Genomic DNA, 57671 nt, shown 5'->3' with positions numbered 1-57671 from the left:
GGCCAGAACCGCCGGGCAACATCCAGTCAAGCAGAATCAAATCGGGCCAGGGTTCGTTCAGTTGATTCACCGCGCTGTCATAATCTTCCGCCTCAACCGGCTGGAAGCCATTTTGTTCGAGCACGAAGCACACCATTTCGCGAATCGGAGCTTCATCTTCTACGACCAGAATACGTCTCGCCATACTTTGCCCTGTCTTATTAATGTATTAGTTTGGAATGCGGCGCCATTATGCGTCAGATTTGTGACAGATTTATGAAAAACATTTCCACTATGAATGGCAAACCGTTGTTTTATTACAGCGGTTATTTTCCAGCCACAGGAACCTTAGATACACAAAATCATTCAAGTTGCATCAAGGTGAGCAGATGTAGCCAACGCAGAGGCAGCCTGAAGGATGAAGTGTATAATCCCGTTCACTCTTTTTTGCCACGGAACTGTTATGCGCATACTTCACACCTCGGACTGGCATCTGGGTCAAAATTTTTACAGTAAAAGTCGTGCCGCCGAACATGAGGCTTTCCTGAACTGGCTGCTGGAGACAGCGCAGTCGCAGGAGGTGGACGCCATCATCGTCGCCGGAGACATTTTTGACACCGGGCAGCCGCCGAGCTATGCGCGAGAACTCTACAACCGCTTCGTGGTGAATTTGCAGCAGACGGGCTGCCATCTGGTGATCGTCGCGGGCAACCACGATTCCGTCGCCACGCTCAACGAATCCCGCGACATTCTCGCGTTTCTGAATACCACTGTAGTGGCTAACGCAGGACATGCCCCACAAATCCTGAAAAAACGCGATGGCACCCCGGGCGCCGTGCTTTGCCCTATTCCTTTTTTGCGCCCGCGCGATATTGTCCAGAGCCAGGCCGGGCTATCCGGCGGCGAAAAGCAGCAGCATCTGTTACAGGCGATCACCGATTATTATCAGCAACAATACGTGGATGCCTGCGCGCTGCGCGGCGACGCGGCGCTGCCCGTCATCGCTACCGGGCATCTGACCACCGTCGGCGCCAGCAAAAGTGACGCGGTGCGCGAGATTTACATCGGTACGCTGGACGCCTTCCCGGCGCAAAATTTCCCCCCTGCCGATTACATCGCTCTTGGACACATTCACCGCGCACAGGTCATTGGTGGCTGCGAACACATCCGCTACTGCGGCTCGCCGATCTCCCTCAGCTTTGATGAAACCGGAAAAGGAAAAAGCGTCCATCTGGTGAGCTTTAGCTACGGTAAACTGAGCGCCGTCGAGACTCTGGTCGTTCCAGTCACGCAACCGCTGGCGATGCTTAAGGGCGATTTGAACGCCATCGCCGCGCAGCTTGAGCAGTGGCGCGGCGTAGAGCAGTCCCCGCCCGTGTGGCTGGATATCGAAATCAGCACCGATGAATATCTGCATGACATGCAGCGCAAAATCCAGACACTGACCGAAGACCTGCCCGTAGAAGTGTTGCTGGTGCGCCGCAGCCGCGAACAGCGCGAGAAAATTCTGTTAAGCGCCCAGCGCGAAACACTCAGCGAGTTAAAAGTCGAGGAGGTGTTCGAACGTCGCCTGGCGCAGGAAGATATTGATGATGCGCAGCGCAAACGCCTCAATGAACTGTTCACCCACACCCTGCACGCGCTGCATGACGAGGAAAATAACGCATGAAAATTCTCAGCCTGCGTCTGAAAAACCTCAACTCCCTGAAGGGTGAATGGAAAATCGACTTCATCGCCGAGCCGTTTGCCAGCAACGGGCTGTTCGCCATTACCGGTGCGACCGGTGCGGGAAAAACCACCCTGCTCGATGCCATCTGCCTGGCGCTTTATCACGAGACGCCACGCCTGAATACGGTCTCGCAGTCGCAAAACGATCTGATGACCCGCGACACGGCGGAGTGTCTCGCCGAAGTGGAGTTCGAAGTGAAAGGCGTGGCCTATCGCGCATTCTGGAGCCAGAATCGCGCCCGCAACCAGCCGGACGGGAACTTACAGGCACCGCGTGTGGAACTGGCCCAGTGCGAAGACGGCAAAATTCTCGCCGATAAGGTAAAAGATAAACTCGATCTCACGGCCTCGCTGACCGGGCTGGACTATGGGCGGTTTACCCGTTCGATGCTGCTGTCGCAAGGGCAGTTCGCGGCGTTTCTCAACGCGAAACCCAAAGAGCGTGCAGAGCTTTTAGAAGAGCTGACTGGCACGGAGATCTACGGCCAAATCTCCGCAATGGTGTTTGAAAAGCACAAAACAGCGCGAACCGAGCTGGAAATGCGTGAAGCGCAGGCGGCAGGCGTCGTACTTCTAAGCGAAGAGCAGCAACAGCAGCTGCAACAGGGTTTGCAGGTACTTACTGACGAAGAGAAAACCCTGCTCAGCGAACAGCAATACCGTTCGCAGGATTTTCAGTGGCTGACGCGCCATGACGAACTGCTCCGCGAGCAGCAGCGTGCAACCGCAGCCCTGGAGCAGGCACAAACGGCGCTGAACCAGGCCGCGCCAGAGCTGGCAAAGTTACAGCTGGCACAACCTGCCGCGCTACTCCGCCCCCTCTGGGAACGCCAGCAGGAGCAGACCACGCGTCTGGCGCAGACCAGGCAGCAAATTACAGAAGTAAACACTCGCTTACTCACCCGAATCGCGTTGCGCTCACGCATTCGTCATACCGCACTACACACTCGCGAGCAGCTACAGGCTGAACATCACGCCCTGATGCAATGGCTGGCAGAACACGATCGTTTTCGCCAGTGGGGCCAGGAGATCGCCGGCTGGCGTGCGCACTTTGCTCAGTTGAATCGTGATAAAAACCAGCGCGCTGCGCTCGCTGTTCGTATCGCGGAATTACGTCAAAAGCAGGGAAGCTTGCCGGAGAGCACGCTGACGCTGACGGCGGAAGATGTCGGCGCAGCGATGGAGAAACAATCGCAGACTCGTGCCACACGCCAGCGTCTCACTGCGCTGCAAGCCCGCTATCAGCCGCTACAAAAGCGACTTAAACAGAACAGCGAAAGCGTATTAAAAGCGCAGGCCGATCAGGCCGCACTCAATACCACGCTGGAGCAGCGTCGCCAGCAATACAAAGAAAAAAAGCAGCACTACCAGGACATTGAAACGCTCTGCAAGCAGGAAGAGAAAATCAAAAGTCTGGAAGCGGAGCGCGCGCTGCTGCAGGCCGGGCTGCCTTGTCCACTGTGTGGTTCTGTCACCCATCCGGCGGTCACGGATTATCAGGCGCTGGAGCTGAGCGCCAACCAGCAGCGTCGCGATCGGCTGGCAAAAGAGGTCGCCGATCTGAAAGACGAGGGTCTGCTCATTGTGGGCCAGGTCAATGCCCTGACTCAGCAGATCCAGAGAGAAAATGCAGAGAGCCAGTCGCTGTCTCAGGAAGAGCAAGCGCTCACTAAAGAGTGGCAGGAGGTGTGTGCGGCCCTGAATATCACCCTGAATATTCAGGAAGATATTGCCCCTTGGTTGAGCGAACAGGAACATTATGAGCGCCAGCTGTATCAGTTGAGTCAGCGCCTGGCGCTGCAAAGCCAGCTTAACGAACAAGAAGAGCAGGATCGCCAGTATCAGCAACAGCAGGCGGCAGCCCGAACGGCGCTGGAAAAGGCTCTGCTGGCGCTGTCTCTGACGGTTCCTGAGGAAGGCGCAGAAGCGGCATGGCTGGCCGCACGTGAAACCGAATCCGCCCAGTGGCAGGAAAAACAGACACAAAGTCAGGCTATTCAGGAACGAATAAACGTCCTGACGCCGCTGCTCGACACCCTTCCTGCAACTGACACGGCAGAAATGGAACCGGCTATTCCTGATAACTGGCGCGAAATCCATGACCAGTGTGTTTCTCTTCAAAGCCAGCTCGCCACTTTACAGCAGCAGGAAGGGCTGGAAAGCGAACGGTTGCTGGAGTCGCAAAAGCAGTTTTCCGCCGCACTGACAGCCAGCATCTTCGTCGACAGAGAGGCTTTCCTCGCCGCCCTGCTGGATAACGACACTCTCCAGCATCTGGAAAAACTGAAACAAACGCTGGAAAGTCAGATCCAGCAGGCAACAGCGCTCTCCACAGAGGCCAGCCAAAGAGTGCAAACTCACCAGGTACTACGCCCGGAAGGACTGGAAAGCGATGCGCAGACGCTACAGGCACAGCTGCAAAATCTGGCCCAACAGCTACGCGAAAACACCACCCGACAGGGCGAAATCCGCCAGCAGCTCAAGCAGGACAGCGATAACCGTCTTCATCAGCAAGGATTGATGCAGCAGATTGAAGAAGCCGCGCGTCTGGCGGATGACTGGGGATATCTGAATTCGCTCATCGGCTCCAGTACCGGCGATCGTTTCCGTAAATTTGCCCAGGGGCTGACGCTCGACAATCTGGTGTGGCTGGCAAATCAGCAGCTCAACCGCCTGCACGGACGCTATCTGTTGCAACGCAAGGCCAGCGATGCGCTGGAGCTGGAAGTGGTCGATACCTGGCAGGCCGATGCGGTGCGTGATACACGCACACTCTCCGGTGGTGAAAGCTTCCTGGTGAGTCTGGCGCTGGCGCTGGCGCTGTCTGACCTGGTAAGCCATAAAACGCGTATCGATTCGCTATTCCTCGATGAAGGGTTTGGCACGCTCGACAGCGAAACGCTTGATACGGCGCTGGACGCGCTGGATGCCCTTAACGCGACGGGAAAAACCATTGGCGTCATCAGCCACGTCGAAGCAATGAAAGAGCGCATTCCGGTACAAATTAAAGTGAAGAAAATTAACGGGCTGGGGTATAGCAAGCTAGACCGGGAGTTTGCGGTGGAGTGAGGTTAAAGATTGGGGCTGCATCCCAGCCCCAGATTTATGTCTGATTATTACAAATCGCAAAAAATGTGACGACGATCAAAAAGCCGTTTTTAATATTATTTAACCTATGGCGACTTAATTCGCTCCTGTAAGACATTCCTTGCTCGCATATTACCCACCGTTCCTTCGTGGTTGATTTCTTGTTTCTTATTGTCTGGCTTTCACAGGCCTATGGATATTATTCCACTTATTGGGAGCAACCATTATTGAGGATCGTATGCGCTATTTACTTCCTGTTCTATTACCGATTGCTCTGGCTGGATGTGCAACGGTATCCACCACTAAAACTATTCAGGTGACGCCACAACCTGGTGCTGACCATATCGTCGTGGATACAAATGCGACCGCACGCTGCAAAGATATTTTCTTTATCATTACATGCAAAGTGAATCTTGAGATGACGCCGGTTGGCGGAATGGAAAATACGCCTGCAACGGCATCACTGGTCACGCCTGCCCCGACACCCGTTGTTAGCGCAACTGTGACGAGCCGACTGGAAGAACTGGATAAGTTAAAATCTCAAAAACTTATTAACGCCAAAGAATATCAGATAAAACGTACCGAGATTTTGAGAGGCTTATAATGAAAAAAATATGTTATCTTTCTTTAGCAATTGCGGCCTTATTATTACAAGGCTGTGTCAATATTGGCACCTCAAAGTCCGTATCTATTCCAGTTAATCCGTCGCAAAAAAGTGTAATGGTGACCAGTACGGCGACGGTTCACTGCAAAGACTATCTCATCGTGTTTAAATGCAATATAGATGTTAACACGCAGTCAATGTAAACATATTACTGTCCGGAGCGATTGCTTTGCCAAATAAAAAGCCTGAAGTTTTCCTTCAGGCTTGTCATATTAATTAGGCCATAACCACGCCGCACCGCGCACACCACTTGAATCACCGTGTACCGCTTTGCGGATCGGGGTTTCGCATTCCCCGCCAAAGACCCACTGTTTCACCAGATTAGGGACCGTGGTGTATATCCGGTCGACGTTGCTCATGCCACCGCCCAGCACGATCACATCCGGGTCAAGAATATTGACGACGTGCGCCAGCGATTTCGCCAGACGCATTTCGTAGCGGCTCAACGCCAGTTCGGCAACGGCGTCGTGTTCTTCAACCAGGCGCATAATCTCGTTGCCTTTCAGCGGCTGACCGCTCAGGCGACGATAATCGGTAGCAAAACCGGTGCCGGAAATAAATGTCTCGATACAGCCCTGTTTGCCGCAGTAGCACGGCACTTCGGCACGGTATTTGAGTTCATCCTCGTCCATCCACGGTAAGGGGTTATGCCCCCACTCGCCCGCCGTGCCGTTGCCGCCGATGTGCGCGCGACCATTGAACGCCACGCCCGCGCCGCAGCCGGTGCCAATAATCACGGCAAAGACGGTCTGGGCCCCGGCCGCCGCGCCGTCAATGGCCTCCGACACTGCCAGACAGTTAGCGTCATTCGCCAGCCGCACTTCGCGGTTCAGGCGTGCACTCAAATCTTTATCAAACGGCTGCCCGTTAAGCCAGGTGGAGTTCGCGTTTTTCACCACGCCCGTGTAAGGCGAGATAGAGCCAGGGATCCCCATTCCCACCGTGCCGGTCTGTCCGGTGGCGGTTTCCGCCATCCCGACCAGAGTCGCGATCGTTTCAATGGTTTGCTGGTAGTCGTCACGCGGCGTTGGCAGTCGATGGCGAAATAATTGCTCGCCGCTATCGCTCAGCGCAATGACTTCTGTTTTAGTGCCGCCCAAATCAATCCCAATACGCACAGAACTCTCCTCATTATTTTGATTATCAACAGAGTAGAAGCCGGCTACCCGATTAGCAATGCAAGCACTGCGACAATTCGTTATCATGCCCGCTGATTTAACGACAAGGCCGTGGAAATTATCATGCTGTGGTTCAAAAATTTGATGGTTTACCGTCTCAGCCGCGACGTTTCGCTGCGTGCGGAAGAGATGGAAAAACAGTTAGCCGCCTACACCTTTACCCCATGCGGTAGCCAGGATATGGCAAAAACCGGCTGGGTTTCCCCGATGGGTTCCCAAAGCGATGCTCTGACCCACTCCTCGACTAATGGGCAAATCATTCTTTGCGCGCGCCAGGAACAAAAAATCCTGCCGTCGCCCGTCGTGAAGCAGGCGCTGGAAGCGAAAATTTTCAAGCTCGAGGCCGAACAAGGCCGCAAGCTGAAAAAAACTGAAAAAGATTCCCTGAAGGATGAAGTGCTGCACTCTCTGCTGCCACGCGCCTTTAGCCGCTTCAGCCAGACCATGATGTGGATCGACACCATAAACGATTTGATCATGGTGGACTGCGCGAGCGCCAAGAAAGCAGAAGATACGCTGGCTCTGCTGCGTAAAAGCCTGGGGTCGCTCCCGGTGGTTCCACTGGCGATGGAAAATCCAATCGAACTGACGCTGACCGAATGGGTCCGCAGCGGCAGCCCGGCGCAAGGTTTCCAGCTGCTGGATGAAGCCGAATTAAAAGCGATCCTCGAAGATGGCGGCGTAATCCGCGCGAAAAAACAGGATCTGGTTTGCGACGAAATCGCGGTCCATATCGAAGCGGGCAAGCTGGTGACCAAGCTGGCGCTCGACTGGCAGCAGCGCATCCAGTTCGTGATGTGCGACGATGGTTCGATTAAGCGTTTGAAGTTCTGCGATGAGTTGCGCGATCAGAACGAAGATATCGATCGTGAAGATTATGCCCAGCGTTTTGATGCGGACTTTATTCTGATGACGGGTGAGTTAGCCGCGTTGATTAAAGATCTGGTCGAAGGTTTAGGCGGCGAAGCGCAGCGCTAAACCTTGCAAAAACGGGCCGGGTCAGCGTAAGCGCTACCCGGCTTTTTTATTACAGATAACGGCACAGATAAGACGTTGGCTCTGCTACCTGCAGATTAAACTCGCTGTGGCCAGGGACATTGAAAACTTGTCCGGCGGTGTACGCCTTCCATTCTGTCTCACCTGGCAGCAACACGTTCAGCGCGCCACTGATCACCGTCATCTCTTCAGGCTCTGCGGTACCAAAAGTGTATTCCCCTTCAGCCATGACGCCGACACTGGCACGGCCAGTACTGCTGCTGGTAAAACCAATGGATTTCACTTTACCGGAAAAGTATTCGTTACTCGAAAGCATGAACTGGCCCTTATGTCTTTAGATAAAAATCCACTATAGGGGCCATCCTCCGTGCCTGTCACGCAAAATCTCAGGCCAGCAATTCAGAGGCCAGGCGAGTGACCAGCACGTTCGAGAGCAGTACAGGGACATCAAGCGCTTTTTGCAGTAAATCGCGATGATGCTGGTGAAAACCGAGGCAATCTAGCATCAATACATCCGCACCCTGCTCCAGTAATTCGCGCCCCGCCGAAATCAATTTGGCCTCGGTATCCCAGATAGGGTTGGCCAGGGCAAAGAGCGGTGATTTTTGCAGGACTTTCCATTTATGGATCTGATTCTCAAGAAGCTCCTCAATCGGCACAATGACCCCCACCTGATGGCCATCAACAATCGAGGCCACCAGCGGCGGAATGATGCGCATTGGTTCAAGGAGGATAGAATTTCTCGCCGTGAGACCCGATATCGGTGCGGTGCTCATCAGCAGGATTACGTCATATCCCTGATTATCGAGGACTTCAATTACGCCCTGTAATGCCCGCTCAATTTTCTGATGCGATACGTGTGCTAGTTTACCGTCGCTTAACAATGTCGGCAGTGAATCTTCGTTGATCCCAATCGCGTAGTCATCCATGACCTCTTCCCGACTCATCTTGCCCAGCAGGCTAAGATGCGTGATTTGTTGTTCAGAGACATGCTCGGTTAAGAGCGGTAACACTTCGCTTACAGGGACCACTCCAATGGTGAGGATCGCCAATGTTGCCTTCATCGTTTTCGCCTTTCTTCACTACCACTGCGATAATACAGGCACAAGCTCAATACGCTGCGCGGTTCTTGTTTTAGCTTAAACAGGTCAAAAGCGTAGCAGCATATCTGTACATCGAAATGTAAAGATAGAACGCCCGTTCTGAATCTCACTGTAATAACTAAATATTAACCCCCACTTAACATTCGCGTTGAGTTAAAAGTGTGATTCAGACACGGTTATGGCGGATTTCAGATTTGTATCAGGACTTTTCGGGGTCTTCGTAGCGGCGTTTGGCATCCAGCGCTTCCTGTTCGCTCTCATGTTCGCTAATCAGGGAATTTGGCTTGGGATGATCTGCACGCAATTGATACCAGGTCACGGTATGGGCACCGGTGCCTTTTTCAACAGTCACAATGCGTGCTTCGCGTGGGTATGGCGGTTTAGTTGGCATAGTTCATCCTTTTTATGAGGGCTAAACTATGAGTATAGACGTCTGCTAGCTGGCGCAAGCCAGACGCAGGGCGGTAACAATCTGATTTACGACCTCTTCCGGCGACAGCGAGGCGTCAATCACATGATGTGCCGCTTCACGATACAGCGCGTCGCGCTCGGCGAGGATTTCGCTGACTTCTTCACTGATAGGCTTGCCGGTCAGCGTCGGACGTTGCCCCTCTTCCGGGAAAGCTTCCAGACGCTCAACCAGTGTAGAAACCGGGGCGCAGAGATAAATCACGATACCTTTCTCACGCATAAACTGGCGATTACGTTCCGCCAGGATAATCCCTCCACCGGTCGCAACAATCGTCGAAGGAGCGGTCACCGCTTCCAGGGTTTCGCTTTCACGCGTACGGAAACTCTCCCAGCCTTCTTTTTCGACGATCTCGGCGATGCTCTGACCCGCATGTGTTTGCAGCCAGTGATCGGTATCGACAAACTGGCTTTCACAGACGCGAGCCAGTTCGAGGCCGACGGTCGTTTTGCCGCAGCCACGGGGGCCAACTAAAAAGATGGGTTGGGTCATAGCCAGGTGTTCCCCTTGGTATCGCGAGGTTGCAGTGTGAGAAGTCGAAAAACGAACAATAATACCATTAAACTAGTACATAAGGTAAAGGCAAGTTGGCCCACTGTATCACAATTTAGCAATGCTTATCATTACGCTGTACGACGCTTCACTTCCAGCAGCCATTTATCCAGCTCGGCGGCGAACTGCTGACGGTCGCGCTGTGATAGCGAATCTGGCCCGCCGGTTTGTACACCGCTGGCGCGGAGCGTATCCATAAAATCACGCATGGTGAGTTTTTGTCGGATCGTTGAAGGTGAATAGCGTTCACCGCGCGGATTCAGCGCCGCAGCACCTTTCTCCAGCACTTCTGCCGCCAGGGGAATATCGGCGGTGATCACCAAATCTTCCGGGCTACACAGACGCACAATTTCGTTATCGGCCACGTCGAAACCTGCCGGAACACGCATGGAACGGATAAATTTCGACGGTGGAATACGCAAATTCTGGTTTGCCACCAGCGTTAACGGCATCTGCACACGCTCTGCCGCACGGAATAAAATCTCTTTAATGACATTCGGACACGCATCCGCATCCACCCAAATCGCCATAGTTTCTCCCCGGCTTCATATTGATAGCTATTGTCGCCTGCTTTTCGTTGTTAAGCTATAAAACCGTCATACTTCAAGTTGCAGGTGCGTTGGCCGCGTTCCTGTAACTCGAATTATTTAGGTTTAAATCAGAACTCACAACGCATAATAACGGAGAGACGTGATGGACAAAAAAATCGGTTTTATCGGCTGCGGCAATATGGGAAAAGCCATTCTCGGTGGTTTGATCGCCAGTGGCCAGGTCTTGCCGGGGCAGATTTGGGTCTACACCCCGTCACCGGACAAAGTTGCCGCGCTGCGTGATGAATACGGTATTAACGCCGCCGAAAGCGCGCAGGAAGTCGCTCAGATTGCTGACATCGTCTTTGGCGCCGTCAAACCCAACATCATGATTAAAGTCCTCAGCGACATTACCTCCAGCCTGAATAAAGAGACGCTGGTCGTCTCGATTGCAGCAGGTGTTACGCTCGATCAGCTCGCCCGCGCACTCGGCCATGACCGTAAGATTGTCCGCGCAATGCCAAACACGCCGTCGCTGGTGAATGCGGGGATGACTTCCGTAACACCGAACGCGCTGGTAACGCCAGAAGACGTGGCGGACGTGCTGAATATTTTCCGCTGCTTTGGCGAAGCCGAAGTGATTGCTGAAGCGATGATCCATCCGGTTGTCGGCGTCAGCGGTTCCGCTCCAGCGTATGTTTTCATGTTTATCGAAGCGATGGCCGACGCTGCCGTGCTCGGTGGCATGCCGCGCGCGCAGGCCTATAAATTTGCTGCTCAGGCGGTGATGGGTTCCGCCAAAATGGTGCTGGAAACGGGCAAACATCCGGGCGAACTGAAAGATATGGTCTGTTCACCGGGTGGCACTACCATCGAAGCCGTGCGCGTTCTGGAAGAGCGTGGATTCCGTTCGGCGGTGATTGAAGCGATGAATAAGTGCATGGAAAAATCAGAGAAACTGAGTAAATCCTAAGCCTTATTGCCGGACGTCAGGCGGCCACTTCGGTGCGGTTACGTCCGGCATTTTTCGCTTTGTACAGCGCCACATCCGCCGCTTTTAGCCATTCCCGATAATGGCAAAACTCTGCCGTCAGAGGGGCGACCCCGACACTGATCCGCAGCCGCACCTGCGGCGCACAGGGTAGCGTTAAGACCGCCAGCCGCTCATGCACACGAGACATCGCCGCGATGGCACTTTCCGCTGGCGTGCCGCTCATGATCACCGCAAATTCATCGCCACCGAAGCGCCCAATCATATCCCCGGCCCGCAGCGTTAATTGTAACTGCCGCGTAACGGCGATAATTGCCTCATCGCCCACATCGTGGCCCCAGGTGTCGTTAATACTCTTGAAATGGTCGATATCGATAATCAGGATCGCCGCTTCGCGATGAGCGCGCCGACAGGTGTCGTACTCATTGCGTAACAGGATCTCCCAGTGGCGGCGGTTGAACACCCCGGTCATGCCATCGCGGGTGCTCATCAATTCCAGACGGCGCTTGTGCTCCGCCAGCCGAATGGCGGTCTGATAGCTTACCCAGGCAAAAAACAGCGGATAGAGAACTATCACCGGCAGCGCCAGCCAGAGTTCCAGCGGGGTAAGCGTAAAGGTGGGAGAGACCCCAGTGAGCTGCAACGTGACCAGGGCCGCGATGGTGGTCATGATTGCACCAGCACTGAACAATCTGATCCCGCCCGCCCCCATCATATTCATGCCGATCAGAATGATAAGTGCGGCGGTAGGGAGCACATTCACCCCTGTCAGCCCAATCCAGACGCCTGCCACGATGGCGTCGGCCTTCAGATTGTTCATTTCACTGACACGCGGATCGGAAGCGCGATAAGCCAGCTGCCAGGCCAGGTGCGGCCAGACGAACGCCCATCCGACCAGCAGTAACCACCAGCCTCCAGGCGGAGCTTGTGCCACCATCGCCCCGGCAATCGGGAAAAACATTGCCGCCAGCCCGAAGATACGCGGCAATCGAACACGCCGTGCGAAACGGATACCGGAACGGTGATGGTCATCCTGAGAAAGGTTTGGCTGCCACTCTTCTCGCGAGACGTCTTTATTGTAAAAGTTTTCGTCATTCATAATTTTTGGGAACATTCTGAAACATTTCCCAAATTATAGAGAGGGGTGTTGCGGGGAAAGTATGAAATTTCGGGTGAGTCATTGTCACCGCTCACCCGTTAGGACTACGCCGCTTTTTTCAGGCAAGCGCTCATAAACTTGCTTCGGTCGTCGCCTTTGAGTGATTGTTGCGTGGCCAGGCCGTTACATTCGCGCATTTTTTGCTGCTGAGGCGTCAGGCTCTTTTCCCCCGGTTTTGAGGCGCTGTTTTTCAGGCAATCGCTCATGTAGGTTTTACGCGCATCGCCTTTCAGCGTCTGGGCTGTAGCCTGTTGATTACAGCTGGTCATTCGTTGCTGCTGAGGGGTGAGCGTTTTCTCCGCAGCAGAAGCCGTGGACACCAGGAACAAGGTAGAAAGCAGGGTTACAACGAGGGTTAGTTTCATAGCACCATCCTTTTGTGAAGGTTCACACTAAGTCTGGTTCGTGGCGGGAAAAATACCACCCGGCGAAATAGGTTTCCGCCGGGTGAGGGTGTTATTTCAGTCCAAGAGCGTCTTTCATGGTGTAGAACAGATCCGTTTGATCCGTCAGGCCGACCACGTTTGCGGCATGCGGGCCATACGCAGCAATGCGCAGCTGTGTTCCGGTATGTTCCATAGAATCGCCTTCCGAGTTGCCGTAGCTCATCACCATCACCGCACCGTCTTTGGTATTGAGAGCCTGAGTCAGGCCAGGGGCTTTGGTATCCGGAGCCACAATCTGGCTGGCGTGGGCGTGGTCAGCGGTCACCACCACGAGAGTGTTACCGTCTTTCTTCGCGAACTCCAGCGCCTTCTGCACCGCTTCGTCAAGATCGACGGTTTCGCCAATCTGTCCGCACGGATTGGCCGCGTGATCTTGTTTATCGATCGACGCCCCTTCCACCTGCAGGAAGAAACCTTTCTCGCCTTTGCTTAATAAAGAAATGGCTTTATCGGTCATCTGCGCCAGCGTTGGGACGCTGTCGTCACGTTTCGGGTTTGGAGTACAGGTTACGGCAGGTTTGTCGATATTGCCGTGGTAAGAGGCTTTTGGCCCTTCCCAGCGCACCGGCATGTTGCCATCGGAGAACAGACCGAGCAGAGGTTTATCCTGACCTGCGTCAGTAATGGCCGCCAGAGAAGCAGCATCGCTCACCAGTTGATAGCCGCGCGCCTGCGCTTGTTCACGCAGGGTTTTGCCCTGCCATTCGCCTGCCGTTGCGGTTTCAGCGAAGGTTTTTGCACCGCCGCCTAACGTGACATCTGCACGCGCATTCAGCAGCTGTTCGGTAATCGATCCTTTACCGCCCTTTTCCAGTGCATTAGTTGGACATTTTTCGCTGGTGACGGACGGACCGTAACATTTACGCGAGGTAACATGTGAAACCAGTGCGGCTGGCGTGGCATCTTGCAGTTCAGCAGTGGACACGTTACCCGTTGCCAGCCCGGCGGCTTTTGCCATCTCCAGAATGGTCTGGTGATCTTTTTCGTGAATATCGACGCCCAGTGCGCCGTTATAGGTTTTGACACCGGTGGTCCAGGCCGTGGCGGAGGCTGCCGAATCGGTCACGTAATCGGGTTTTCCGGTTTTTTTATCCAGCGCGTAATGGGTATATTGCCCGGTCAATGGCAGCGCATCGATGCCTTTAAAAAAGCCACCTGCACCTTCGGCATAATTTCGCGCGGCGGTGATTTCGGAATCACCCATACCGTCGCCAATCAGCAGAATAATATTTTTAGCGGGTTTCTCATTCAGCGACGCACGCAGCGCTTCGGTTTGATCTCCAGTCAGACGGCGTGCGCCACCCGGCTGCGTGATATCGCCCTGTGCAACACGATTATCCAGCACGCTGGTATTCGCGGTTTCCGCATGAATGACAGGGGTAAATAATAAGGGCATTAATGCAATGAAAAGTGCGCTCTGTTTCACTTTTTTCTCTCCATGTAAAAATACATAAAAAATAAACAGAGCGACTATAAGAACTTCAGATGACAAATCTATGACAGGTTTTTAGATAGTGCGGCGGATTAACTGCGAGGATGCCGCAGCAACTTTTTTACGTATTGCTGTAGCATTTCGCTATCCTGAACCGGCACTTGAGAGTCGGGCCTGGCATCTTCCAGTGCGCCCTCGATACTTCGGATCAGCGCCTGCTGATCGGTCTGCGCCATCTGCCGTAGCAGCGCGGTGACCACTATTTCTAATGCTTCAACCTGGGCGACCAGTTCTTTTGACTCTTCTTCCTTTTGGGCAAGCTTAACCAGCAACTCTGCAATGAGATTTTTCATCGAGCTATTTCCTTATCAGGTTTTTGCTGACGGTATCATTACGGTCGATTAATGCAAAGAGGCGAAAAGTATTATCTTTATGAAAAAACACGCTATGTCGCAAATAACGATGATTTAGCCTCAGCGAAACGTTTTGCTATTATAAAAACTGATTTTTGGCAGCTAAATATTAGAAAGCAAGCGTCATTATTTTTGATAACAACTTAACGTTTGCTTAATACATAATATATCTTCGCTAAATAATGCTCAGATGCTGATATTGTCTTCTTTTTGACGACGGCGGCGCAATGCAATTGCGAGTTGGATAACGTTGATTAGCACCACGACAGCCGTTGCCGCAAACACCCAGCGGAATCCCGCCATCGCAGAGACGGTTGCGCCCATCAGCGGACCGGCGACATTGCCAAGATACATAAACGACTGGTTATAGCCAAAGATGCGCCCGGTGACCTGATCGCTCGAGTATTTTACCAGCAGAGTTTGCACCGCAGGCAGCATCGCGCCATCGGCAAACCCCAGCATAAAGCGCAGCACGCCAAGCTGGAAAGGCGAGGTGACAAAAGACATCGCAAAAAACAGCACCACCGCGAAGATAAGCGTCGCCATTAATATTCGCGCTGTACCAATCCTGTCCCCGAGCTTGCCTAAACGGGGGGCCGAGATCAATGCTGACACGCCGGGCACGGCGGCAATCATGCCGCTGAGAAACGCGATATTATTGCTGTCCGGTGCCATCGATTTAATAAACAGCGCCAAAATCGGTCCAATTGACCCATTACACAGTTGAATCACCATCGTCGTCACAAACAGGCTGATCATCAGGCCGGGATACGGCAACGTGGCAAACACCGCTTTGCCGCTCAGACGATCGGCTTTGCTGACGGTCGGGCGCACGCCCTCTTTTATCAGGAAAAAGGTCACCAGAAAACTCACCACCAACAGCATCGCGGTGATGAAAAATACCGCCCGCAACCCGACGTGGTCAGCCAGGAAACCGCCCATCAGCGGGCCGCCAATCACACCGCTGATTTGCGCCGTGGAAAGCGTGCTTATCGCCCACCCGCTGCGCTCGCGCGGAACCTGGGAAGCCACCAACGCCATCGCGTTGGGAATATAGCCAGAGGTCAGGCCCATCAGGCCACGCAGTAAAAAGAGCTGCCAGACATTCGTCGCGTACGCCTGAAGCAATATCGCAATCGCCATCCCGAGCGACGCGCGCAGCAACATCAGTTTGCGCCCTTTTCGGTCTGCAAGGCTGCCCCACATGGGCGACACAATCGCGGAAACCAGGAAAGTAATACTGAAGGTCAAACCGGACCACATCGACAGCGCTTCGTGCGACGTCACGCCGAGCTGGGAAACATACAGCGGCAGGAAGGGCAAAATCTGGCTGATGGCGAGGCCGGTGAAAAAACAGCCAAACCAGACCGAGATGAGATTTACTTTCCAGGATTCCATAAGCGACACAATCTTCATTTTTAGGCGAATTCGCCGACAGATTAGCAAGTTACGTCAGATGACGTGGAACCAGAGATGCGGAGGCGAACATTTTGGTATTTTATCTCCCCAGTCATCCTATTTGTGAAACAAGTCACAAACTATCCTCTTTCAGCTGGTGAAAAATGCTTTAACGACAGAGGCCAAAACCGCGCATGCCAAGATGAAAATGGTTGGCGTGCGCGGCGTTATATTCCGGACCTAACCCGTTGCCATAATAGTCGCAGCTGGCACTGAGCAGCGCCCGCAACCACGGCTGCGTTTTCTCGTTACGCCAGCCTGGCAGAACCGTTACCTTCTGGCCGTCCGCCAGCTGAAACCCGCTGATATCCAGCGCGTCGGCGGTGGCATGTTCGCTGCGCCGCGCATCGGGTCGGTGATAGATATTACGACAGGCAAAACTCCCGAGATGCTCAACGCGCGCCAGTTCGCTGCCCATCATCGTTTTGGTAAGAGGCCGCGCCTGCTGCTGGATAAACAGCGCGGAACTCAGGGCCAGCGGACAGCTGGCGATAAAACTGCTGCTGAGCGTCACGGGGCCAAAGTTGCGCACCCGCACCACATCGCTCAGAGGACAATCCCCTGCGCTGTTAGCCATCGGCTGCGTCTGGATCAGCCGTTTCTGGTTCGCCTCTGACAGCAAACGGGTGCATGCCTCCGGCGTCAGGCGACGCAGTTTAAACTGGGTAATTTTACCCGGCGGATCGTCGAGATTTAGCGGCACAAAAGGATTGTAATACGACGGCAGCCAGCGATATCCCATCACCGCCGCTCCCGCAATTATCGCCCAGATAAGCAGACTTTTCCCTCGCACACGCCCTCCTCTTTTCTACCTCAAAACATTATGGCAGAAGGCGGGGAAACCCACCGGGCATCGTGGTATGTTATGGGCTTTGATGAGTCAGACTGGAAGAAAGTGAAGATGGCGAAGCAGCGGGTAGGAATTGTTTTTGGGGGAAAATCGGCAGAACACGAAGTGTCACTGCAATCGGCCAAAAATATCGTTGATGCGATTGATAAAAGCCGTTTTGATGTCGTTTTGCTGGGCATTGATAAGCAGGGACAATGGCACGTGAACGATGCCAGTCAATACCTGTTGAACGCAGACGATCCGGCGCATATCGCGCTCAATCCATCGGACATCAGTGTCGCCAGCGTACCGGGCGTGGAGCAGGGCCAGCTGATTAACGCGGGCAATGCGCAAGCACTGACCCAGATTGACGTCGTTTTCCCGATTGTTCATGGCACACTGGGCGAAGATGGTTCCCTGCAAGGGATGCTGCGCATGGCGAATCTGCCGTTTGTCGGCTCTGACGTTCTCGGCTCCGCCGCCTGCATGGACAAAGACGTGACCAAACGCCTGCTGCGCGACGCCGGGCTGAATATCGCTCCGTTTGTCACCCTCACGCGCGCCAATCGTCAGCAACACAGCTTTGCCCAAATCACTTCCCAGCTTGGGCTGCCGTTATTCGTCAAACCGGCGAACCAGGGCTCTTCCGTTGGCGTCAGCAAAGTCACCAGCGAAGCGCAGTTCACCGAAGCCGTGCGTCTGGCATTTGAATTTGATCACAAAGTGGTGGTTGAACAAGGGATTAAAGGTCGAGAAATCGAATGCGCCGTATTGGGCAACGATTTCCCACAGGCCAGTACCTGTGGCGAAGTGGTGCTGAACAGTGATTTCTACTCGTACGACACCAAATACATTGATGATAAAGGCGCGCAGGTTGTCGTTCCGGCGGTTCTCGATCCTGAAATCAATGACAAGATCCGCGCGATCGCCATTGAAGCCTATCAGGCGCTCGGCTGCGGTGGAATGGCGCGTGTCGACGTGTTCCTGACAGCCGAAAATGATGTGATCATTAACGAAATCAACACACTGCCCGGCTTCACCAATATCAGCATGTACCCAAAACTGTGGCAGGCCAGCGGTATCAGCTACCCGGATTTAATCACCCGTCTGATCGAACTGGCGCTGGAGCGTCACGCTGCTGACAGCGCCCTGAAAAGCTCGGTAAACGGTTAATCCGCTTTATCAGCGCTCTCCACATTTTCCGTCGTTGGCTCTTGCGGTCGACGGCGGATGATGAACCCCGCCAGCCAGAAACTGATTACCCACGTCACCAGCCCTACCGCATAGGTTTGCCAGCCTTTCGCTTCAAATCCGAGCAGCCCAACAACACCGTTAAGAATAAAAATCAGGCCAATCGCAAAGGCGTAATAATGCCAGTCACGGCGTAGTTTGGCAGACAGGTTCATGGCAACTCCGACAGAATAAAAAGCCATCCTCTCACAGTTTTCTTATTCGGTCTGTGGCGAATACGGAAATTCTTAAATGCGAATCAATTTAACTTAAGTCAGAAAACTGTGACGCAGGGCAGAAATCGTTAAACCAGGAGAATTCCCTGGGCCAAATTACCACGATTCTGATATTGACAAATGCTATGACCTGTCAGACTCAGCTTGTACGACTGGCATATGGCCAGAGTGAAATAGCGGGAGGTCTTTATGGCAGACTTTACACTGACGAAGCCGATTTTTGGCGGCAAATATCCCAGATCTTCAACGTCGGGTAATATCGCCTACGCGCTGTTTGTGCTGTTCTGTTTCTGGGCAGGTTCACAATTACTGAACATTCTGGTGCATGCACCAGGCGTTTATGAACACCTGATGCAGGTTCAGGACACAGGCCGACCGCGCGTTGACATCGGATTTGGTGTGAGCACTATCTTCGGGCTCATTCCCTTCCTGGCAGGATGCGCTATCCTCGGCGCCATCGCCCTTGTGCTGCGCTGGCGTCGTTATCACTGACTTTTAGTTCAGTGACATGCAGCGCGCCCGGCGATCGTCCACGCGTTTTGCGAACCACGCCGTGGTGAGATTACGCGTGATCTTCGGGCTTTCGAGCTGAATGCCCGGCAGAACCTCCCTTGGTAAAGCTTTGCCACTTTTCTGTTCCGCCAGAGTGTACACCTGCTGATAAAGTTCCGTTTTCTCGAACGCCAGACTATCCCCTTTTTCAAGCTGATGGCGGATTTCGCTGTTACTCATATCCAGCTTTATCGCCAGCTTGCGCACCGCCTGTTCGGTCGTGCCCGCTTCACTGCTCCCATACGCAATGAGATCGCCATCTAAGGCGAGCTTCGAGCCCGTCGCGCGGTTCACGGCATTCTGGAAGGCGGCATTACGACTGGCGTACCACCCGGCGTTGAAATCGGCGAAGCGATACAGCGGGGCGCTGTAGTTGGCTGGATAATTCAGCAAATGATACGTTCCAAACCACAACCCGCCGCGAAGCGAGAACACTTCCTGACGCACGGTTCCGTCGATTTTCCACGGATACCCGCTTTTATGCTTCTCGGCAAAATCGATGCTGACCTGCATTGGCCCGCCGGTATGTACCGGGTTCAGCGAACCAAACAGCTTCTGCCCCATCGGCACCATATCGATAAAATCATCGAAAATGGCGCTCAGTTGTTTCTCGGTTTTGACTGTATCCAACCGTTCGCTGTAGCTTTTACCGTTAGGCGATGTGATTTTGAGGGCCGTATGCACCAGGAAGATCGGGATGTGCATTTTTTCCGCACGTCGGTCGATCTCTTTCCAGGCAATTTTGTTTAGTCCTGGCACCGCCGGATCGGATTGGTACATAGATTCTTGCTGTGCCACCGCCAGTACCGAGCAGATGTTCTCCTCAGTCGGGGCGATTTTCTGGCTCTCGAACGTCTTCGCCAGCACAATCGCCCAGTCATCGCGATCCTTCACGCTGGCGGGCATTTTCTGGCGAACCACGCTTGCCACATCGACGGGCTTTTCGCCCTTTTTCAGCGGCGCAGCCCCTTTGTCGGCGCATCCGGCCAGCACAAAGGCGGCCAGCAGTGATAACGGTAACCCGCGTGGTACGGCAAATGGCATAGCAACTCCCTGTTTTACCCTAATGTATTGGTCACTTCCTGAAGGTTCTGATCGTCCAGCTCGCGCTCAAAACTGCGCAGACGTTTGTAGATCGACATCAGCTCAACCAGCGTCGTCCATGAGGCAATCAGATACTGGAACGAACCGCGAACCTGACCAAAAACGTTGGTTATCTGCGTCATCAGACCGAGCGTAATCGTACCTGCAACAATCGACGGGAACAGCAGGAACAAACCGAAAACGTTATCGACCTGCAAATATAATATGCGGGCGATATTGAAATACATGTAGTGGAAATAAAGTCGGAAATAGTTACGACGCACCGCGCCAAACAACTCACGTACCGTCGGAGGCGAGGCGCGATTCGCGTCATCTTCACCGTAGACCAGTTCTTTACGATAAGCCGCTTCCACGCGCTGATTTTTAAACTCCAGCCCCGGTAGTTTGATCCCGACAGCCGCCAGCAGCCCTGTACCCATCAGCGACCAGACGATGGCCGCAATCACCAGACCGTACGGCAGGTGGCCAACAATAGGCAGCTCAGGGACATGCGCCGAGAGGGTGACCAGCACCGGAAGGAAGGCAATTAACGTCATGATGGCGTTGATAAAACTCACACCCATATCTTCAAGCGTCGAAGCAAAACGCATTGTATCTTCCTGCACACGCTGCGCGGCACCTTCGATATGACGCAGCTGCTGCCAGTGCGCCATATAGTGTTCGTTCATTGCGGTACGCCAGCGGAAAACATAGTGGCTGACGAAGAAATTATTCATTACACCGATAATCACAGCAATCAACGCGATGCCGAGGAAGATGCCCACTTCATGATAAAACTGATTGATGGTGACCTTATGCGGCGAACTGAGTGCAGTCTGAATCAGATCGTAGAACGGTGCATACCATGCGTTGACCGCGACACCCACTTCGACCAAAAACCAGGTGACGAAGATGATGAGTGATGTCCCGAGAATCGACCAGTATTGCCAGCGGTGCGGCGAATATGCAAACCAAAACAAGGCAAATATCCCTACGCATACTGCATAGTAGGCGTAAAACAGCAAATAGCTGAGCGACCAGAAACGCGCGGCACTGATAGGAACATCACCCGTTGCACCGGTCAGGCGCTCAATCCACGCTCCACCACCCGCCTGCCAGAAAATGACGGCGATTAATGCCCAAATAAACGCCGAGAGGAAAAATGGCCCCGGCTTTGGGAAAAAAGACTTAAACATTGTGCTTCCTTCTTGTTGTTATGGCGTTGCTGTGTTCAACAAAATACCACACGGAAAACCTGCTACGCGCCGCTCACCGGCGCGTGCGAAAAAATAGACCCGTGGTTTATAGGTTAGTTCGCCTGCCACTCTGCGAGAATTGTTTCGGTGAGTTTCACCGTTGGTGGGTTGTCCGGCGCGGTGAGGGTTCGCCAGACCTCGTTATAGTGGTTAATCAGCACCTGAGCCTCTGCCGCCGGGCGATCCGCGGTGGTGTGCGCATCTTCTGCGACGGTGATGTGATATCCCCGACTGACGCCATTTTTAAGAGTGGTATCGACGCAGTAATCGGTCGCACAGCCACAGATAACAAAATGTTGAGTATTCAATTGCGTTAATAACGCGTTGAGCGAGGTGTGATAGAACGCATCGCAGGCGGTTTTTGTGACATAAAACGCCCCCGCAGGCTGATGCAGTTCGGGCAGTAATGTAAAGCCATCACTCCCCTCTTCCAGTCCACCCGCCTCGGTATGCTGAATGAAAATGACTGTGTCAGCGCCGCGCGTGAGCTGATTGATTCGTGAAACGCATTTCTCGCGCTGAATACGCGGCGTGGCAAATACCCCCTGCTGCATATCGACCACCATAACCACTTTTTTACCCGACATCACCGCCTCCGAAAAATTGATTCGCAAGTCCTATCATAAGCCCGATGTCACAAAACAGGAGACAGATTGCAACGAAATTGTTCTTATTTACCCGTGGTTACGTTTTTCCCGCTATCGTTATGCAATTCGGCCCATTGCACCGCGTCGTTTAGTAGTATAAATACGCATTACTTCCTCATTCACTTCATGGATGCTTTTCGTTGAAACGTTGTCTGCTTTCTTTCGCCGCGCTGTGTGCGGTGAGCATATCCACTGTTCAGGCTGCCCAGCCGCTGACAGCACCCGCTTTCGCTTCCGATATTGCCGATCGCTACGCCAATCTTATTTACTACGGCAGCGGCGCTACGGGGATGGCGCTGGTTGTTATTGATGGTAATCAGCGCGTATTTCGCAGTTTTGGTGAAACGCGTCCAGGCAGCAATGTCCACCCACAGCTAGATTCGGTTATCCGTATTGCGTCTTTGACCAAACTGATGACCAGCGAAATGCTGGTGAAGCTGCTCGATCAAGGTGTGGTGAAACTCAACGATCCATTAAGCAAATACGCACCACCGGGTTCACGGGTTCCGTCTTATCAGGGGACACCCATTAGTCTGGTGAATCTGGCAACACATACCAGTGCCCTGCCGCGTGAGCAGCCGGGAGGAGCGGCGCATCGTCCTGTTTTCGTCTGGCCGACGCGTGAGCAGCGCTGGAACTACCTGACAACTGCGACGCTGAAAACGGCGCCAGGTGCTCAGGCTGCCTATTCCAACCTTGCGTTTGATCTGCTGGCCGATGCGCTGGCGACAGCCTCAGGAAAACCATACACCCAGCTGTTTGAAGAGCAAATTACGCGGCCACTGGGAATGAAAGACACCACCTTTACGCCATCACCCGATCAGTGCAAACGATTGATGGTCGCGGAGAAAGGGGCCAGTCCGTGTAATAACACGCTCGCGGCTATTGGCAGCGGAGGCGTCTACTCCACGCCAGGCGACATGATGCGCTGGATGCAGCAGTTCCTCTCGTCAGATTTCTATGCGCGTAGCAATCAGGCTGATCGTATGCAGACCCTGATTTATAAACGCAGTCAACTTCATCGCGTCATTGGAATGGATGTTCCTGGGAAAGCTGATGCACTCGGCATGGGCTGGGTCTATATGGCTCCCAAAGATGGACGACCGGGTATCATTCAGAAAACAGGCGGTGGTGGGGGATTCATCACCTATATGGCGATGATCCCGCAATCGAATGTGGGGGCCTTTGTGGTCGTGACCCGTTCGCCAAACACCCGTTTTATCAATATGAGTGATGGGATCAATAATTTGGTCACCGAATTGAGCGGAAATAAAGCTCAGGTTGTTCCCGCGTCCTGACCGATTTAGTATTCAGCGGGCAAACGGTTGATACTGACCAGTTTGCCCCTGTTCATATTAATATAATTTCCCTGACGTAATGCAGACAGAACTTCCGCGACAACAGAACGTGAAATACGTGTACTTCGCTGAATATGATTCATGACGCCAATTTTTGAGCGCAGTGTTTCATCCCATTCAGCCATATCCATTAGCATTGCGCGAATCTGGCTGTATGAATTATTGCCAACTAATTGCATATCACGTCGGGCTAATATTCTGTTGATCCAGGAAAGCCAACAAAATGCGTCCTGCCAAAGATAAGAGTTTTGAATAAGCTGACGCGCAGTGGCAGCCGGAAGATAAAAACCGGTGCTGTTTGCTTGCGCTACCATCGTATATTTCTGCTGATTTTCCATCATCCCTGCCGTCAGACCTAAGATGAAAGGCGTTGTGACGATGCCAATAAGCAGGTCATCTGACTGACGGTGAATTTCAACTATTCCTGTTTGTATTACAAAGGTGTGATGCTCTTTCTCAAAACATTCGTGGTAAATAATTTGCTGTGCAGAGGCTTTAAAGGGTGTACTTTCGGCTTTCAGGCATTGTTCGAGCCGTTTAAATTCACAAAGGGGTTTCGCATCCGGATTCATTCAGACCTCAAGCTATCCGTACTTATCGGTTCTGTTTCATTTTTATCGTTATAGTTTTAAAAAGCGGGGAGAACACTCTCCCCGCAATTCAGGCATTACCAGGTATATTTCACGCCCAGATTTGCTCCCCAGTTTTGGTCAACATCACCGCCACCGAGATAGTTAGCTTCCGTATAAGTGCTGAAGTTTTTGGTGAAGCTGAACTGAGTGCCAAGGCCTACGCGAACAGCAGAACCTTTCACACCATTGTCGATGCTGTCACCGTTGACATCTGCATCGTTGCTGGAGTCGTCATAAACATATGCCAGCGTGAAGTGCGGAGTCAGGGCCTGATCGCCACCGTAGTTGAAGGTGTAACCTGCATCAATACCCGTTTCATAACGCATGCTGTCGTATGACTGACCATCCATGCGCATGTCGTTGCTGAGCTGGTAATCGTCGCCAGACTGGAACAGACCTGATACAGCAGCGTACGGTGTGACGTAGCCAGAAGTATTTGGTTTCCAGTCATAACCCAGTTTCAGACCAAAGCCCCAGGCGTCAGACGTGGTGTTACCGTCTACATACTGGCCATTGCTCATGGTGGCGGACAGATCGTTGTTAAAGCGGGTGTAGCTCAGGGAACCATCGACAAAGACATCGTTAGCAAAATATGCGGATGAGTAGATCATCGCCGTCTGGCTATCCTGATCAACCTGACCAGAGTGATCGCTCACGTCGCCTTTTGCGAAGCCTGCCGCACCACCGAGGATCCATTTAGCGTTGTTACCGTCAATCTGCGTATCCAGACCGACCATCACGCCGTTAACATCCTAATCGTAATTGATTTCGCCGTTATCACCGTCGAAGTTGCCACCGAAGTAGCTCACCCAGGCGCCACCTTTATCTGCCAGGCCATGACGACCGTTGGTCAGACGGGTGCCAACGGCATCCTGCTCCAGGTTCCAGATATTGGTGTTGGCAGACGGAATGCTCAACGCCATATTGGCGTAGTCAGTCAGCTCTTCCTGATGCAGAACCACGGTGTCGCCCTGCTGCTGCGCTTTATAGGTATAAGCGCCCAGATCGGCTTTGTTGGCTGCGGTGAAGGTGGCCTGTGTACCGGCATCGTTGTCATAAACGCGAATGACTTCATTGCCTTTATAATCAGCAACCGAACCTGCGCCTGTTGCGTTGTCGATACGCACTTTGTAGTTACCTGCGACTTCGCCGTTCACCGCCAGGTGACCGTCGGAGTTCAGCGCAACCACGCCATAGTCATAATCGGCCAGGTTCTTATCGTTGGTGACATAGCGAGCGTTGTTCAGGTCAGAGTTCAGCACGTAATCACGGCTGGCGACATTCAGCACACCGCCATCTGTCAGCACCATGCTGTGTGTATCAACCTGACCCAGACCCAATGCCAGCTCAGCACCGTTATCCACGGTGATGGTGTTGGCATAGAGTTCAGCTGTCTCTTCGGTCAGCCCAGCGCGGCTGTAGCTGTCCAGATAGAGGCTGTCTGTTGCTACGCCACCACTGTCACCGATGTTCAGCGAAGAACCATTAGTCAGCGTGATGCTATCAGCAAGAAGACCTGAGTTTTCAACGTTAACCTGCGACTGGTTATTTACCGCCAGCGTGTCAATATTAGAAACTTTACGCGTATCCCACTCAGAAGCATTATCCAGGGTCACATTGAACAGGCCGCTCTGATAAACGGCTTCGCCAGCGACATGGGCATTGGCATCGAAGGTCGAATCCGGCCAGATACTGTTCGGGGAGAGAGTGGTCCAGTCTACGTCGGTATAACCCTGGCCGTACATTTGTGCGGTGCCGATAGCCTCAACGCTTGACTGTGCTGCCCCCACCCACTTGCTGCCGTTGGTTAAGGTGACATCCAGTTTATCGGTACCATCCCAGCCGTTGGTAGTTGGGTTATAGATGCCGTCGTCAGTGGTATCAGTTTGCGGATCGCCGTTTTCGTAGAAGTTATTATCGAAAGTACTCTTGAACAGAATATCGCCGGTGACGGTTGAATGATCAAACGTCGCAGTGGTCTGCATCGCGTTGTCAAAGCGGTTTGATGGTTCTGCGAAAGTGCCTGATACAATAGTATCGGAGAGAGTGCCTGATGTAACAATTAACGCCGCATCATCCTCCTCAGTGGCGTTAGTTTCGCCGTAGTCACTCGGTTTCGCACTTTGACCGTAGAAACCGTTGGTTCCCAGATCGCTGTATGCACCAGAAGTCAGCACCGAATCTTTCACCACCAGCGTATCGGTAAAGACGTGGCTGTTATTGGCAACACCTTCGATGCCATCATACGGTGTATTATCAACCTGCTGATAACCCTGCGTCAGCGTAATACCGGCGACGTGGGAGTTATTCTGGATAACGATGTCGGATTCTTCATCCAGTGTGATCGCGTTACCCAGTCCATAGGTGTCCAGGTAATGCGTTTCTGTTTTATCGCCATCAACCACGTCATAAGCATAATGCTCATAAGTATCATTGATAGTAGAATTATCTACCGTCAGGCTGAATCGGTCGTATTGCGAATGCGCCGTACCATCTTCATCCGTGCCATCGGCGCATTCCGTGGTCATGCACTTCGAGGTAATCATTCCATTGATGGTGCTATTAGAAATGCTTAAAGCATTCGCACGACCATTGATACCATCATCAAGATAGTAAGTAGAAATAACACCATTAACTGTTGATTTATTGATGACGGGATAAATGTCGCCATCATGCGTGGCATCCGAAGTGCCCCAGTCTGCATAGCCATAATACCAGGGTGTGGTGGCCGTATTATCATAACCAAAAGTATTATATGTCGTACCGGATACATCTTTAGCATTAGCCTGAGAAGCGATAGCCAGTGTGCACGCTAATGCAATTTGAGATACAGCGAGTTTCTTTTTCCATGTTTGCATTGAGTCATCCCTCCTCAGGGACGTAAACAAGTTTGTCCGTAAAACGCAAGTGCAACAAAATTTATTGCGGAGCGAATTATGCAGTGTCACTTCCAAAAGGTTCAATGAATGATTCGATTAAGTCCGTATCCAGACAATTAACAAAAAAACGCCATGCAAAAATAAACCTAAAATGGCAACGCATTATAAATACAGCGAATTAATTAAGGTAAATAATATCTTAAATGACAAATTAATGACTAATGCAATACGTCAGAAAAATGCCATCAAAGGAAATAAGAAGCACCATGAATAAATTAACCACGAAGAAACAATTCGCCAGAAAATAAACATCCCGCCTTTTATATGACTTAACTGGCAACACTCTACGGCACATTAATCACAACGTCCGGTAACAAAACGACCACTTTCGTAAAACAGCCAGCGGTCATTTCAGGTACACTACTCTGCATTGTTCTCCAGACATCAGGCATCCCATGACCGATTTAATTGCACGTCCCCGTCGCCTGCGCAAATCCCCTGCGCTACGCGCTATGTTTGAAGAGACAACACTCAGCTTAAACGATCTGGTGTTGCCGATTTTCGTTGAAGAAGAGATCGATGATTACAAAGCCATCGACGCCATGCCGGGCGTGATGCGCATTCCGGAAAAGCATCTGGCGCGTGAGATTGAACGCATCGCCAACGCCGGTATCCGCTCAGTGATGACCTTTGGGATCTCGCACCATACGGATGCCACCGGCAGCGACGCTCTGAAAGAAAACGGTCTTGTTGCGCGCATGTCCCGCATCTGCAAAGAGACCGTGCCGGAAATGATCGTCATGTCCGACACCTGTTTCTGCGAATACACTTCTCACGGCCATTGCGGCGTGCTGTGCGACCACGGTGTCGATAACGACGCCACCCTGATCAACCTCGGCAAACAGGCAGTGGTTGCCGCCGCAGCCGGAGCTGATTTCATTGCGCCATCGGCAGCGATGGACGGACAAGTGCAGGCGATACGCCAGGCGCTGGACGCGGCAGGTTTCAGCGACACCGCCATCATGTCCTACTCCACCAAATTTGCCTCTTCGTTCTACGGCCCGTTCCGTGAAGCCGCCGGAACCGCGCTGAAAGGCGATCGTAAAACCTATCAGATGAATCCGCTTAATCGCCGCGAAGCGATCCGTGAATCTCTGCTGGATGAAGCCCAGGGCGCAGATTGCCTGATGGTGAAACCTGCCGGGGCGTATCTCGATATCCTGCGCGACATCCGCGAACGTACCGAGCTGCCGCTGGGTGCCTACCAGGTGAGCGGTGAATACGCGATGATCAAATTCGCCGCCCAGGCAGGTGCAATTGATGAAGAAAAAGTGATCCTCGAAAGCCTGGGCGCAATCAAACGCGCCGGTGCGGATCTGATCTTCAGCTACTTCGCGCTGGATCTGGCCGAGAAGAAAATCCTGCGTTAATTCTCCGTTGTGCCGGGTGGCGGCTTCGCCTTACCCGGCCTACGTTCCCGCCTCATTAAACTTCACCAAACTGCAATACAAACGACATCTGGCACTTCTACTGTCTGGGCAAGACGACAGGAGAAACCAGCATGTTCAGTCTCGATAGCGTTCTTGACGATCTTTGGCCTCAGGCGAGGCCCGCGCCCTGGCAAAAAAGCCTGTTAAAAAGGCTGTTTTACGAACAAGAGTTCCAGCAGTTCGCAGCAAAACACCGCCACCTGAAAGGAATTGATATGGTGGAGCAAGTTCTGGAACATTTGGATATTCTCTGCACGACCTCCGCGCACGACCTCGAACAAATCCCCGAACACGGCCCGCTGATCATTATCGCTAATCACCCCACCGGCACACTTGATGGCCTGGCGTTGCTGTATGCCATCTCCCGCGTTCGTCGCGATGTGAAAGTGGTCACCAACCGGATGCTAACGCACCTCGAACCACTCAGCTCGCTGTTTATTCCGGTAGATAATATGGGCGGCAAAACGGCGAAATCGTCGTTGGTGATGATGGAAAACCAACTGCAAAATGCGGGTGTGCTGATCTTCTTCCCGGCGGGCGAAGTCTCACGTCCGACGCGCAAAGGGATTCGCGATAAAAAGTGGCACTCAGGTTTTATCAAATTAGCCAGCAAGCTGCGCGTGCCGCTGCTGCCGGTCCATATTCAGGCGCATAACAGCCTGCTGTTTTACGCCAGCACGCTGGTATCACCGACGCTCTCAATGCTGCTGTTAATGCAACAGATGTTCCGTCGTCGCCACAGCACCTTGCCGATCAAAATCGGCCAGCAGATTGCCTGGAGTCAGTGGTTTAGCGCCCCCCTTTCGTCGCGTGACATGGCCGAGCAGTGTCGCCAGCACGTGATGCGTCTTGGTAAGGGATTACCTGGCATGTTCAAAACACAGTGCGCGATTGCCCGCCCGGAAGACAGGGCCACGCTGAAACGTGAACTGTCGCAGGCCGAATGTCTCGGCAAGACCGCCGATGGTAAAGGGATTTATCTGTGGCAGCGCAACGGGCAAGAAGACGCACCATTGCTGCGCGAACTCGGACGCTTACGTGAAATCGCCTTTCGCGCGGTGGACGAGGGAAGCGGCAAACGCCGCGACACCGATGGTTATGACGATGACTATCTGCATCTGATTCTGTGGGACGAAGAGGATCTCGAGATCGTCGGTGCATACCGCTTTATGCCGACCGCCCGGCAGATAGAACAGCGCGGACTGGACGGTTTGTACAGCTATAGCCTGTTCCATTACGACGACAACATGCAGGACGTGCTGGAGCATGGCATCGAACTGGGCCGCAGCTTTATTCAGCCGCGCTACTGGGGCCGTCGGGGTCTGGATTATCTATGGTCCGGGATTGGGGCCTATCTGGCGCGGTATCCGCAATATCGCTATCTGTTTGGCCCGGTCTCGATTTCCGGCGGGCTGCCTCCCGACGCGCGGGATCTGCTGGTGGCCTTTTACCGCCTGTGGTTCCCCGCCAGTCATCCTCTGGCCGCCTCGCGTCAGCCGTATCCGGCATCGTTGCCCGATGTCCTGGCACAGTTTGGCGGCGTGGATTACGTCGAAGATCTGACAAAATTGAAATCGCTGCTCGGCAATTTGGGCTGCGGCATTCCTCCGCTCTATAAACAGTATTCCGAACTGTGTGAACCGGGCGGCGTACAATTTATCGATTTCGGCAGCGACCCGGCGTTCAACAACTGCGTGGATGGGCTGGTGCTGGTGGATTTATGCTATCTCAAAGCGAACCGGTATCAGCGGTATATAGAGGTACATTTGCGGTGATTTTTCGCCCGATGGCGGAGGTAAAAGCAAAACGGGCATCTCTGATGACCGTTTTTTGTGTTTTCTCCCTCTCCCTGTGGGAGAGGGCCGGGGTGAGGGCATCAGGCCGCACGATAAAACGGCTTATCCCCCAGTATCGTCGCCCGCTGCATAATCCGGCGCTGCGGCAGATAATCCGCATTAGCGTAATGCTGCGTCACGCGGTTATCCCAGATCGCCAGATCGTTTTGCTGCCAGCGCCAGCGCACCTGGAACTCCGGTTTCGTCACATGAGCAAACAAGAATCCTAACAGCGCCTCGCTCTCTTTCTCCGTCAGATCCACAATGCGCGTGGTAAACCCTTCGTTCACAAACAACGCCTGCTTGCCCGTCACCGGATGGGTGCGCACCACCGGATGCAGCAGCGGCGGGTGTTTCGCCACCGCCTCCTGCCAACGCCGATGCTCTTCTTCGCTTTTGCTGTACTTATATTCCTGGAACGATTTCTTGAAATCGTGCTCCGCCTGCAAACCGCTCAGCAACTGCTTAAGCGGGGCCGACAGCGCTTCGTACGCGGCAATCCCACTGGTCCACAAGGTATCGCCCCCAGTTTCCGGCAGCAGTTTAGCCGCCAGAATTGCGCCTGCGGGCGGCGTCTCGATAAAGGTCACGTCGGTGTGCCAGTTATCGTTATCCGGCGGATTATCGTTATGGGTATCCAGCACGATAATCTCCTCCACCCCTTCGGCATGCGGATAGACCGGGTGAATATGTAAGTCGCCAAAACGCAGCGCCAGAGCGCGTTGCTGCTGCGGCGTCACCGCCTGCTCGCGTAAAAACACCACCTGATGGCGCAGCACCGCATGATACAGCTGCTCGAACTGGTTATCACTCAGCGGACGCGTCACGTCGAGGCCAGAAATCTGCGCGCCAATGTACGGTCCCAGCGGGGTAATGGTCAGACGTTCACTCATTGTATTTCTCCATGCCAGGGCGTCAGGCGGCGCTGTAACGCACGCAGCCCCAGTTCTAAACTAAAGGCAATCACGGCGATCACCGCGATCCCTGCCAGCACCACATCTGTCGCCAGAAACTCGCCTGCCGACTGCACCATAAAGCCAAGCCCTCGCGTGGCGGCAATCAGCTCTGCCGCCACCAGGGTTGACCAACCCACGCCTAAACCAATGCGCAAACCGGTTAAAATCTCCGGCAGCGCGCCGGGTAAAATAACAAACCACAGCACCTGCGCGCGGCTGGCTCCCAGCGACTGCGCCGCGCGGATCCGTACCTGCTGCGCACTCTTCACCCCAGCCAGGGCCGACATGGCGACAGGGGCAAAAATCGCCAGATAGATCAGCAGGATCTTCGAGGTCTCGCCTATCCCAAACCAGATAACCATCAGCGGCAGATAGGCCAGCGGCGGTACTGGTCGATACAGCTCAATCAGCGGATCGAGGATCCCACGCACCGTCGGGCTGAGTCCCATCGCAATCCCTACCGGGATGCCGATAATCACCGCCGCCAGCAGCGCCACCAGAATGCGTCCCAGGCTCGCCGCCAGATGCTGCCATAAAGTCGCATCCATAAAGCCCTGCGGCCCGGCGATGGAGATCAGTTTCGTCAGCACCAGCCCAGGACCTGGCAGAAACAGCGGGCTGACCCACTGCTGCGCCGCGACGACCCACCAGATCGCCAGCAGCACCAGCAACGTGCCTGCGCTCAGCGTGATCTGACGGGAAAATGGCCAGCGGAAGGTGAAGCGTTTTCCGGCCCGTTTTTCGCTAAAGACGATGCTCATGAGAACGCCTCCCGCTGCTCAAACACACGGCTCAGCACGTATTCGCGTTGAGCGATAAACTGCGGATCGGATTTGATGCTGCGCACCGGCTCTCCCGCGACAAAGCGACGGGCAAAGTCCAGCGGCAGACGTTCCAGCACCCGGCCCGGCCCCGGAGAAAGCAGCACCAGTTCGGTCGCCATAAACACCGCTTCTTCGATGTCATGGGTAATCAGCAGCACCTGCTTGCCGGTCTCGTGCCACAGGCGCAGGAGCAGGGTTTGCATCTGTTCACGGGTAAAGGCATCGAGTGCGCCAAAAGGCTCGTCCAACAGCAACAGCTGCGGATTCGCCGCCAGCGCTCGAGCAATACCCACTCGCTGACGCTGCCCGCCGGAAAGCTGCCAGATGAAGCGCTTTTCCGCCCCTTCAAGCCCGACTTTTTTCAACATCTGGCGTGCCGTTTCCAGGCGCTGCGCGCGCTCAATACCCGCCAGTTGCAGACCGAAAGCCACGTTCTCCTGCACGTTGCGCCAGGGCAGTAATCCTTCGCTCTGGAAGACCACGCCGCGCTCAGCGCCGGGGCCTTCCACCCGTTTTCCTTCCAGGTGAATGGTGCCGTGCTGATACGGAACAAACCCGGCGATCAGATTAAGCAGTGTGGTTTTCCCGCAGCCGGATGGCCCAAGCACCACCAGCAGCTCACCGCTATCCAGCGTCAGATTGATATCATCCAGCGCGGGCTTCCCGCCGTAGCTGGCGGACAGGTTTGTAATTTGCAGCATCACGGCCTCCGGTTACTTCACAAAACGATCGGTCACGAACTGGCTGTAATCCGCCGCCACCGCAGGCACTTTGCCCTGCTCTTTCAGGAACCCGGCGGTATCGACAATCGCTTTATTCACCGGGCCTGAAAGCTGCTGCACCTGTTGCGCAGGGGTCAGGTAGGTATTGCCTTTCACCAGCCCCGGAACATCTGATTCAGGAACGCCACTCAGGCGCGAGAGTTTTTCCAGATTCGCCGGCTGTTTCAGCCATTGGTCCGGATTTTCGATATACGGCTGTTGGGCATCGATGGCGCTTTTGGCGAAGGCTTTCACCACCTCAGGATGCTTCTCGGCGAAGTCCTTGCGAACCACCCACACATCCAGCGTCGGCGCACCCCACTGACCCACTTTTTCCGAGTCGGTCAGCACGGTGCCATCTTTTTCCAGTTCGTTTACTGCCGGGGCCCAGACGTAGGCTCCATCAATATCGCCGCGCTGCCAGGCGGCGATAATCGCCGGTGGCTGCAGGTTCAGAATCTGCACCTGACCGGGTTTGATGCCCCAGTGTTTCAGGGCCGCCAGCAGGCTGTAGTGGGTGGTTGAGATAAACGGCACCGCGATGCGCTTGCCGATCAGATCTTCAGGTTTGGTGATGTTTTTCTTCACCACCAGCGCTTCGGAGTTCCCGAGCTGTGAGGCGAGAAGGAACACTTCAATCGGCACCTGCTGGCTGGCGGCAACGGCCAGAGGGCTTGAGCCGAGATTGCCGATTTGCACGTCGCCAGACGCTAACGCCCGCACGATGCTCGCGCCGCTGTCGAACTTACGCCAGTCAACTTTTGCCCCGCTCTCTTTGGCAAAGGTGTTGTCCGCCTGCGCGACTTTCGCCGGTTCAGCGGAGGTTTGATACGCGACGGTCACATCGACCGCCTGCGCCTGAAATGCCCACAGCGCCAGAGCGCCGAGTAAGGTAATACGCGATGAAATTGCCATAGTGTCTGCTCCCCTCTCATTGTTATGGGAGCAGTATTTCTGGCACCGGAATTTTGATAAAGGAATAAAAAAGAATCTGTCATTCCAAACAGTTTTTAGATAAAGAAATGCAAAGCAAAGTGAAAAAACAGATAACCCGATTCATCCGCGCAGCCAGGTGACAGGCAGAAGGTATTGCCGGTTAAGCAGATCGTGGCGAAACACATACAGGCAAACCGTATAGAAATTTTTAGCATTTAATCTCTGGCACATTTTGTCGCGTAATTTATAGACCTGTTTATAGGAGCAACACAACCGTTCGGAGATCTCCTCAACGTCTATATCCGCCAGTAAGCTCCTGATTAACGTCGTCTCTCGCTCATTGATTTCAACATAAATTTTCCGCTGCCATTTATCGGCAGAAAACGTTTCAAGCTCGTTCAAAATGTCGCAGGCAATCTGTTCACCGGGGGATTTCATGTCGACAGCGTTATGTCGTCTTTGCATCGGTGATATCTGACAGGTTTCGCTCTCCATTTTCAGGACCAGCGCTTTGGTTTTATCGAACAGAGCGGATAACCATGAATAGACATCTTCGAGATAACGTAGAGAAACCCGGCTATCTATTAACACTAAACATTCGCTAGAATGTTCTTTTGAATAAATAATCTCCTGCAAATGACGAACCGGCAGGAATTGCTTTATTCCATCGTACAAATAGTTATCTTTTGTTATTAAAACCATTGAAGACATTCGATTACACCATCAAGCTTAAATCATTCAGAAAAAGGCACAGGAGAACGCTGGCCCTTGATATTCACAGGGCCAGGACAGGCAATTATCAATGAAAACTAAGAGACACTGCGTTATTCAGTTTTAGCGCATACCAATACGGTTCGCCGTAAATCGCTAATACTCCAGATTTCGTTGTGTAATTCCCTAACTTTAAAGAAAAACACTTTTTGTGCCGAGGTCAGTTTTTGTGACAGGAATTCAGGCAAGGTTTCTCCACTGTTTTTATCAATTCCTTCGCGCTGGAATTCGACAAAGGCGTGGTTACTGTCGTCGGAATATCGTAGCCGCACATAGCGATCGACGATATAGCGTTTATCACCGTAATTCACCACTCCATACTCGGTAATATAGCTGCGGGCATCCGGGACAAAATGAACCACGAGATGAATTCTGGCATCCAGTTTTTCCTCGTTACTGTCCATCGTAAGATGGATATCGGCGGTACAATCGAGATCGCTTTTGCTCTTCGGTACGTAGAGCAGCGCTGCCACAAACAAAATAATTAGCGCCGCAACAAGACTAATCACCTTTAGTCGTGATGTAGTTTTTACATTCACCCAGAGCCCCTTTCTCATCCAGCGTGCATTTTGCGACAATGATTTCAAGAAGGTCCGTTTTTTCATGGAGCTTACTGTCATCGTAATAGATATTATGTGGGGTCGCGCATTTCTGTAATAACCTCTCGCCTTTACCTTCCGCGAAATAGCGTTCGACACGATTCACATTGACGTTATTGAAATAGTATATTTTGCATGCATTCACTTGTTTATAAAAAATGACCTCTTCGCGCTTAGAAAAAAAATTGAGATACAGCGCGACCACGACGGCAATAATCATCATCAGGGTTGCGCCAGCGCCTATCAGCCAGCTCTTATTGACACCCGGCTCCTTATCTGGCTGAGAAATGGCTTGCATCACCATATAGTCTCTGGATTTCTCATTAAATTGCAGATCGTCAAGCATCAATACAAATCCCTGTTTGGGGATAGTTTTCAGCACATCGTGGATGCCGAACTCTGAAAAAATCTTACGCAATATGCTGACATTATTGTTCAGGCTATTGCTCGAGGGCGTCAATCCAAAATCTCCCCACACCTTCTGCAAGAGATCCTCTCGCGTCATGAGCTTATTATTATTCTCCAGAAGGACCAGTAAAAGCCGACACGCCGGATTGGAAAGCAAATGCTGATCTTTATCATCCGAAATCGTCCTCTCCGCCACTTTGAAAGAGACCTTTTTGTTTATTATAAAATGCATAGCACTGTCACCAGCTCCAATATTAATCCACACTTTTTATGGCGATAATGCCAATGACCATTTTAGCGTATATGAATAAGGGTGACAAAACGCCAGGAAATTAACCAAACTAATAAACCACATTCTTCCGATGGTAATATTCAATTCAGGCCGCAAGGTATTGTTGTAATTGCGTTTTACTTAGTGCATTTGAAAATAGATAACCCTGTTGGATCTGAATTCCCATTTCACAAAGTGCCTGAGACTGGCACGCTGTTTCAACGCCTTCAGCGATGACATCCATTTTTTGCGATTGGGCCAGCCCGGCAATCAGAGAAATAATCGACGCGGAACGCGCGCCTGATGATAATCCCTCGACAAATAAACGGTCGATTTTTAATCCATCGACATTAAATTGCTCAATGCAATTCAGGTTTGCACAGCCGGTGCCAAAATCATCAAAATAGACAGCAACATCCGCCAGCTGTAATTTCAGAATCGTTCCTGCCACTTCAGGTGTATTCGCCAGGGGCTGCGATTCGGTCACTTCCACCACCAGGCGATATTTTTCCAGCGGCAGAGCGGCAAGAAACGAGAGCGTATCGAAAACAAAACCGGGCTTTTCAATTTGTGACGGGCTGGCGTTAAAAGAGAGATGCAATCCGTCCGGCAGCAGCGCATCCAGTTCATTAATATCTTCGGCCACCTGGCGCAGCAAATGCTGGGTCATTTCTGGCATCAGCCCCTGCTCTTCAAACGCGGCAATGAGATCGACGGGGGTTGAATCCACATCAGCCAGCGCCCAGCGCATCAGCACTTCCAGCCCGAACAGCGATTGCGTTCCGGCGTCAATCACCGGTTGATAATAGGGAACGATCTCTCCCATCATCAGGGCGCAGTAGAGATCGACACTGCTTAAAGACGATTCAGGATTTTTCATTATTCCACCGTGATCAGCATAATCGTTGAGCCCGAAAACTCACCCGCTTCCGGCGTGCCATTGGTACGCAGTACCGACTTCACAACCACGTTATCCTGGGCTTCAACATCCAGGGTAAAGCCCGACGTCCCTAGCACATTGCCGTTCATATAGAGTTCAGAATAGAGACTGCCGTCGTCGCGCAGTTCCACTTTGTCGGCGGAGTAGATGTAGAGTTTCAGCGTTTGCGAAGTCGTGCAGCTGATGCTCACATTTTCGCTGGCTTCATGCCCTTCCAGCTCCTTGCGACTCAGCGTGCCGTGATCGAGGGTCAGCACGTCCTGGTCGAAATCACAGGAGCCGCTCGGCGCAGGGGCTGCACCGCAAATACTGCCGGGCATGAGCGGGTAGCCCTCAAATGTCGTCGAGTTCACCTCCGAAGAGTTGCTGCCGAGGTTTTTTCCGGCGGCATAAAAGAACCCGACGCACTCTTCGGTGGCGACCGTACTTCCGCTGTGGCGCGTGGTGGAGGAATAAGGCATCGGGAAGATGGCTTTCATCTCTTTGCCGAGGTCTCCCAGCGTCTCCGCCGTCAATAAAAATGGATAGACACCCGCCCCCCATGAACGGTGCGTACGCGGGCCAGACGTCCCGGCGGCGTTGTGCCGGTGACCGACAAAAATCGTGCATGCCGTTAAGCCGTAGCAGGGGTTGGGGGTGGAATCTTCCTCATCCCAGTCGGCAAGGGTAAAGCTGTAGTCGTAGCAATAGATCGCGGTGCTTGAGCAGGTCGCAAGACTGTCAATCCAGGTCCAGATCGACGCGGACGCAGCCTGGCTAAAGGCCAGCCCTCCCAGCAACATAATGGCGTACAGCAATCGTTTCATCAGAATGTGTCCCTTACTGGTACTGAATTTTCAGCGTGGCGGAGGCGGTAAAGACCCCGGTTTCCACCTCGGTCGCGTCATCTTTCATGGGGGCAGCCTGCAGCACCGGCACTTCCGGCCAGGTGAACGGCATCCAGGTGTTGAGCGGCATCGACTCGCCGTTCATGTACAGCTTGATGCCCAACCCTTCCCGGTCGGTAGCGAGATAATCATCGCTGAACGAGGTGGCGGTACCTTCAAACTGCATCTCCAGATCGTTGGAGGTCAGATCCTCGCAGGCCAGCGAATAGTCGATGTTCTGCATAAAATGCTCGCCGTCGATCTGCTTCGACTGCAGGTTATTGCCGAAATCCACGTGAATGGTCTCGCCGTTGTTGATCTCGCAGACCCCTTCCACGATCACCCCCGTCACGTTCACCGTCAGGGCGGCAAAACAGACGGGTGTCAGCAAGAGCGCAGATGTGCCTGAAAGCAGGCGAAGAAAAAAACTAGTCATAGTTAAGCCTGAAGTGGATCAGCGCATGCCACGCGCCCGCCACCAGCGGGGCAGCGGTACGTTCCGGCGCGATGTAGTAGAAAAGTGTGTTGCCGCCCGGCTCGAGCAGCAGCGGCTGCCCTTCGCTTCCCAGACGCACATCACGGTGATAGCGATCGGTCAGGCGCAGCGCCACGCCGCTCGTCCCGGAAACTTTTACCAGGCCCGGATTCAACACCTCACCCGGTGCTACAAAACTGACGGTGACGGAGGGCTGATCGCGGCTCCAGAGCAGATCGCCGCTCCAGGCATCGCGAATCGTCGCGGGCGACGGAAGGCAATCTTCCAGGCGGATCGCGACGCGTACCGGCGTGCCCTGGTCGCCCGGTTTTTTCAGCTCACCGGTGGCGGTGGTGCCCATGTCGATCTCCTGCCACGCCGAGTCCATCGCCAGCCGACAGGCGCTCTCAGTCAATGCGCCATAAACCTGCAGCAGCCCGTACTCGCCGTCCACCAGCGCCACGTCATCGGCGGCGGCGGGTCCTGCGGCGAGCAGCAGCGCCAGCGCGCCCCCGTTTTTCCAGTCTCTGAATTTCATTCAGCCCTCCCTAAATCGCTTACTTTTTCTTTTCCTGCGGGACGGCTTTGCACGCGTTGCCCCCGCAGCTAAAGACCAGCTTCGCTCGTCCACCAAAGTCGTTCACATAGGTCAGGACCGGCGAACCGCCCAGTGCCGATGCGGCAGGCGCGAGAACCAGCTGCCCTTTCGGTTCGACCATCACCGGCTTAAATCCGGCCGCGGCTTTGCCGGTCAGCGTCGACGACGCATTCACCAGCGAGATGTAATATGGCGTCGGATTGGTGATGCGGTACTTGTCCCCTTCGCGCGTCAGGGTCAGCTGTTCCTGGAACGGCGTGGCGTAATCCGTGCGCTTCACTTCGAGGGCCGACGGGCGATAGAACAGCTTGATGCGCGTCTGGAGCGCCAGCTGCAGGGTGTTTGGTTTGGTGCTTTTCGGCGGGATCTCGCGCAGGTTGAAGTAGAATAGCGACTCCCGGTCCTGCGGCAGACGCTGGATCGCGGCGGTGGATTGCACCTTGATCTGGCTCTGCTCGCCCGGCTCGATGCGCTGAACCGGCGGGAGCAACACCAGCGGATCGGTGATCTTCTTGCCCTGAGGATCTTCCACCCAGCCCTGCGCCAGATACGGCAGGGTTTTGTTTTCGTTGGTGATCCGCAGGCTGACGGATTTCGCCGCGCCGTCGAAAATCACCCGGGTACGGTCCAGCGCCACGGCGGCGTTGGCCTGGTGCGCAACAGCGCTAAACGCCAGCGCGATGCCCGCCAGGGCATGCAATCGTACATTCGTCATCTCAAAGCTCATCTCTTATTCGGGCCGGTTCATTCCGGCGCACAGGTTAAAAGCAGGTTATCCAGTACCTGCGGAAGGACAGGTGGCAGGTTCACCACGCAGCGGGCTTTGCCGTCCCATTTCACGGTCATTGTTCCATTGGCCTGGATGCCGCTCAGCCAGACGCTCCCTTCGTCGTTCACGACGCCGGTTTCCTGATTTTTGTCATTCACGACGGAGGCGCCAAACGGCGGGAAACTGCCGTCGGCTTTACGGATAAACGCCATCGCTTTGCCCCCGGCGATCACGTCAAACTGGCGGTAGCCGATGGCCCCTTCGGTAAGCGTGGCCTGAGAAACGGAGCGGGTGACGTCGGCGTTCTCGTCCAGTTTGTCGACGTCGATGCGGATCGGGTTGCGGTAGTAGCTGTTCACATCGGCAATCACCGCCTTGCCGAAGCGGTTGGTTTTGACCGATGCGCCAAAGCCTTTCACCGGCACACCGCTGACGCCTGCGGTATCGACCAGCACCCGGCTCCCGCCGCGCGCATTGGAGCGATGCGCCGCCCCGCCTTCCGTGGTCATGGTCAGACCGCCGTTGAGGGTCATCCCCAGGGCGCTGTAGCTACCGGCCTGATAGCTGGCGTTGGCCTGCACCTGGGTGCTGTCGCCCTGCCAGGTGTAGTAGCCGTAGCCCGTTGGCCCGCTGCGCGACAGTCCGCTGCTCACCTGGAAGCTGTTGTGCTCATCCAGACGACCGTAATAGCTGACGCGATGGGTGTTATCCGTGCGGTTGATGGTCGCGCCGTAGCTCAGGGAGGTGCCGTTGCCAATCGGCAGTGAAATCGACACATACGCCCCGTCGTCCTTCAGGGAGTAGTACTCGCTGCGATACACCGACAGGGAGAGGCTCATGTTTTTGAACGGCCCGACATCGAGGTAACGCGACATCGAAAGCGTCAGGCGATCGTTGTCGGCGCTGTTCCAGTAGGTCTGATGGCTGTAGTTCAGATAGGTGCTCAGCCCCAGCTCGCGAAAGCGCTTGTTGAAAGAGAGCGTGTATTTCTCTTTCGGGCTGTGGGACGCCCCGCTGCCGTAGCGCGCGTCGAGATATTCCGACATGCTCATAAAGTCGCGCTCGGAGAAGCGGTACCCCGCGAAGGTCACCTGGCTGTCGTATTCGTCGAAAGTTTTGGAGTAGCTGACCCGATAAGAGGTGCCGGAGAGCGTGCCGTCAGACGGGAGCGAGGCGCGCGACTGGGTGATATCCGCCGCCACGGCGCCCAGCAGATAGAGGTCACGCCCAATCCCCATCGACAGGGCGTTGTAGTCCCCGCCGATAACCGTGCCGCCGTACAGCGTCCAGCCGTTGGCGATCCCCCAGGAGGCTTCTCCGGAGGTAAACAGCGGCCCGGTCATGCTGTGCTCCCACTCGGAGGGTTTACCCGCCGCAAGCTTGTAGCGCACCGCACCGGGACGCGTCAGATAAGGCACCGACGCCGTCGTCACCTGAAAGGTCTGCACGCTGCCGTCCAGCTCATCCACGCGCACGTCCAGGGTGCCGGAGACCGCGTCATTCAGCTCCTGAATGCGAAACGGCCCCGCCGCCACCTGGGTTTCGTACAGCACGCGCCCCTGCTGGCTGATGGTCACTTTCCCGCCGGAGCGGGCGATGCCCGTCACTTCCGGGGCGTAGCCGCGCAGGCTCGGCGGAAGCATGCTGAGATCCGAGTTCAGACTGACGCCGCTAAAGCGGAAAGTGTCGAAAATGTCCGAGCTCAGGTAGTCCTCGCCCACGGTCAGCTTGGCTTTTAGCGACGGGATGGCGCGATAGAGGTAGTAGCGGCTAAAGCTGAAATCTTTGTCGGTATTGCCGTTGCGTTTGTCCCAGTTGGTCTGCCAGTCGGCGCGAGCGCGCCACGGCCCCAGATTCGCTCCGAACACGCCGGTTCCGCTGAGGCTCTGGCTGTCGGACGAATTGACCGCGTGCTGGGTCTGCACGTTGAGGTTGTAGTCGGCAATCACCCCAGGAATCCCCTCATCCCAGCGCGACGGCGGGTCCCAGTTCGGGGCGGTGAATTCGAGGTAGGCCTGCGGGATCGCCAGATAGAGGGTATCTTTTGCCAGATCGACGCGCATCTCCAGCCCCTCGAGGCTGGCTTTATCCAGACACTGACCGTCACGAAGCCAACGTAAATCCCGCATAGTGCTGGCTTTCAGCGTCAGGCGTGAAACCAGTTCAGGAGAGAGGCAGATCAGGCTGTCCTGGCCATTTTCACCGACCGGATAAACGACGATTTGCTCTTCTTTCAGGCTTTCCTTGTTCACCATAATGGTGAAGGTGTAGTCGCCTGGCATCACGTAGCCGCGACGCGAAAAATGGCTGAGGTCGATGTTGTCCTTATCCTGAGTATCCAGCACATCGGTGTTGAACTGGATCTCGTCATCGGCCCAGGACGCTGAAACCGGCAGCAGCATTCCCAGAATGAGCAAACTGAGGGTCGAGCGTCTGAATCGTGGCGGAGTCTGTTTATTCATCTCAGTAATAATCCATTCTGAAGCGAATCAGCGACTGATACGTCCCTGATTTCAGCGGCTGGCCGTCGCTTACCATCTGCAGCGCATAGTGAAGATCGATATTTCCCCGGGTGACCTCTTTCGCCGGAAGCGCCACGCCGGGCACAGCAAGATTTCCGTCGGTATCGCGAATGGTGAGTTCAATGCCCTCGGCTTCACCGCGAATGGCAAAACGTTCCGTTCCGGTCATGGGATCAAAGGTGATTTGGTAATACTCAGAGTCGAACTGGCTGTTCCCTGGTGAGGGCAGCATCAGGCAATTGATTAAACGAACGGTAAAATGACGCGTTGGGCCATAGCCTTTGGTGGCTATTTCGGCGACGGGGGTTTCTCCCATATCAATCGTCTGATCTCGGCTATCAAGATCAATGGCGCAGGGGGTATAAAGCACCTCCCCTTTAATGAATATTGCGCCGTCCCCCTGGTTTGCCGCCAGTAATGGCAGGCAATAACCAGACAGGAGAAAAAGGAAGATTTTCACGATCGGCGGTGTCGATGTAGATAATAAAAAATGCATCGCGATCCCTTTTCTCTTATTCGGTCAGAGTGGAATATCAGACGGCCCAAACAGGCCGCCTGAATAACATCGTGGAATAAGGTGAAACCTTATTCGTATGCCAGAGTCCAGTTCGTCACACCGGTGAAATCACCTTCAGTTGGCGCTTCGCCACCGATGATGTAGGCGGAGTACGCCAGGGTGTTGTCGCCGTTCTGAATGGTCTGGCCTACGGTCGCTTCACCCAGGGTGATGGCGTTGCTGTCGCCGTCGGTCATCACGATGCCCACGTCGGTTGCAGAGCCGGTCACGCCCAGTACCGCGCCGTCAACGCTGGAATCCGCGCCGGCAAAGGTGGTGGAGACGGTGCTGGCCGTATCAACAGAGCAGTTTTCCAGGTGGATGTAGAAAGGAACCGGCGTAGAGGTGCCGCCGTTTGCCACTGCGGAGCTGGAAACCTGGCCCAGGTCGATGGTCTGATCGTCATCGCCCGCCGCGACGGAGCATGGCGCGTCAATCACCGAGCCGGTGAAGGTCACCACGCCGCTACCTTGATCGGCCTGAGCGCCAAATGCAGTTAAACCTGAAGCCAATACCAGAGCAGAAAAAACGTTATTCAGTTTCATAAAAGTGGTCCTGTAATTTAAGGAAATGACACACAAATAAGATTTTTGATTAATGAATCTTGAGCAAAACTCTCCCGAGCCAGATAAATGCTCTGGCTTAATTTCCTCATCAATCAAAAAACCTCTAAACATATTCACCAGCAAGTTCAAACCTGATTGTGTATTTCGGCTTGCGCCTCGCTGATGCAATAAATAGTAACCCGTAATGACCGAAAAAAAAGGCGAAATAGCCCTTCCAGTCAATAACAAACAACTCCAACAAATAAGAGATTAAATTAGAATAATAAATACAGCAGAACCGAGAATTAGATTTTAATACTAACAAAACATGAAATAATAGGTTATTAAACCACAAGATAATGAATCCGCCGCGTCAGGCAGAGGTAAAATCACTATTCGCAGCAGTAATGCGTTACATCTCCTTCACCTGTTTTCACACGACGTCAATAAACAGACAAATTGATTCATATATTAACGTGCCTCGGTTTCCGCTCTCTGAAAAAGACGATACCCATGCCCTGCCCTGATATCGGCAGGGATATTGGCAAAGGTTTTTAATTTATTGCATTTTTGTTACACAGGTTACATAACCGCGTTCAGCTTATTGCCACGCCCGGCGCAACAGGCATCATGGATATCAACTTCGGTAAGAGAAATAAGCAATGATCAAAGTGGTGCTGGTGGATGACCATGTGGTGGTGCGGTCTGGTTTTGCGCAGCTATTAAATCTGGAGGACGACCTGGTGGTCGAAGGCCAGTACAGCAGCGCGGCCGACGCGTGGCCTGCATTAACACACAGCGATATTGACGTCGCGGTGCTGGATGTCGCCATGCCGGATGAAAACGGGCTGAGCCTGCTCAAGCGCCTGCGCCAGCAGCGCCCGACGTTTCGCGCCATCATTCTGAGCATCTATGACACGCCCGCGTTTGTGCAAAGCGCCCTCGACGCCGGAGCCAGCGGGTATCTCACCAAACGCTGCGGCCCGGAAGAGCTGGTGCAGGCGGTGCGTTCCGTCGGCATGGGCGGCCATTATCTGTGCGCCGATGCGGTCAAAGCTCTGCGCGGCGGCCAGCCGGTATCGAAAGTGCTCAATGTCCTCACCCCGCGCGAACGGGAAGTGTTCGACCTCTTAGTCAAAGGCGAAAGCGTCAAAGCCATCGCCTTTACCCTTGAGCTGAGCCATAAAACCGTTCACGTCCATCGCGCCAACGTGCTGGGGAAATTGCAGTGCAGCAGCACCATTGAGCTGGTGCATTTCGCGCTCGACAACCAGCTGCTGACGGGCCACTGATGCGGCGTTCCCTGCGGCACATTGTGCTGTCTCTGTTCATTATGCTGGCCTGGGGAACCGGCTGGCTGATGCTGTGGACGCTCAGTTTTTACCTCACCCACAACGGCCAGCAGGCGGTGCTTTTTCTGCCGCAGGGCGTTTATCTGGCGTTACTCATTCTTCTGTCGCGCCGCTTCTGGCCCGCGGTGGTGTTGCCTACGCTGGCCGCGATTCTGTGGCTGCACAGCGAACAACTGCTGACCAGCTATCTGATGCTGGCCGCGCCGCCGCTCGGGCTGATCTCCGCTTACGCCGTACAACGTTACTGGCACCGTTTCCCGCTTTACTGGCAGCGCCTGTCCCTGCTGATTGCGGCGGTGAGCGTCAACGCCCTGCTGCAAACGCTGGTCCTCGCGCCATTTCTGCAAAGCCCGGCCACGCTGCTCGGGCTGGCTTCGTTTACCGGCGGGGTCCTGCTGACGCCGTTTGTCTATCTGGTGTTTGAATTTTTACGCCAGCAGCACCGGTATCATCTGCTCGGGCTGGACACCACCAACCCGCCTCTGCGCACCTCGCTGATTATCTGGTGCAGCCTGTTTTTCATCATCGGTATCGGCACGCAAATGGTGCTCTCCCCCGCGCTGGAGCGGCTGCTGCTGATAGTGGTGTTCCTGCCAAACGTGGTGATGGCGTGGAAATTTGGCTGGCAGGGCGGCGTGCTCTCCGGGCTACTCGGCAGCATGATGATCACTATTGCCCGTCAGGTGGGCGTCGGGTTTTCCGATCTGCTGGAGCTGGAGATTTTCCTCGCCACCCAGTCGCTGCTGGGCATCGGGCTGGGGATTGCCATCAGCCGCCAGCAGCAATTAGCCCTGAATCTCGACCACTATCGCCGCAGGCTCGAAACAGAGCTACAGGCGCGGCGGGAGCTCACTGAAAAGCTGATCCACACCGAAGAGGACACCCGTAAACACCTGGCCCGCGAGCTGCACGACGAAATCGGCCAGAACATTACGGCGATTCAAATCCAGTCTCAGCTGGTGAAACGCGCGGGAGACACGGCGCTGGCAGTCGAAGCCGCCGGGCAGATCAACGAGCTGGCGCGGCGCATTCACCACTCCACTCGCCAGCTGTTGCGCCAGCTCCGCCCGCCGGTGCTGGATGAACTGTCGCTGAAAGAAGCATTGCACCATCTGGTGAATGAATTTGCCTTCCCCGAACGCGGCATCACCTGCTGTTTTGACTGGCAGCTGGACGCACCGCCGCAAAACGAAACCCTGGTCTTTACCCTCTATCGCCTGGTGCAGGAGCTGCTGAATAACGTCAGTAAACACGCGGATGCCAGCGAAGTGCGGATCGTACTGCGCCAGCAGAATCATCGTCTGATCCTCGACGTGTCGGACAACGGCAGCGGGATTCAGCCCGATAACACGCCCGGCTATGGCATTCAGGGAATGCGCGAGCGCGTCCACGCGCTTGGCGGCGAATTCACGCTGGAATCGCAGAGCGGCACCCGCGTAATTGTTAACCTGCCCACAATTTTGCAACAAACACCGCACTAACCAGGAAAAAGTCTTAGCCACTCCAGACTTTCTCTCATCCCTTTTGCCTTGCACTTTCTTACAGTCAGCTCAAACGGAGAACGCCATGCACGCACTGTCTGCTGAACAGATTTCTCAACGCTATCAGGCTTTGCGCCCACGCCTGTTGCTGTGCATGGCCGTCGGCTACGCGGCGTTTTACCTGACGCGAAAAAGCGTCAATTACATTCTGCCCGCGCTGCAAATGGATTTAGGGCTGAGCAAAAGCGACATCGGGCTTATCGGGTCGCTGTTTTATCTGAGCTACGGACTGTCGAAATTTGCCGCCGGACTGTGGCACGACCGCCACGGACAGCGGGCGTTTATGGGGATCGGCCTGCTGGCCACCGGCGTGCTGAACGTACTGTTCACCTTTAGTGATTCGTTTGGCCTGCTGCTGTTCATCTGGACGCTGAACGGATTCTTTCAGGGATGGGGCTGGCCGCCGTGCGCGCGCCTGCTCACCCACTGGTATTCGCGCAACGAGCGCGGCTTCTGGTGGGGATGCTGGAATACCTCCATCAACATCGGTGGGGCGATTATTCCGCTGATATGTGCGCTTGCCGCCCATCTTTGGGGCTGGCAGGCCGCGATGCTGACACCGGGGATTATCAGCATTGTGCTCGGCATTTGGCTGACCACACAACTGCGGGGGACACCGCAGGAAGAGGGTCTGCCAACGGTCGGGGAGTGGCGCAACGATCCGCTGGAGTTGCGCCAGGAGCAGCAAAGTCCGCCGATGGGTTTGTGGCAGATGTTACGCACCACCATGCTGCAAAACCCGATGATCTGGCTGCTCGGCGCGTCGTACGTGCTGGTGTATCTGATTCGCATTGCGCTGAACGACTGGGGCAACATCTGGCTGTCGGAAAGTCACGGCGTCAATCTGCTCAGCGCCAACGCGACGGTGATGCTGTTTGAGGTCGGCGGTTTGCTCGGCGCGCTGTTCGCCGGATGGGGTTCGGATTTGCTGTTCAGCGGGCAACGTGCGCCGATGATTTTGCTGTTCACGCTGGGCCTGATGGTCTCTGTCGCTGCCCTGTGGCTGGCGCCGGTTCACCACTACGCCCTGCTGGCGATGTGCTTTTTTGCGGTCGGATTTTTTGTCTTCGGCCCGCAAATGCTGATCGGTCTCGCCGCCGTCGAATGCGGACACAAGCAGGCGGCAGGTTCGATTACCGGTTTTCTCGGCGTCTTTGCCTATCTCGGGGCGTCGCTGGCCGGATGGCCGCTGTCACTGGTTATTGAACGTTACGGCTGGTCGGGGATGTTCAGTTTGCTCTCCATCGCCGCCGTACTGATGGGTTTATTACTGATGCCGCTGCTGATGTCGGGCATCACCGCTTCTCGCAGTCACATAACGTCTTAAAAGGGCTGAATAATGAAAACAACGCTTCTCTCTACCCTCATTGCTTCCGGGATCGCGCTGGCTACGTTAACCGGGGCCGCGCAGGCGAAAGGCCGTCTGGTGGTCTATTGCAGCGCCACCAACGAAATGTGTGAAGCCGAAACCAAAGCGTTCGGCGATAAGTACGACGTCAAAACCTCGTTTATCCGCAACGGCTCCGGCAGCACGCTGGCGAAAGTCGATGCCGAGAAGAAAAACCCGCAGGCGGATGTCTGGTACGGCGGCACGCTCGATCCGCAGTCGCAGGCCGGTGAAATGGGGCTGTTGCAGCCGTACAAATCGAAAAACCTTGAGCAGATCATGGAGAAATTCCGCGATCCGGCGAAGGTGAAAGGCAATCTCTCCTCCGCCGTGTACGTCGGCATTCTCGGTTTTGGCGTCAACACCCAGCGCCTGAAAGAGAAAAATCTGCCGGTGCCGAAGTGCTGGAAAGATCTGACCAAACCGGAATACAAAGGCGAGATCCAGATTGCCGATCCGCAAAGCTCCGGCACCGCCTATACCGCACTGGCGACTTTCGTGCAGTTATGGGGTGAAGATCAGGCATTCGACTACCTGAAACAGCTTAACGGTAACGTATCTCAGTACACCAAATCCGGCATCGCCCCGGCACGTAACGCCGCGCGCGGTGAAACCGCCATTGGCATTGGCTTCCTGCACGACTACTCGCTGGAAAAAGAACAAGGCGCACCGCTGGAGTTGATCTCGCCGTGCGAAGGCACCGGGTATGAAATCGGCGGCGTCAGCATCCTGAAAGGCGCGCGCAACGAAGAGAACGCGAAGCTGTTCGTGGACTGGGTGCTGTCAAAAGAGGCTCAGGAACTGGCATGGAAGAAAGGCAAATCCTACCAAATCCTGACCAACACCACCGCCGAGACTTCGCCGAACTCCCTCAAACTCGACGATCTGAAGCTGATCAGCTACGACATGGACAAGTACGGCTCAACGGATGTGCGCAAGGCGCTTATCAACAAATGGGTCAGCGACGTGAAGATGGGTAAATAAGCCTGCGATAAGTGGTCAATGCCGGGTGGCGGCTGCGCCTTACCCGGCCTACATTTTCCTCAACACCCGGAAAACTTATGTCACACACACTCGCTCTTCATCCCGTCAAAAAACGGGATGCGGTATTCCTTTGGGTTTTACTTGGCTGGGTGGCGTTTGCGCTGCTGCCGAGCTGGAGTCTGGATTACGGCCTGCTGGAGTCAACGCGCGAAGAAATTCTCGACGCCTACAGCTGGTCCCATTTCAATATCAGCTGGCTGTGGTATCTGTTGCCGAGCCTGCTGCTGGTGCGGCCGTTCAACGAAGCGAAGCGCGAACAGCGCAGCCGTCACTACCTCGACGCGGGCTGGGCGCTGCTGTGCATGGCCTTTATCGTCATCAGCGCGACGGTGGAAGGACGCGGTTTAGGTTTTGCCACTATCGTGCTGTTCGTTGCCCTCGGCGCGATCATGACTCTGGCGCTGACGCGTCTGGAGTGGCTGGGCGGCGACCGCTTTGTGATTGGCTCGCTGATTACCATCGTGGTGCTGATCGGCATCTTTATCGTCTGGCCGAGTATCGCCATTTTCATTCCGATGTTCACCAACGACGCCGGCGAGTTCGCCCCGCTGGCCTTTATGACCGTGCTGTCACAGGCGCATATCGTGCAGGTGATCATCAACTCGGTCCTGCTGTCGATTGCCGTCGGTATCGGCTGTACCTTCTTCGGGCTGGTGCTGGCGATTTACACCACACGCATCGCCAAACGCAGCGCCATCATCGGGCGCATCTTCTCGATCCTGCCAATCGTCACCCCGCCGTTTGTGGTGGGGTTGGGCGTGACGCTGATGATGGGCCGCTCCGGGTATGTCACCGAGCTGATGGTCGACTGGTTCGGCCTGACCAACACCAACTGGCTGTACGGTTTTACCGGCATCTGGCTGGCGCAGGTGCTGGCGTTTACGCCGATGGCGTTTATGATCCTCGACGGGGCGATCAAAACCATTCACCCCTCTCTGGAAGAGGCGTCATACACCCTGCGCGCCAGCCGCTGGCAGACCTTTAACGGCGTCTTCGTCCCGCTGCTGAAACCGGCGCTGGCGAACGCGTTCCTGATCGTGATCGTCCAGTCGCTGGCCGACTTCAGTAACCCGCTGGTGCTTGGCGGTAACTTCGACGTTTTAGCGACGCAAATCTACTTCTACATCACCGGCTCTCAGCTCGATTATCAGGCCGCCAGTACCCTCGGCGCGTTCCTGCTGGTCTTCTCGCTGCTGGTGTTCTGCATCCAGTACATGTGGATCGGTAAGCGATCGTACGTCACCGTCTCCGGTAAATCCTACCGTGGCGATGTACAGCCGCTGCCGGTGACCCTGGTGTGGAGCGTGGTCGCTCTGCTGGCGGTGTGGGTAGCCTTTAACGCCCTGCTCTACGGCAGCATTTTCTACGGCAGCTTTACGGTCAACTGGGGCGTGGATTACACCCTGACGCTGGATAACTTTATCAAGCTGTTCGGCCAGGGCATGAGCGACGGCGCATGGCCTTCTCTGCTCGACACCCTGCTTTACGCCGGGATCGCTGCGCCAATCACCGCCGGTTTTGGCCTGCTGATCGCCTGGGTGGTGGTGCGCCAGCAGTTCAAAGGCAAAAAGACCATCGAGTTCACCACCATGCTGTGCTTCGCCGTACCGGGCACGGTAGCGGGTGTCTCTTATATCCTGGCCTTTAACAGCGCGCCGGTTTACCTCACCGGCACCGCGGCGATTGTGATTATTTCGATGGTGATGCGTAACGTGCCGGTCGGCATTCGCGCCGGGATTGCGGGCTTAGGGCAGATCGATAAGTCGCTGGACGAGGCGTCCCTCAGCCTGCGTGCCGGGAGCTTGCGCACCATTACCCACATTCTGCTGCCGCTGCTGCGCCCGGCGATCCTGTCGGCGCTGATCTACAGCTTCGTGCGCGCCATTACCACCGTCAGCGCCATTGTGTTCCTCGTCACGCCGGATACCCGCGTGGCGACAGCCTACATCCTGAACCGCGTGGAAGACGGCGAATACGGCGTGGCGATTGCCTACGGCTCGATCCTGATTGTGGTCATGCTGGCGATCATTTTCCTCTTTGACTGGCTGATCGGTGAGTCTCGCACCTCCCGCTCTAAAGCCAAAAACCAGGCGTAACACTATGACTCAGAAACATTTCGTTGAACTGCGCAATGTCACCAAGCGCTTCGGGACTAATACCGTTATCGAGAACATTAACCTGGCGATCCCGCAGGGACAGATGGTGACACTGCTCGGCCCGTCCGGCTGCGGCAAAACTACCGTGCTGCGCCTGGTCGCTGGGCTGGAAAAACCGACTGAGGGACAGATTCTGATTGATGGCGAGGATGTGACGCACCGTTCCATCCAGCAGCGTGATATCTGCATGGTGTTCCAGTCTTACGCTCTGTTCCCGCACATGTCGCTGGGCGAGAACGTCGGCTACGGGCTGAAAATGCTCGGCGTGTCGCGCGCGGAAACCAAAGCGCGGGTGAAAGAGGCGCTGGCGATGGTCGATCTGGAGGGGTTTGAAGATCGTTATGTCGATCAGATCTCCGGCGGCCAGCAGCAGCGAGTGGCTCTGGCGCGCGCCCTGATCCTGAAACCAAAAGTGCTGCTGTTTGATGAGCCGCTGAGTAACCTCGACGCCAACCTGCGCCGCAGCATGCGCGACAAGATCCGTGAGCTGCAAAAGCAGTTCAACATCACCTCGCTGTACGTAACCCACGATCAGAGCGAGGCGTTTGCGGTGTCGGACACGGTGCTGGTGATGAACAAAGGCAACATTATGCAGATTGGTTCGCCGCAGGATCTCTATCGTCAGCCCGCGTCGCGTTTTATGGCGAGTTTTATGGGCGACGCCAACCTGTTTCCGGCACGCTTTAGCGAGGGTTTCGTCGAGATCTACGGCTATCGTCTGCCGCGTCCAATACACTTTGCGCATGACGGTGAAGGCTCGGTCGGCGTACGCCCGGAGGCGATCACTCTGAGCGAGCGCGGGGAAGAGAGCCAGCGCTGCACTATTCGGCACGTCGCCTATATGGGACCGCAGTACGAGGTGATTGTGGAGTGGCACGGGCAGGAGATTTTGCTTCAGGTCAACGCCACGCGTTTGCAGCCGAACGAAGGGGAAAATTATTACCTGGAGATCCACCCGTACGGGATGTTTGTTTTAGCGGATGCAGCGTAATAAAAGCAAAAGGCAACCGCAAGGTTGCCTTTTTAGTGTTTGCTCCCTCTCCCTGTGGGAGAGGGCCGGGGTGAGGGCACCAGCGCGCACTTTTCCCCCTAACCCTCTCCCTGTGGGAGAGGGGACTGTTTGGTGCGGCCTTCTTACTTGTAGGCCGGGTAAGGCGCAGCCGCCGCCCGGCGATGTTCAGAAGTTCAGCGCAGAGCTTTAAGCTCGGCTATATCCTTCGGCGTCGTACGACAGCACCCGCCAATCAGCTTCGCCCCTGCTGCAACCCACTGCGGTAAATATCCCGCCAGCGTCTCGCAGGCTTCACCGTGATGGTGCCAGGTTTTGCTCACCGCGTCGTAATGTTCACCGGAATTCGGATACACCACCAACGGCAGTGCGGTCAGCGTGTGCAGATGCTCCAGCGCTGCCGTGGTGTTTTCTAGCGCGATGCAGTTGATCCCCAGCGCCACAATCTGCGGATTATTCGCAAGCGTTGCCACCACTTCACGCAGCGGCGTGCCATCACTCAGATGTTCGCTGTCGCGCAGGGTGAACGAGAACCACGCCTTCGCGCGAGGATAGTTTGTCAGCAAATCCGCCAAAGCTTTGATCTCCGCAAACGACGGCAGCGTTTCGCAGGCCAGCAGATCGGCTCCCGCGTCCAGCAGGGCTTCCACCCGCGAACGATGAAACTCGCTAAACTCCGCCGCACTGCGCACGTAATCCCCGCGATACTCCGAACCGTCCGCCAGATACGCGCCGTACGGCCCAACCGATCCGGCCACCAGCAGCGTGCCCGCCTGCGGATTTTCCGCCAGATATGCTTCCCGCGCCTTGCGCGCCAACTCCACGCTTTTGCCGATCAGCGCACGTGATTGCGCCTCGTCATAGCCACGTGCGGCAAAACCCGCCGCCGTCGCCTGATAGCTGGCGGTGATCGCCACCTGCGCGCCAGCGCGGAAATAATCGAGATGCACTTCGCGGATCAGCTCTGGGTTTTCGACCAGCACCTTGGCGGACCATAGGCTATCGGCAAGATGACACCCGCGCGCTTCCAGCTCCGTCGCCATCGCGCCGTCCAGCACAATAAAAGGCTGTGCTTCAAGAAGGGCGATAAGCGGATTATTCTGCGACATGTTCAGGCTCCTGGGTTTTCGGGGTTTGAGTCAGGTAATAGGCACCATAACACAGGGCGACGAACGGCAGCCCGCAGTACAGGGCAATACGCTGAGTCGGGTCAAACGCCAGCCCAACGCACGCCACCACGCACAGCACAAAGCCCAGCACCGGAACCAGAGGATACCAGGGCGCACGATAATGCAGATCAGCCAGCGGTTTTCCGGCCTGAAGGTGACGACGGCGGAACATAAAGTGCGACGCGCAGATGCTTATCCACACCGCCACCACCGCAAATCCGGAAATAGCGGAGAGCGCGACAAACACCGTGTCTGGCGCGATGACGCTGGAGAACAGCGCCAGTACGCCGCCGAGCATACTCACGGAGATCGCCATCAGCGGGACGCCATTTTTATTGACCTTCGCAAAGCAACGCGGCAGCGTTTTCTCATTGGAAAGCGACCACAGCATGCGCCCGGATGCATACAAACCCGAGTTGGCCGCCGAGAGGATCGCCGTCAGGATCACGAAATTAAAAATATCAGCCGCATAGGGAATGCCGACTTTTTCGAACACCAGCACGAACGGGCTTTTTTCGACGCCCGCCTGCTGCATCGGGATCAGCGCCGCCAGCACAAACACGGTGCCGATAAAGAAAATAATCAGACGGGCAATGGTGGTGCGGATCGCCACCGGAATCACCTTGTGCGGATTCTGCGTTTCACCCGCCGCGATGCCGATAAGCTCGGTCCCGGAGAAGGCAAAATTGACGGCCACCATCGTCATCAGGATCGGCAAACCGCCGTGCGGGAACCAACCTTCAGCGGTGATATTCGCCAGCCCCGGCGCGGGTGAGCCATCCTGCATCGGGATAAAACCAAAGATCGCCGCCCCGCCGAGGATGATAAAGGCGATGATGGTGATGACTTTCACCAGCGAGAACCAGAATTCCCCTTCGGCGAAGAAGCGCGTGGAGATAACGTTGAGAGCAAAGATGACGGCGCAGAACACCACGCACCAGACCCATACCGGAACCTGCGGGAACCAGTACTGCATACAGAATCCGGCAGCGGTAAAGCTTGAGCCAAGCGCGACCGTCCAGGTGAGCCAGTACAACCACGCGACCGTATATCCGGTCGCCGGACCGAGATAGCGTGCGGCATAGACGTGAAACGCCCCGGTCTCCGGCATCGCCACGGAGAGTTCACCCAGGCACTGCATCACCAGCCACACCACCAGCGCACCGATGAGATACGCCAGCAGCGTCCCGGCGGCACCGGTGGTGGAAATGATATAACCGGTATTGAAAAACAACCCTGTCCCAATCACGCCACCCAGCGAAAGCATAATCAGGTGACGAGTTTTCATGGTGCGCTTTAGCTGCCCATTTTCTTGTTCTGTTTGCATATTACCTTCTAAACGTATGGACATCTAAACATCCAAAGAAGGTTCGTTATACCGTGATTGTTAACAAAAAGCTAGCCGTGAACCAACCGCAGCCGGGCGCGGCGCGCGCTGAGACGAGGGTGATGTGTGAGAATGACGTAGAGAATCGGTCGCCAGGCCATAAGCACCTCCACAAGCAGATACTTACAGCATGGCGCGGAGCGCTGACCTCTTCGGTCAGTCGAAAGTGGTATCTGCTTATGATGAACTCATGCGCGCGTTGCCGGGCCTGCGGGTTGACCGGGTTTGGTAGGCCGGGTAAGGCGCAGCCGCCACCCGGCTTCTTTCACGGCAGCAATGTGATCCACCCAACAAAATTGGTAAATCTGCCAAAGGGTTCTATAGTCGACTCTGTTTCTTAGCCACCAGGACTCGCTAATGCGCTTTAACGGACTGACTAAAGGTTTCTTCATTCTTATTCTCGCCATTGTCTCAGTGGCTTTCTTTGACATCCTCGCGCCCTACTTCTCCGCCGTGCTATGGGCGTCAATCCTGGCCGTGATTTTCCATCCGGTGAAAAACAAACTGCGTGGCTGGGTCGGGGAACGCAACGGCGTCGCATCGCTGCTGACGCTGCTGATTATCTGCCTGATCGTGTTTACGCCCCTGATCGTGATCCTCTCGTCGCTCGCCATCGAGCTGAACGTGGTTTACACCAAGCTCCAGCATACTAATCCGCAGTTCCCGGAAGTGGTTGCGAGCCTGTTTGCGCATTTACCGGACTGGGCGCGGAATTTCCTCGTCGAGCACAACTGGGATAACGCAGCCCAGATCCAGCAAAAACTGTCTGACGTCGCCCTGAAAGGCGGACAATACCTGGCAGGTAGCGCTTTCTTGATTGGCAAAGGGACGTTTGGTTTTGCGGTAAGCTTTGGCGTGATGATCTATCTGCTGTTTTTCCTGCTCAAAGACGGACCGTATCTGGTGCGCCAGATCCTCGATTCGCTGCCGCTGTCGGACTTTGTTAAGCAGCACCTGTTCGCTAAATTTGCCGCCGTCTCGCGCGCCACGGTCAAAGGTACTGCGGTGGTCGCCGTCGTACAGGGACTGCTGGGCGGGATCGCCTTTTACATTGCGGGCATCGATGGCAGCGTTCTGTGGGGCGCACTGATGGCCTTCCTGTCGCTCATCCCCGCCGTCGGCTCAGCCATTATCTGGGTGCCTGCCGCCATCTTCCTGTTTGCCACGCAGCAGCTGTGGCAAGGGTTCTTTATCGTCGGCTTCTTCGTGATTATTGTTGGGCTGGTGGATAACATCCTGCGTCCGCTGCTGGTTGGGAAAGACACCAAAATGCCGGATTACCTGATTTTGATCTCCACGCTGGGCGGTATGGAAATTTATGGCATCAACGGATTTGTCATTGGGCCACTGGTCGCCGCACTGTTCATCGCCTGCTGGAATTTGCTCTCCGGTCGCGATCACGCGGGGAATGTAGACGAAATCGACGAGGCTTTCATCGAAGAGGGGAAAAATCCTTCCGATTTGTGATTCTCTGACCACAAACCACAAACAGGCGGCCCTTGGCCGCCATTTTTTTGTCACGCCAAATCATGCGTTTCCTATAATTTCAAAAGTGCTATCCCACACATGGCTGAAAAGGATCCAACAGGTGCGAATTGCCACCATAACGAACTGGGCCTACGGTGCCACGGTGTGCCTGACTCTCGCTTCCGGCGTGGTCATGCTGTTGGCATCGAATGCTGATAATGCCGAGCGTCAGGCGGTTGAACAGCGCCAGGTTTTTGATCAACTGACCGAGGAAGTTGAAACCGATGCATGGTCGCTTTCGGATTTGGCGCGTCTGTACGTCGTCAATAAAGACCCCGACGCGCTGAAGGAATATCGTCAAAAAGAACAGGTGATGCAGAGCATTGAACATCGTCTAAACAGGTTAAAGGATTCAGGTGCGACAGACGACGAACTGGCGCTGTTGCATGAGGGATTAAAGATTGTTGATGAGCTGCAGGACGAGCAGCAAACCGCATTAGCCAGCCTGGCGCGCGGTGAAACAGCACCAGCAATCGCACTGCTTTATGGCAAACCGTACGAACAGGAACTGGACCGCGCACAGGATCAGATAGACCATTTCCATCTGATGCTGGACAGACGCGCCAATAATGCGATTGAGCAAGCGACCAAGGCGTCGCGAACATTGCGCACGCTGTCGGAAGTAATGGTCGGGCTGACCGCCCTGCTGTTTTTGTTCGTGATGGGCTTTATTTTAAAACGCCGCGTGCTGCGCCCGGTAGTGCGTCTCAGCGATGTCGTGCATCGACTGGCATCGCAGGATTACGCGGTGGAAACACCCAACTTTAACCAGATCGATGAGATCGGCGATATGGCGCAGGCGATCCGCATTTTCCGCGAGAACGGCCTCGTGCGACAGCAGCTGGAGAAAGAGCGCGACGCCGACTGGGCGATCCGCGAGTTGCTGGCGCGTATGACCCAACGTCTGCAGGGCTGTGAGAATTTCGCCGATGTGATTAACGTCGCCCAGCTTTTTGCCCCCAATATCGCGCCGGGCATTGGCGGGCAGCTGTATATTCTCGATCGCGATCCGTGGCAGATGCGCTGCGTTGCTCAGTGGCTAACGCCAGATACAAAACAAGCCCCGTTTCATCCGGATGAATGCTGGGCGGTGCGTCGCGGTCAGAGCCATCCGCCGGTCAACGGTGAACCGGATATCGCCTGCTATCACCTGCCGGAATCTGCGGCGAATCAGTCGCTTTGCGTGCCGCTGATCGCACAGGGGGAAGCCATCGGTTTGCTCTCTTTCCAGAACATCACCCCGGAAACGGCGCCGTCTCGCGCCTATCTGGAACTGATGGCTGAAGCACTGGGTCTGGCGCTGGCTAACCAACGCCTGCGCGACGCCCTGCTGGAAAAAGCGTTGTACGACCCGTTAACCGGCCTGCGCAATCGCCATCATCTTGAAGACAAAATGCAAACCCTGATGAGCCAGGCGTTGCGCAATGATGAGCCGGTAAGCTGCCTGATGATCGATATCGACCACTTCAAGAGCATTAACGACCGATTTGGTCATGAAGCGGGCGATCAGGTGATTAAAAGCGTGGCGGCTATCGTTCAGCGTGCCGTTCACGACAACGGTATCGCTTTCCGCTACGGCGGCGAAGAGTTTCTGGCACTGCTGACGGACATCGATGAAGAAGGCGCTCATGCCTGCGCCACCGAGATTTATGAGGGTGTACGCGCCTTATCCCTGCGCTACGGGCTGGCGGAGATTGGCCCGGTCGATGTGTCGATCGGCATCGCCAGCTATCCGCAGCACGCCCAGAGCGATAACCTGCTGCGCGCGGCAGACGTGGCGCTATATCGCGCCAAAGAGCTGGGACGCTCGCGGATTGTGAGTTTCGGGATGCTGGAGGCGGGGTAACGTCACGCCCGATAAACATGATTCGGGCGTGAGAAGGGTATTCAGTCTTTTTGCAACGGCACCAGAATCTCATCGAAAAGCGGCACGGCTTCTTTCAATTTGGCTAACACCTCCTTTAGCGGATCGAACAACGTGTGCTCGGGAGGAAACTTGCCATACTCTAGCCAGCACTCTGAGAGTTGCCCACCATCCAGATATAACGGGATAAAGAAATTACCTTTCCCATGATCTTCAAATCCCATTG

54 protein-coding genes and 1 pseudogene (2 of these 55 cut by a window edge) are annotated in these 57671 nt (G+C 54.6%); 18 read left to right on the top strand and 37 right to left on the bottom strand.

Annotated elements, in window-relative coordinates; genetic code table 11:
* Positions 1–184, bottom strand: partial view of a phosphate response regulator transcription factor PhoB gene (gene phoB, locus JBO43_RS12410; protein ID WP_095280962.1) — the start only. 506 nt of this gene lie to the left of the window's left edge; only the first 184 of its 690 coding nucleotides appear in the window; the start codon lies at positions 182–184; its stop codon lies beyond the left edge, outside the window.
* A gap of 258 nt (positions 185–442) precedes the next feature.
* Between phoB and sbcD the strand changes: the two genes are divergently transcribed.
* The 3 genes from sbcD to JBO43_RS12395 all read left to right on the top strand — a co-directional run bounded on the left by sbcD (position 443) and on the right by JBO43_RS12395 (position 5398).
* Entirely contained in the window at positions 443–1648 is a 1206-nt protein-coding gene (gene sbcD, locus JBO43_RS12405; RefSeq protein WP_202674430.1) for an exonuclease subunit SbcD, read from the top strand.
* Entirely contained in the window at positions 1645–4776 is a 3132-nt protein-coding gene (gene sbcC, locus JBO43_RS12400) for an exonuclease subunit SbcC (RefSeq protein ID WP_202674429.1), read from the top strand. Before sbcD ends, sbcC begins: the two co-directional genes overlap by 4 nt.
* A gap of 256 nt (positions 4777–5032) precedes the next feature.
* Positions 5033–5398, top strand: a complete 366-nt coding sequence (locus tag JBO43_RS12395; protein WP_202674428.1) for a hypothetical protein — start codon at positions 5033–5035, stop codon at positions 5396–5398.
* A 272-nt stretch (positions 5399–5670) separates the two neighbouring features.
* Here JBO43_RS12395 and mak read toward each other — a convergent pair whose 3' ends face one another.
* Complete coding sequence (gene mak, locus JBO43_RS12390) at positions 5671–6576, bottom strand: fructokinase (RefSeq protein ID WP_095280957.1); 906 nt, start codon at positions 6574–6576, stop codon at positions 5671–5673.
* Between the two features lie 123 nt (positions 6577–6699).
* Between mak and rdgC the strand changes: the two genes are divergently transcribed.
* The gene (gene rdgC, locus JBO43_RS12385) at positions 6700–7614 is read left to right on the top strand and encodes a recombination-associated protein RdgC (RefSeq protein ID WP_202674427.1); all 915 of its coding nucleotides are present in this window, start codon (positions 6700–6702) and stop codon (positions 7612–7614) included.
* 49 nt (positions 7615–7663) lie between these two features.
* On the opposite strand, the gene ppnP is transcribed toward rdgC, so the two are convergent.
* From ppnP to JBO43_RS12360, 5 genes are all read right to left on the bottom strand, one after another.
* On the bottom strand, positions 7664–7948 hold the full coding sequence (gene ppnP / locus JBO43_RS12380; RefSeq protein ID WP_095280955.1) for a pyrimidine/purine nucleoside phosphorylase: 285 nt from the start codon (positions 7946–7948) through the stop codon (positions 7664–7666).
* 70 nt (positions 7949–8018) lie between these two features.
* Entirely contained in the window at positions 8019–8696 is a 678-nt protein-coding gene (locus JBO43_RS12375) for an AroM family protein (protein WP_095280954.1), read from the bottom strand.
* A gap of 238 nt (positions 8697–8934) precedes the next feature.
* Positions 8935–9126 (bottom strand): YaiA family protein, encoded by a 192-nt coding sequence (locus JBO43_RS12370; RefSeq protein WP_103949938.1) that lies wholly within the window; start codon positions 9124–9126, stop codon positions 8935–8937.
* Positions 9127–9171: 45 nt separating this feature from the next.
* Positions 9172–9696: a shikimate kinase AroL gene (gene aroL / locus JBO43_RS12365; protein WP_095280952.1), complete on the bottom strand. Its 525-nt coding sequence runs from the start codon at positions 9694–9696 to the stop codon at positions 9172–9174.
* Positions 9697–9827: 131 nt separating this feature from the next.
* The gene (locus tag JBO43_RS12360; protein ID WP_103947639.1) at positions 9828–10286 is read right to left on the bottom strand and encodes a YaiI/YqxD family protein; all 459 of its coding nucleotides are present in this window, start codon (positions 10284–10286) and stop codon (positions 9828–9830) included.
* Between the two features lie 163 nt (positions 10287–10449).
* On the opposite strand from JBO43_RS12360, the gene proC reads away from it, so the two are divergent.
* On the top strand, positions 10450–11259 hold the full coding sequence (proC, locus tag JBO43_RS12355) for a pyrroline-5-carboxylate reductase (RefSeq protein ID WP_103947640.1): 810 nt from the start codon (positions 10450–10452) through the stop codon (positions 11257–11259).
* Positions 11260–11275: 16 nt separating this feature from the next.
* On the opposite strand, the gene adrA is transcribed toward proC, so the two are convergent.
* The 6 genes from adrA to JBO43_RS12325 form a co-directional block, all read right to left on the bottom strand.
* On the bottom strand, positions 11276–12391 hold the full coding sequence (gene adrA / locus JBO43_RS12350) for a diguanylate cyclase AdrA (RefSeq protein ID WP_202674426.1): 1116 nt from the start codon (positions 12389–12391) through the stop codon (positions 11276–11278).
* Positions 12392–12480: 89 nt separating this feature from the next.
* Positions 12481–12801 (bottom strand): phosphate starvation-inducible protein PsiF, encoded by a 321-nt coding sequence (psiF, locus tag JBO43_RS12345; protein ID WP_095280948.1) that lies wholly within the window; start codon positions 12799–12801, stop codon positions 12481–12483.
* Positions 12802–12892: 91 nt separating this feature from the next.
* Positions 12893–14308, bottom strand: coding sequence for an alkaline phosphatase (phoA, locus tag JBO43_RS12340; protein ID WP_202674425.1), 1416 nt, complete (start codon positions 14306–14308; stop codon positions 12893–12895).
* 98 nt (positions 14309–14406) lie between these two features.
* Positions 14407–14667 (bottom strand): anti-adapter protein IraP, encoded by a 261-nt coding sequence (gene iraP / locus JBO43_RS12335; protein WP_095280946.1) that lies wholly within the window; start codon positions 14665–14667, stop codon positions 14407–14409.
* 246 nt (positions 14668–14913) lie between these two features.
* On the bottom strand, positions 14914–16125 hold the full coding sequence (locus tag JBO43_RS12330; RefSeq protein ID WP_095280945.1) for a multidrug efflux MFS transporter: 1212 nt from the start codon (positions 16123–16125) through the stop codon (positions 14914–14916).
* Positions 16126–16294: 169 nt separating this feature from the next.
* Positions 16295–16978: an extensin-like domain-containing protein gene (locus JBO43_RS12325; RefSeq protein ID WP_202674424.1), complete on the bottom strand. Its 684-nt coding sequence runs from the start codon at positions 16976–16978 to the stop codon at positions 16295–16297.
* Positions 16979–17086: 108 nt separating this feature from the next.
* On the opposite strand from JBO43_RS12325, the gene ddlA reads away from it, so the two are divergent.
* Positions 17087–18187: a D-alanine--D-alanine ligase gene (gene ddlA / locus JBO43_RS12320; protein WP_202674463.1), complete on the top strand. Its 1101-nt coding sequence runs from the start codon at positions 17087–17089 to the stop codon at positions 18185–18187.
* Here ddlA and JBO43_RS12315 read toward each other — a convergent pair.
* Positions 18184–18420: a DUF2754 domain-containing protein gene (locus JBO43_RS12315; protein ID WP_095284187.1), complete on the bottom strand. Its 237-nt coding sequence runs from the start codon at positions 18418–18420 to the stop codon at positions 18184–18186. The two genes, ddlA and JBO43_RS12315, sit on opposite strands and share 4 nt — an antisense overlap.
* 249 nt (positions 18421–18669) lie before the next feature.
* On the opposite strand from JBO43_RS12315, the gene JBO43_RS12310 reads away from it, so the two are divergent.
* Positions 18670–18972 carry a DUF2755 family protein gene (locus JBO43_RS12310; RefSeq protein ID WP_202674423.1) on the top strand — a complete coding sequence of 101 codons (303 nt, stop codon included), beginning with the start codon at positions 18670–18672 and terminating at the stop codon, positions 18970–18972.
* A gap of 3 nt (positions 18973–18975) precedes the next feature.
* Here the strand turns inward: JBO43_RS12310 and JBO43_RS12305 are convergent, their stop codons facing one another.
* The 3 genes from JBO43_RS12305 to JBO43_RS12295 all read right to left on the bottom strand — a co-directional run bounded on the left by JBO43_RS12305 (position 18976) and on the right by JBO43_RS12295 (position 21958).
* On the bottom strand, positions 18976–20076 hold the full coding sequence (locus JBO43_RS12305) for a DUF1615 domain-containing protein (RefSeq protein WP_095280942.1): 1101 nt from the start codon (positions 20074–20076) through the stop codon (positions 18976–18978).
* Between the two features lie 14 nt (positions 20077–20090).
* On the bottom strand, positions 20091–21311 hold the full coding sequence (sbmA, locus tag JBO43_RS12300; RefSeq protein ID WP_202674422.1) for a peptide antibiotic transporter SbmA: 1221 nt from the start codon (positions 21309–21311) through the stop codon (positions 20091–20093).
* Positions 21312–21424: 113 nt separating this feature from the next.
* The gene (locus JBO43_RS12295) at positions 21425–21958 is read right to left on the bottom strand and encodes an isochorismatase family protein (protein ID WP_202674421.1); all 534 of its coding nucleotides are present in this window, start codon (positions 21956–21958) and stop codon (positions 21425–21427) included.
* Positions 21959–22158: 200 nt separating this feature from the next.
* Between JBO43_RS12295 and ampH the strand changes: the two genes are divergently transcribed.
* Positions 22159–23316: a D-alanyl-D-alanine-carboxypeptidase/endopeptidase AmpH gene (gene ampH, locus JBO43_RS12290; RefSeq protein ID WP_103947647.1), complete on the top strand. Its 1158-nt coding sequence runs from the start codon at positions 22159–22161 to the stop codon at positions 23314–23316.
* 5 nt (positions 23317–23321) lie between these two features.
* Here ampH and JBO43_RS12285 read toward each other — a convergent pair whose 3' ends face one another.
* Together JBO43_RS12285 and JBO43_RS12280 are read right to left on the bottom strand one after the other, a co-directional pair.
* Positions 23322–23948 carry a helix-turn-helix domain-containing protein gene (locus tag JBO43_RS12285; protein ID WP_095280938.1) on the bottom strand — a complete coding sequence of 209 codons (627 nt, stop codon included), beginning with the start codon at positions 23946–23948 and terminating at the stop codon, positions 23322–23324.
* A gap of 95 nt (positions 23949–24043) precedes the next feature.
* Positions 24044–26866: pseudogene (locus JBO43_RS12280) on the bottom strand (autotransporter outer membrane beta-barrel domain-containing protein).
* 476 nt (positions 26867–27342) lie between these two features.
* On the opposite strand from JBO43_RS12280, the gene hemB reads away from it, so the two are divergent.
* Together hemB and JBO43_RS12270 are read left to right on the top strand one after the other, a co-directional pair.
* A complete protein-coding gene (hemB, locus tag JBO43_RS12275; RefSeq protein WP_095280937.1) occupies positions 27343–28317 on the top strand; it encodes a porphobilinogen synthase in 975 nt (324 codons plus the stop codon).
* Between the two features lie 131 nt (positions 28318–28448).
* Positions 28449–30152, top strand: a complete 1704-nt coding sequence (locus tag JBO43_RS12270; RefSeq protein WP_095280936.1) for a bifunctional ornithine lipid synthase OlsF — start codon at positions 28449–28451, stop codon at positions 30150–30152.
* 101 nt (positions 30153–30253) lie between these two features.
* Here the strand turns inward: JBO43_RS12270 and tauD are convergent, their stop codons facing one another.
* From tauD to JBO43_RS12195, 15 genes are all read right to left on the bottom strand, one after another.
* A complete protein-coding gene (gene tauD / locus JBO43_RS12265) occupies positions 30254–31105 on the bottom strand; it encodes a taurine dioxygenase (RefSeq protein ID WP_202674420.1) in 852 nt (283 codons plus the stop codon).
* On the bottom strand, positions 31102–31929 hold the full coding sequence (gene tauC / locus JBO43_RS12260; RefSeq protein WP_095280934.1) for a taurine ABC transporter permease TauC: 828 nt from the start codon (positions 31927–31929) through the stop codon (positions 31102–31104). The genes tauD and tauC overlap by 4 nt, the downstream gene beginning before the upstream one ends.
* The gene (tauB, locus tag JBO43_RS12255; RefSeq protein ID WP_095280933.1) at positions 31926–32693 is read right to left on the bottom strand and encodes a taurine ABC transporter ATP-binding subunit; all 768 of its coding nucleotides are present in this window, start codon (positions 32691–32693) and stop codon (positions 31926–31928) included. Before tauB ends, tauC begins: the two co-directional genes overlap by 4 nt.
* A 12-nt stretch (positions 32694–32705) precedes the next feature.
* Positions 32706–33668 (bottom strand): taurine ABC transporter substrate-binding protein, encoded by a 963-nt coding sequence (gene tauA / locus JBO43_RS12250; protein WP_202674419.1) that lies wholly within the window; start codon positions 33666–33668, stop codon positions 32706–32708.
* 141 nt (positions 33669–33809) lie between these two features.
* Positions 33810–34400, bottom strand: a complete 591-nt coding sequence (locus tag JBO43_RS12245; RefSeq protein ID WP_202674418.1) for a helix-turn-helix domain-containing protein — start codon at positions 34398–34400, stop codon at positions 33810–33812.
* A gap of 113 nt (positions 34401–34513) precedes the next feature.
* Positions 34514–34969, bottom strand: a complete 456-nt coding sequence (locus JBO43_RS12240) for a hypothetical protein (protein WP_331251895.1) — start codon at positions 34967–34969, stop codon at positions 34514–34516.
* Positions 34962–35699, bottom strand: a complete 738-nt coding sequence (locus tag JBO43_RS12235) for a winged helix-turn-helix domain-containing protein (protein WP_202674416.1) — start codon at positions 35697–35699, stop codon at positions 34962–34964. The genes JBO43_RS12240 and JBO43_RS12235 overlap by 8 nt, the downstream gene beginning before the upstream one ends.
* A 145-nt stretch (positions 35700–35844) precedes the next feature.
* The gene (locus tag JBO43_RS12230) at positions 35845–36618 is read right to left on the bottom strand and encodes an EAL domain-containing protein (RefSeq protein ID WP_202674415.1); all 774 of its coding nucleotides are present in this window, start codon (positions 36616–36618) and stop codon (positions 35845–35847) included.
* Complete coding sequence (locus JBO43_RS12225; protein WP_202674414.1) at positions 36618–37484, bottom strand: MrpH family fimbial adhesin; 867 nt, start codon at positions 37482–37484, stop codon at positions 36618–36620. Before JBO43_RS12225 ends, JBO43_RS12230 begins: the two co-directional genes overlap by 1 nt.
* Before the next feature lie 13 nt (positions 37485–37497).
* On the bottom strand, positions 37498–37980 hold the full coding sequence (locus JBO43_RS12220) for a fimbrial protein (RefSeq protein ID WP_103947656.1): 483 nt from the start codon (positions 37978–37980) through the stop codon (positions 37498–37500).
* On the bottom strand, positions 37973–38557 hold the full coding sequence (locus JBO43_RS12215; protein WP_103947657.1) for a fimbrial protein: 585 nt from the start codon (positions 38555–38557) through the stop codon (positions 37973–37975). Before JBO43_RS12215 ends, JBO43_RS12220 begins: the two co-directional genes overlap by 8 nt.
* A gap of 19 nt (positions 38558–38576) precedes the next feature.
* Positions 38577–39332, bottom strand: a complete 756-nt coding sequence (locus tag JBO43_RS12210) for a fimbria/pilus periplasmic chaperone (protein WP_202674413.1) — start codon at positions 39330–39332, stop codon at positions 38577–38579.
* Between the two features lie 29 nt (positions 39333–39361).
* Positions 39362–41848 (bottom strand): outer membrane usher protein, encoded by a 2487-nt coding sequence (locus JBO43_RS12205; protein WP_202674412.1) that lies wholly within the window; start codon positions 41846–41848, stop codon positions 39362–39364.
* Between the two features lies 1 nt (position 41849).
* Positions 41850–42404 (bottom strand): fimbrial protein, encoded by a 555-nt coding sequence (locus JBO43_RS12200; RefSeq protein ID WP_095280923.1) that lies wholly within the window; start codon positions 42402–42404, stop codon positions 41850–41852.
* A gap of 89 nt (positions 42405–42493) precedes the next feature.
* The gene (locus JBO43_RS12195) at positions 42494–43009 is read right to left on the bottom strand and encodes a fimbrial protein (protein ID WP_095280922.1); all 516 of its coding nucleotides are present in this window, start codon (positions 43007–43009) and stop codon (positions 42494–42496) included.
* A gap of 662 nt (positions 43010–43671) precedes the next feature.
* On the opposite strand from JBO43_RS12195, the gene JBO43_RS12190 reads away from it, so the two are divergent.
* The 6 genes from JBO43_RS12190 to fbpC all read left to right on the top strand — a co-directional run bounded on the left by JBO43_RS12190 (position 43672) and on the right by fbpC (position 51480).
* A complete protein-coding gene (locus JBO43_RS12190; RefSeq protein WP_095280921.1) occupies positions 43672–44301 on the top strand; it encodes a response regulator transcription factor in 630 nt (209 codons plus the stop codon).
* The gene (locus JBO43_RS12185) at positions 44301–45842 is read left to right on the top strand and encodes an MASE1 domain-containing sensor histidine kinase (RefSeq protein ID WP_202674411.1); all 1542 of its coding nucleotides are present in this window, start codon (positions 44301–44303) and stop codon (positions 45840–45842) included. Before JBO43_RS12190 ends, JBO43_RS12185 begins: the two co-directional genes overlap by 1 nt.
* Before the next feature lie 43 nt (positions 45843–45885).
* On the top strand, positions 45886–47229 hold the full coding sequence (gene uhpC, locus JBO43_RS12180) for an MFS transporter family glucose-6-phosphate receptor UhpC (protein ID WP_255411607.1): 1344 nt from the start codon (positions 45886–45888) through the stop codon (positions 47227–47229).
* A gap of 12 nt (positions 47230–47241) precedes the next feature.
* Positions 47242–48273, top strand: a complete 1032-nt coding sequence (locus tag JBO43_RS12175) for an ABC transporter substrate-binding protein (protein ID WP_063135461.1) — start codon at positions 47242–47244, stop codon at positions 48271–48273.
* Between the two features lie 77 nt (positions 48274–48350).
* Entirely contained in the window at positions 48351–50429 is a 2079-nt protein-coding gene (locus tag JBO43_RS12170) for an ABC transporter permease (protein WP_103949954.1), read from the top strand.
* Positions 50430–50433: 4 nt separating this feature from the next.
* Positions 50434–51480 carry a ferric ABC transporter ATP-binding protein gene (gene fbpC, locus JBO43_RS12165; RefSeq protein ID WP_202674410.1) on the top strand — a complete coding sequence of 349 codons (1047 nt, stop codon included), beginning with the start codon at positions 50434–50436 and terminating at the stop codon, positions 51478–51480.
* A gap of 194 nt (positions 51481–51674) precedes the next feature.
* Here the strand turns inward: fbpC and mmuM are convergent, their stop codons facing one another.
* Together mmuM and mmuP are read right to left on the bottom strand one after the other, a co-directional pair.
* On the bottom strand, positions 51675–52607 hold the full coding sequence (gene mmuM / locus JBO43_RS12160; protein WP_202674409.1) for a homocysteine S-methyltransferase: 933 nt from the start codon (positions 52605–52607) through the stop codon (positions 51675–51677).
* Positions 52594–53994: an S-methylmethionine permease gene (gene mmuP, locus JBO43_RS12155; protein WP_202674408.1), complete on the bottom strand. Its 1401-nt coding sequence runs from the start codon at positions 53992–53994 to the stop codon at positions 52594–52596. Before mmuP ends, mmuM begins: the two co-directional genes overlap by 14 nt.
* 417 nt (positions 53995–54411) lie before the next feature.
* Between mmuP and JBO43_RS12150 the strand changes: the two genes are divergently transcribed.
* Positions 54412–55521: an AI-2E family transporter gene (locus tag JBO43_RS12150; RefSeq protein ID WP_095280914.1), complete on the top strand. Its 1110-nt coding sequence runs from the start codon at positions 54412–54414 to the stop codon at positions 55519–55521.
* A gap of 121 nt (positions 55522–55642) precedes the next feature.
* Positions 55643–57427, top strand: coding sequence for a diguanylate cyclase (locus JBO43_RS12145; protein ID WP_095280913.1), 1785 nt, complete (start codon positions 55643–55645; stop codon positions 57425–57427).
* 41 nt (positions 57428–57468) lie between these two features.
* Here the strand turns inward: JBO43_RS12145 and JBO43_RS12140 are convergent, their stop codons facing one another.
* A protein-coding gene (locus tag JBO43_RS12140; protein WP_095280912.1) for a hypothetical protein crosses the window boundary here: on the bottom strand, positions 57469–57671 show its 3' portion. 433 nt of this gene lie beyond the right edge of the window; the window shows 203 of its 636 coding nt (coding positions 434–636); the start codon falls outside the window, past its right edge; it ends in the stop codon at positions 57469–57471.

It is taken from the genome of Lelliottia jeotgali, from assembly GCF_016771845.1.
GTDB classification, from domain to species: Bacteria; Pseudomonadota; Gammaproteobacteria; order Enterobacterales; family Enterobacteriaceae; genus Enterobacter; species Enterobacter jeotgali.
The sequence above is the reverse complement of the archived record's forward strand: the minus strand, read 5'-3'. Positions and strand labels throughout refer to the sequence as shown.

Excerpts from the sequence above, each read along its gene's own strand:
- JBO43_RS12245 (WP_202674418.1), bottom strand. The coding sequence starts at position 34,400 with ATGTCTTCAATGGTTTTAATAACAAAAGATAACTATTTGTACGATGGA.
- JBO43_RS12395 (WP_202674428.1), top strand. The coding sequence starts at position 5,033 with ATGCGCTATTTACTTCCTGTTCTATTACCGATTGCTCTGGCTGGATGT.
- aroL (WP_095280952.1), bottom strand. The coding sequence starts at position 9,696 with ATGACCCAACCCATCTTTTTAGTTGGCCCCCGTGGCTGCGGCAAAACG.
- JBO43_RS12230 (WP_202674415.1), bottom strand. The coding sequence starts at position 36,618 with ATGAAAAATCCTGAATCGTCTTTAAGCAGTGTCGATCTCTACTGCGCC.
- JBO43_RS12370 (WP_103949938.1), bottom strand. The coding sequence starts at position 9,126 with ATGCCAACTAAACCGCCATACCCACGCGAAGCACGCATTGTGACTGTT.
- JBO43_RS12215 (WP_103947657.1), bottom strand. The coding sequence starts at position 38,557 with ATGAAATTCAGAGACTGGAAAAACGGGGGCGCGCTGGCGCTGCTGCTC.
- JBO43_RS12375 (WP_095280954.1), bottom strand. The coding sequence starts at position 8,696 with ATGAAGGCAACATTGGCGATCCTCACCATTGGAGTGGTCCCTGTAAGC.
- tauB (WP_095280933.1), bottom strand. The coding sequence starts at position 32,693 with ATGCTGCAAATTACAAACCTGTCCGCCAGCTACGGCGGGAAGCCCGCG.
- psiF (WP_095280948.1), bottom strand. The coding sequence starts at position 12,801 with ATGAAACTAACCCTCGTTGTAACCCTGCTTTCTACCTTGTTCCTGGTG.
- JBO43_RS12210 (WP_202674413.1), bottom strand. The coding sequence starts at position 39,332 with ATGACGAATGTACGATTGCATGCCCTGGCGGGCATCGCGCTGGCGTTT.
- JBO43_RS12200 (WP_095280923.1), bottom strand. The coding sequence starts at position 42,404 with ATGCATTTTTTATTATCTACATCGACACCGCCGATCGTGAAAATCTTC.
- hemB (WP_095280937.1), top strand. The coding sequence starts at position 27,343 with ATGACCGATTTAATTGCACGTCCCCGTCGCCTGCGCAAATCCCCTGCG.
- JBO43_RS12170 (WP_103949954.1), top strand. The coding sequence starts at position 48,351 with ATGTCACACACACTCGCTCTTCATCCCGTCAAAAAACGGGATGCGGTA.
- JBO43_RS12185 (WP_202674411.1), top strand. The coding sequence starts at position 44,301 with ATGCGGCGTTCCCTGCGGCACATTGTGCTGTCTCTGTTCATTATGCTG.
- JBO43_RS12270 (WP_095280936.1), top strand. The coding sequence starts at position 28,449 with ATGTTCAGTCTCGATAGCGTTCTTGACGATCTTTGGCCTCAGGCGAGG.
- proC (WP_103947640.1), top strand. The coding sequence starts at position 10,450 with ATGGACAAAAAAATCGGTTTTATCGGCTGCGGCAATATGGGAAAAGCC.
- JBO43_RS12315 (WP_095284187.1), bottom strand. The coding sequence starts at position 18,420 with ATGAACCTGTCTGCCAAACTACGCCGTGACTGGCATTATTACGCCTTT.
- adrA (WP_202674426.1), bottom strand. The coding sequence starts at position 12,391 with ATGTTCCCAAAAATTATGAATGACGAAAACTTTTACAATAAAGACGTC.
- ddlA (WP_202674463.1), top strand. The coding sequence starts at position 17,087 with ATGGCGAAGCAGCGGGTAGGAATTGTTTTTGGGGGAAAATCGGCAGAA.
- rdgC (WP_202674427.1), top strand. The coding sequence starts at position 6,700 with ATGCTGTGGTTCAAAAATTTGATGGTTTACCGTCTCAGCCGCGACGTT.
- mmuP (WP_202674408.1), bottom strand. The coding sequence starts at position 53,994 with ATGCAAACAGAACAAGAAAATGGGCAGCTAAAGCGCACCATGAAAACT.
- JBO43_RS12150 (WP_095280914.1), top strand. The coding sequence starts at position 54,412 with ATGCGCTTTAACGGACTGACTAAAGGTTTCTTCATTCTTATTCTCGCC.
- JBO43_RS12175 (WP_063135461.1), top strand. The coding sequence starts at position 47,242 with ATGAAAACAACGCTTCTCTCTACCCTCATTGCTTCCGGGATCGCGCTG.
- ppnP (WP_095280955.1), bottom strand. The coding sequence starts at position 7,948 with ATGCTTTCGAGTAACGAATACTTTTCCGGTAAAGTGAAATCCATTGGT.
- JBO43_RS12195 (WP_095280922.1), bottom strand. The coding sequence starts at position 43,009 with ATGAAACTGAATAACGTTTTTTCTGCTCTGGTATTGGCTTCAGGTTTA.
- JBO43_RS12205 (WP_202674412.1), bottom strand. The coding sequence starts at position 41,848 with ATGAATAAACAGACTCCGCCACGATTCAGACGCTCGACCCTCAGTTTG.
- JBO43_RS12220 (WP_103947656.1), bottom strand. The coding sequence starts at position 37,980 with ATGACTAGTTTTTTTCTTCGCCTGCTTTCAGGCACATCTGCGCTCTTG.
- tauC (WP_095280934.1), bottom strand. The coding sequence starts at position 31,929 with ATGAGCATCGTCTTTAGCGAAAAACGGGCCGGAAAACGCTTCACCTTC.
- iraP (WP_095280946.1), bottom strand. The coding sequence starts at position 14,667 with ATGAAAAATCTCATTGCAGAGTTGCTGGTTAAGCTTGCCCAAAAGGAA.
- tauD (WP_202674420.1), bottom strand. The coding sequence starts at position 31,105 with ATGAGTGAACGTCTGACCATTACCCCGCTGGGACCGTACATTGGCGCG.
- fbpC (WP_202674410.1), top strand. The coding sequence starts at position 50,434 with ATGACTCAGAAACATTTCGTTGAACTGCGCAATGTCACCAAGCGCTTC.
- JBO43_RS12330 (WP_095280945.1), bottom strand. The coding sequence starts at position 16,125 with ATGGAATCCTGGAAAGTAAATCTCATCTCGGTCTGGTTTGGCTGTTTT.
- JBO43_RS12225 (WP_202674414.1), bottom strand. The coding sequence starts at position 37,484 with ATGAAACGATTGCTGTACGCCATTATGTTGCTGGGAGGGCTGGCCTTT.
- JBO43_RS12285 (WP_095280938.1), bottom strand. The coding sequence starts at position 23,948 with ATGAATCCGGATGCGAAACCCCTTTGTGAATTTAAACGGCTCGAACAA.
- JBO43_RS12360 (WP_103947639.1), bottom strand. The coding sequence starts at position 10,286 with ATGGCGATTTGGGTGGATGCGGATGCGTGTCCGAATGTCATTAAAGAG.
- JBO43_RS12310 (WP_202674423.1), top strand. The coding sequence starts at position 18,670 with ATGGCAGACTTTACACTGACGAAGCCGATTTTTGGCGGCAAATATCCC.
- sbmA (WP_202674422.1), bottom strand. The coding sequence starts at position 21,311 with ATGTTTAAGTCTTTTTTCCCAAAGCCGGGGCCATTTTTCCTCTCGGCG.
- JBO43_RS12190 (WP_095280921.1), top strand. The coding sequence starts at position 43,672 with ATGATCAAAGTGGTGCTGGTGGATGACCATGTGGTGGTGCGGTCTGGT.
- JBO43_RS12295 (WP_202674421.1), bottom strand. The coding sequence starts at position 21,958 with ATGTCGGGTAAAAAAGTGGTTATGGTGGTCGATATGCAGCAGGGGGTA.
- sbcD (WP_202674430.1), top strand. The coding sequence starts at position 443 with ATGCGCATACTTCACACCTCGGACTGGCATCTGGGTCAAAATTTTTAC.
- mmuM (WP_202674409.1), bottom strand. The coding sequence starts at position 52,607 with ATGTCGCAGAATAATCCGCTTATCGCCCTTCTTGAAGCACAGCCTTTT.
- tauA (WP_202674419.1), bottom strand. The coding sequence starts at position 33,668 with ATGGCAATTTCATCGCGTATTACCTTACTCGGCGCTCTGGCGCTGTGG.
- JBO43_RS12305 (WP_095280942.1), bottom strand. The coding sequence starts at position 20,076 with ATGCCATTTGCCGTACCACGCGGGTTACCGTTATCACTGCTGGCCGCC.
- sbcC (WP_202674429.1), top strand. The coding sequence starts at position 1,645 with ATGAAAATTCTCAGCCTGCGTCTGAAAAACCTCAACTCCCTGAAGGGT.
- JBO43_RS12235 (WP_202674416.1), bottom strand. The coding sequence starts at position 35,699 with ATGCATTTTATAATAAACAAAAAGGTCTCTTTCAAAGTGGCGGAGAGG.